Annotated in this window: 56 protein-coding genes and 1 tRNA gene (2 of these 57 cut by a window edge); 19 read left to right on the top strand and 38 right to left on the bottom strand. The window is 72.4% G+C overall.

All coding sequences use genetic code 11. The annotated features are described in order from the left end of the window. Nucleotides 1–538, bottom strand: the 5' portion of a protein-coding gene (locus B9O00_RS02620; RefSeq protein ID WP_085120854.1) for a DMT family transporter. 404 nt of this gene lie to the left of the window's left edge; 538 of the gene's 942 nt are visible here — the first part of the coding sequence; the start codon lies at nt 536–538; its stop codon lies off the left edge, out of view. 130 nt (nt 539–668) lie between these two features. Here B9O00_RS02620 and B9O00_RS02615 point away from each other — a divergent pair, with 130 nt between their 5' ends. From B9O00_RS02615 to B9O00_RS02605, 3 genes are all read left to right on the top strand, one after another. Beyond that, nucleotides 669–1,259 carry a TetR/AcrR family transcriptional regulator gene (locus B9O00_RS02615; RefSeq protein ID WP_085120853.1) on the top strand — a complete coding sequence of 197 codons (591 nt, stop codon included), beginning with the start codon at nt 669–671 and terminating at the stop codon, nt 1,257–1,259. Nucleotides 1,260–1,421: 162 nt separating this feature from the next. Then, a complete protein-coding gene (locus B9O00_RS02610; RefSeq protein ID WP_085120852.1) occupies nt 1,422–1,928 on the top strand; it encodes a DUF1993 domain-containing protein in 507 nt (168 codons plus the stop codon). Nucleotides 1,929–1,966: 38 nt separating this feature from the next. After that, the gene (locus B9O00_RS02605) at nt 1,967–2,452 is read left to right on the top strand and encodes a flavodoxin family protein (RefSeq protein ID WP_085120851.1); all 486 of its coding nucleotides are present in this window, start codon (nt 1,967–1,969) and stop codon (nt 2,450–2,452) included. Nucleotides 2,453–2,465: 13 nt separating this feature from the next. On the opposite strand, the gene B9O00_RS02600 is transcribed toward B9O00_RS02605, so the two are convergent. Together B9O00_RS02600 and B9O00_RS02595 are read right to left on the bottom strand one after the other, a co-directional pair. Beyond that, on the bottom strand, nt 2,466–3,143 hold the full coding sequence (locus B9O00_RS02600) for a DUF1028 domain-containing protein (protein ID WP_085120850.1): 678 nt from the start codon (nt 3,141–3,143) through the stop codon (nt 2,466–2,468). Further along, the gene (locus tag B9O00_RS02595) at nt 3,140–4,123 is read right to left on the bottom strand and encodes an N-carbamoyl-D-amino-acid hydrolase (protein ID WP_085120849.1); all 984 of its coding nucleotides are present in this window, start codon (nt 4,121–4,123) and stop codon (nt 3,140–3,142) included. Before B9O00_RS02595 ends, B9O00_RS02600 begins: the two co-directional genes overlap by 4 nt. Nucleotides 4,124–4,234: 111 nt before the next feature. Here B9O00_RS02595 and B9O00_RS02590 point away from each other — a divergent pair, with 111 nt between their 5' ends. Continuing rightward, the gene (locus B9O00_RS02590; RefSeq protein WP_085120848.1) at nt 4,235–5,125 is read left to right on the top strand and encodes a LysR family transcriptional regulator; all 891 of its coding nucleotides are present in this window, start codon (nt 4,235–4,237) and stop codon (nt 5,123–5,125) included. Nucleotides 5,126–5,157: 32 nt separating this feature from the next. Here B9O00_RS02590 and B9O00_RS02585 read toward each other — a convergent pair whose 3' ends face one another. The 7 genes from B9O00_RS02585 to B9O00_RS02555 form a co-directional block, all read right to left on the bottom strand. Continuing rightward, nucleotides 5,158–5,916 carry a DUF1028 domain-containing protein gene (locus B9O00_RS02585; RefSeq protein ID WP_085120847.1) on the bottom strand — a complete coding sequence of 253 codons (759 nt, stop codon included), beginning with the start codon at nt 5,914–5,916 and terminating at the stop codon, nt 5,158–5,160. A gap of 40 nt (nt 5,917–5,956) precedes the next feature. Further along, complete coding sequence (locus B9O00_RS02580) at nt 5,957–7,330, bottom strand: amidohydrolase family protein (protein ID WP_085120846.1); 1,374 nt, start codon at nt 7,328–7,330, stop codon at nt 5,957–5,959. Nucleotides 7,331–7,335: 5 nt separating this feature from the next. Then, nucleotides 7,336–8,115 carry an ABC transporter permease gene (locus tag B9O00_RS02575; RefSeq protein WP_085120845.1) on the bottom strand — a complete coding sequence of 260 codons (780 nt, stop codon included), beginning with the start codon at nt 8,113–8,115 and terminating at the stop codon, nt 7,336–7,338. Then, entirely contained in the window at nt 8,115–8,963 is an 849-nt protein-coding gene (locus B9O00_RS02570; protein WP_085120844.1) for an ABC transporter permease, read from the bottom strand. The genes B9O00_RS02575 and B9O00_RS02570 overlap by 1 nt, the downstream gene beginning before the upstream one ends. A gap of 37 nt (nt 8,964–9,000) precedes the next feature. Then, nucleotides 9,001–10,152: an ABC transporter substrate-binding protein gene (locus B9O00_RS02565; protein ID WP_085120843.1), complete on the bottom strand. Its 1,152-nt coding sequence runs from the start codon at nt 10,150–10,152 to the stop codon at nt 9,001–9,003. Nucleotides 10,153–10,201: 49 nt separating this feature from the next. Beyond that, entirely contained in the window at nt 10,202–11,281 is a 1,080-nt protein-coding gene (locus B9O00_RS02560; protein WP_085120842.1) for an ABC transporter ATP-binding protein, read from the bottom strand. Between the two features lie 129 nt (nt 11,282–11,410). Beyond that, complete coding sequence (locus B9O00_RS02555; RefSeq protein ID WP_085120841.1) at nt 11,411–12,094, bottom strand: aspartate/glutamate racemase family protein; 684 nt, start codon at nt 12,092–12,094, stop codon at nt 11,411–11,413. A 203-nt stretch (nt 12,095–12,297) separates the two neighbouring features. Between B9O00_RS02555 and hydA the strand changes: the two genes are divergently transcribed. Continuing rightward, nucleotides 12,298–13,764, top strand: a complete 1,467-nt coding sequence (hydA, locus tag B9O00_RS02550; protein WP_085120840.1) for a dihydropyrimidinase — start codon at nt 12,298–12,300, stop codon at nt 13,762–13,764. A 75-nt stretch (nt 13,765–13,839) separates the two neighbouring features. Here the strand turns inward: hydA and B9O00_RS02545 are convergent. Beyond that, nucleotides 13,840–13,915: transfer RNA gene (locus tag B9O00_RS02545), tRNA-Ala, on the bottom strand. A 127-nt stretch (nt 13,916–14,042) separates the two neighbouring features. Next, complete coding sequence (locus tag B9O00_RS02540) at nt 14,043–14,393, bottom strand: TIGR02300 family protein (protein ID WP_085120839.1); 351 nt, start codon at nt 14,391–14,393, stop codon at nt 14,043–14,045. Nucleotides 14,394–14,655: 262 nt separating this feature from the next. Between B9O00_RS02540 and aroA the strand changes: the two genes are divergently transcribed. The 9 genes from aroA to B9O00_RS02495 all read left to right on the top strand — a co-directional run bounded on the left by aroA (nt 14,656) and on the right by B9O00_RS02495 (nt 24,045). Continuing rightward, on the top strand, nt 14,656–15,972 hold the full coding sequence (aroA, locus tag B9O00_RS02535) for a 3-phosphoshikimate 1-carboxyvinyltransferase (protein ID WP_085120838.1): 1,317 nt from the start codon (nt 14,656–14,658) through the stop codon (nt 15,970–15,972). A gap of 25 nt (nt 15,973–15,997) precedes the next feature. Beyond that, entirely contained in the window at nt 15,998–16,708 is a 711-nt protein-coding gene (gene cmk / locus B9O00_RS02530) for a (d)CMP kinase (protein WP_322111160.1), read from the top strand. A 105-nt stretch (nt 16,709–16,813) separates the two neighbouring features. Further along, nucleotides 16,814–18,547: a 30S ribosomal protein S1 gene (gene rpsA, locus B9O00_RS02525; RefSeq protein WP_085120837.1), complete on the top strand. Its 1,734-nt coding sequence runs from the start codon at nt 16,814–16,816 to the stop codon at nt 18,545–18,547. A gap of 251 nt (nt 18,548–18,798) precedes the next feature. Then, the gene (locus B9O00_RS02520) at nt 18,799–19,080 is read left to right on the top strand and encodes an integration host factor subunit beta (protein WP_085120836.1); all 282 of its coding nucleotides are present in this window, start codon (nt 18,799–18,801) and stop codon (nt 19,078–19,080) included. 109 nt (nt 19,081–19,189) lie between these two features. After that, nucleotides 19,190–19,561: a lipopolysaccharide assembly protein LapA domain-containing protein gene (locus tag B9O00_RS02515; protein WP_159460068.1), complete on the top strand. Its 372-nt coding sequence runs from the start codon at nt 19,190–19,192 to the stop codon at nt 19,559–19,561. A gap of 46 nt (nt 19,562–19,607) precedes the next feature. Then, a complete protein-coding gene (gene lhpI, locus B9O00_RS02510; protein WP_085120834.1) occupies nt 19,608–20,543 on the top strand; it encodes a bifunctional Delta(1)-pyrroline-2-carboxylate/Delta(1)-piperideine-2-carboxylate reductase in 936 nt (311 codons plus the stop codon). 81 nt (nt 20,544–20,624) lie between these two features. Next, complete coding sequence (locus B9O00_RS02505) at nt 20,625–22,493, top strand: tetratricopeptide repeat-containing sulfotransferase family protein (RefSeq protein WP_159460067.1); 1,869 nt, start codon at nt 20,625–20,627, stop codon at nt 22,491–22,493. Nucleotides 22,494–22,574: 81 nt separating this feature from the next. Next, entirely contained in the window at nt 22,575–23,453 is an 879-nt protein-coding gene (locus B9O00_RS02500) for a cobalamin biosynthesis protein (RefSeq protein ID WP_159460066.1), read from the top strand. 88 nt (nt 23,454–23,541) lie between these two features. After that, nucleotides 23,542–24,045: an MgtC/SapB family protein gene (locus B9O00_RS02495; RefSeq protein WP_085120831.1), complete on the top strand. Its 504-nt coding sequence runs from the start codon at nt 23,542–23,544 to the stop codon at nt 24,043–24,045. A gap of 110 nt (nt 24,046–24,155) precedes the next feature. Here the strand turns inward: B9O00_RS02495 and B9O00_RS02490 are convergent, their stop codons facing one another. The 3 genes from B9O00_RS02490 to B9O00_RS02480 all read right to left on the bottom strand — a co-directional run bounded on the left by B9O00_RS02490 (nt 24,156) and on the right by B9O00_RS02480 (nt 26,482). Next, entirely contained in the window at nt 24,156–24,857 is a 702-nt protein-coding gene (locus B9O00_RS02490; RefSeq protein ID WP_085120830.1) for a lipid-binding SYLF domain-containing protein, read from the bottom strand. A gap of 133 nt (nt 24,858–24,990) precedes the next feature. Continuing rightward, the gene (locus B9O00_RS02485) at nt 24,991–25,644 is read right to left on the bottom strand and encodes a histidine phosphatase family protein (protein WP_085120829.1); all 654 of its coding nucleotides are present in this window, start codon (nt 25,642–25,644) and stop codon (nt 24,991–24,993) included. 76 nt (nt 25,645–25,720) lie between these two features. Further along, complete coding sequence (locus tag B9O00_RS02480; protein WP_085120828.1) at nt 25,721–26,482, bottom strand: adenosylcobinamide-GDP ribazoletransferase; 762 nt, start codon at nt 26,480–26,482, stop codon at nt 25,721–25,723. Nucleotides 26,483–26,604: 122 nt separating this feature from the next. Here B9O00_RS02480 and cobT point away from each other — a divergent pair, with 122 nt between their 5' ends. Further along, nucleotides 26,605–27,627, top strand: a complete 1,023-nt coding sequence (cobT, locus tag B9O00_RS02475) for a nicotinate-nucleotide--dimethylbenzimidazole phosphoribosyltransferase (protein WP_085120827.1) — start codon at nt 26,605–26,607, stop codon at nt 27,625–27,627. 135 nt (nt 27,628–27,762) lie between these two features. Here cobT and B9O00_RS02470 read toward each other — a convergent pair whose 3' ends face one another. From B9O00_RS02470 to B9O00_RS02460, 3 genes are all read right to left on the bottom strand, one after another. Further along, complete coding sequence (locus tag B9O00_RS02470) at nt 27,763–28,596, bottom strand: ABC transporter permease (protein ID WP_322111159.1); 834 nt, start codon at nt 28,594–28,596, stop codon at nt 27,763–27,765. Next, the gene (locus B9O00_RS02465; protein ID WP_322111158.1) at nt 28,593–29,405 is read right to left on the bottom strand and encodes an ABC transporter ATP-binding protein; all 813 of its coding nucleotides are present in this window, start codon (nt 29,403–29,405) and stop codon (nt 28,593–28,595) included. The genes B9O00_RS02470 and B9O00_RS02465 overlap by 4 nt, the downstream gene beginning before the upstream one ends. A gap of 66 nt (nt 29,406–29,471) precedes the next feature. Next, nucleotides 29,472–30,542 carry a DUF6635 family protein gene (locus B9O00_RS02460; protein WP_085120825.1) on the bottom strand — a complete coding sequence of 357 codons (1,071 nt, stop codon included), beginning with the start codon at nt 30,540–30,542 and terminating at the stop codon, nt 29,472–29,474. Between the two features lie 127 nt (nt 30,543–30,669). On the opposite strand from B9O00_RS02460, the gene B9O00_RS02455 reads away from it, so the two are divergent. The 3 genes from B9O00_RS02455 (at nt 30,670) to B9O00_RS02445 (ending at nt 33,655) form a co-directional block, all read left to right on the top strand. After that, on the top strand, nt 30,670–31,863 hold the full coding sequence (locus B9O00_RS02455) for a multidrug effflux MFS transporter (RefSeq protein WP_085120824.1): 1,194 nt from the start codon (nt 30,670–30,672) through the stop codon (nt 31,861–31,863). A 78-nt stretch (nt 31,864–31,941) separates the two neighbouring features. Further along, nucleotides 31,942–33,171, top strand: coding sequence for a class I SAM-dependent rRNA methyltransferase (locus B9O00_RS02450; protein ID WP_085120823.1), 1,230 nt, complete (start codon nt 31,942–31,944; stop codon nt 33,169–33,171). Between the two features lie 85 nt (nt 33,172–33,256). After that, nucleotides 33,257–33,655, top strand: coding sequence for an endonuclease domain-containing protein (locus B9O00_RS02445; RefSeq protein ID WP_085120822.1), 399 nt, complete (start codon nt 33,257–33,259; stop codon nt 33,653–33,655). A gap of 9 nt (nt 33,656–33,664) precedes the next feature. Here the strand turns inward: B9O00_RS02445 and B9O00_RS02440 are convergent, their stop codons facing one another. From B9O00_RS02440 to B9O00_RS02410, 7 genes are all read right to left on the bottom strand, one after another. After that, nucleotides 33,665–34,096: a GlcG/HbpS family heme-binding protein gene (locus B9O00_RS02440; protein WP_085120821.1), complete on the bottom strand. Its 432-nt coding sequence runs from the start codon at nt 34,094–34,096 to the stop codon at nt 33,665–33,667. Between the two features lie 16 nt (nt 34,097–34,112). Further along, nucleotides 34,113–35,354 (bottom strand): CaiB/BaiF CoA transferase family protein, encoded by a 1,242-nt coding sequence (locus B9O00_RS02435; RefSeq protein WP_218822769.1) that lies wholly within the window; start codon nt 35,352–35,354, stop codon nt 34,113–34,115. Continuing rightward, complete coding sequence (locus tag B9O00_RS02430; RefSeq protein WP_085120820.1) at nt 35,339–36,148, bottom strand: enoyl-CoA hydratase; 810 nt, start codon at nt 36,146–36,148, stop codon at nt 35,339–35,341. The genes B9O00_RS02435 and B9O00_RS02430 overlap by 16 nt, the downstream gene beginning before the upstream one ends. 25 nt (nt 36,149–36,173) lie before the next feature. Then, the gene (locus tag B9O00_RS02425; RefSeq protein ID WP_085120819.1) at nt 36,174–37,454 is read right to left on the bottom strand and encodes a TRAP transporter large permease; all 1,281 of its coding nucleotides are present in this window, start codon (nt 37,452–37,454) and stop codon (nt 36,174–36,176) included. Between the two features lie 3 nt (nt 37,455–37,457). Beyond that, on the bottom strand, nt 37,458–37,991 hold the full coding sequence (locus B9O00_RS02420) for a TRAP transporter small permease (RefSeq protein WP_200808373.1): 534 nt from the start codon (nt 37,989–37,991) through the stop codon (nt 37,458–37,460). A gap of 90 nt (nt 37,992–38,081) precedes the next feature. Then, nucleotides 38,082–39,071: a TRAP transporter substrate-binding protein gene (locus B9O00_RS02415; RefSeq protein WP_085120818.1), complete on the bottom strand. Its 990-nt coding sequence runs from the start codon at nt 39,069–39,071 to the stop codon at nt 38,082–38,084. Between the two features lie 36 nt (nt 39,072–39,107). Beyond that, a complete protein-coding gene (locus B9O00_RS02410) occupies nt 39,108–40,307 on the bottom strand; it encodes a pyridoxal-phosphate-dependent aminotransferase family protein (protein WP_085120817.1) in 1,200 nt (399 codons plus the stop codon). A 155-nt stretch (nt 40,308–40,462) separates the two neighbouring features. On the opposite strand from B9O00_RS02410, the gene B9O00_RS02405 reads away from it, so the two are divergent. Next, the gene (locus B9O00_RS02405; protein ID WP_085120816.1) at nt 40,463–41,140 is read left to right on the top strand and encodes a GntR family transcriptional regulator; all 678 of its coding nucleotides are present in this window, start codon (nt 40,463–40,465) and stop codon (nt 41,138–41,140) included. Between the two features lie 142 nt (nt 41,141–41,282). Here B9O00_RS02405 and B9O00_RS02400 read toward each other — a convergent pair whose 3' ends face one another. The 13 genes from B9O00_RS02400 to B9O00_RS02340 all read right to left on the bottom strand — a co-directional run. Beyond that, nucleotides 41,283–43,286 (bottom strand): methyl-accepting chemotaxis protein, encoded by a 2,004-nt coding sequence (locus B9O00_RS02400; RefSeq protein WP_085120815.1) that lies wholly within the window; start codon nt 43,284–43,286, stop codon nt 41,283–41,285. Between the two features lie 160 nt (nt 43,287–43,446). Then, on the bottom strand, nt 43,447–43,653 hold the full coding sequence (locus B9O00_RS02395) for a hypothetical protein (protein ID WP_085120814.1): 207 nt from the start codon (nt 43,651–43,653) through the stop codon (nt 43,447–43,449). Between the two features lie 227 nt (nt 43,654–43,880). Further along, nucleotides 43,881–45,299 carry a sensor histidine kinase gene (locus B9O00_RS02390; protein WP_085120813.1) on the bottom strand — a complete coding sequence of 473 codons (1,419 nt, stop codon included), beginning with the start codon at nt 45,297–45,299 and terminating at the stop codon, nt 43,881–43,883. Nucleotides 45,300–45,335: 36 nt separating this feature from the next. Next, nucleotides 45,336–46,418 (bottom strand): branched-chain amino acid ABC transporter permease, encoded by a 1,083-nt coding sequence (locus B9O00_RS02385; protein WP_085120812.1) that lies wholly within the window; start codon nt 46,416–46,418, stop codon nt 45,336–45,338. 14 nt (nt 46,419–46,432) lie between these two features. After that, nucleotides 46,433–47,461 carry a branched-chain amino acid ABC transporter permease gene (locus B9O00_RS02380; protein WP_085120811.1) on the bottom strand — a complete coding sequence of 343 codons (1,029 nt, stop codon included), beginning with the start codon at nt 47,459–47,461 and terminating at the stop codon, nt 46,433–46,435. After that, nucleotides 47,458–48,183 carry an ABC transporter ATP-binding protein gene (locus tag B9O00_RS02375; RefSeq protein ID WP_085120810.1) on the bottom strand — a complete coding sequence of 242 codons (726 nt, stop codon included), beginning with the start codon at nt 48,181–48,183 and terminating at the stop codon, nt 47,458–47,460. Before B9O00_RS02375 ends, B9O00_RS02380 begins: the two co-directional genes overlap by 4 nt. Further along, a complete protein-coding gene (locus B9O00_RS02370) occupies nt 48,176–48,961 on the bottom strand; it encodes an ABC transporter ATP-binding protein (protein WP_085120809.1) in 786 nt (261 codons plus the stop codon). The genes B9O00_RS02375 and B9O00_RS02370 overlap by 8 nt, the downstream gene beginning before the upstream one ends. A 62-nt stretch (nt 48,962–49,023) precedes the next feature. Continuing rightward, nucleotides 49,024–50,223: a substrate-binding domain-containing protein gene (locus tag B9O00_RS02365; RefSeq protein WP_085120808.1), complete on the bottom strand. Its 1,200-nt coding sequence runs from the start codon at nt 50,221–50,223 to the stop codon at nt 49,024–49,026. A 1-nt stretch (nt 50,224) separates the two neighbouring features. Beyond that, nucleotides 50,225–50,629 carry a hotdog family protein gene (locus B9O00_RS02360; protein ID WP_085120807.1) on the bottom strand — a complete coding sequence of 135 codons (405 nt, stop codon included), beginning with the start codon at nt 50,627–50,629 and terminating at the stop codon, nt 50,225–50,227. Further along, entirely contained in the window at nt 50,626–51,033 is a 408-nt protein-coding gene (locus tag B9O00_RS02355) for a MaoC/PaaZ C-terminal domain-containing protein (RefSeq protein ID WP_200808372.1), read from the bottom strand. Before B9O00_RS02355 ends, B9O00_RS02360 begins: the two co-directional genes overlap by 4 nt. Further along, nucleotides 51,030–52,583, bottom strand: a complete 1,554-nt coding sequence (locus B9O00_RS02350; protein WP_085120806.1) for an acyl-CoA synthetase — start codon at nt 52,581–52,583, stop codon at nt 51,030–51,032. The genes B9O00_RS02355 and B9O00_RS02350 overlap by 4 nt, the downstream gene beginning before the upstream one ends. A gap of 12 nt (nt 52,584–52,595) precedes the next feature. Continuing rightward, nucleotides 52,596–53,384 carry an enoyl-CoA hydratase/isomerase family protein gene (locus B9O00_RS02345; protein WP_085120805.1) on the bottom strand — a complete coding sequence of 263 codons (789 nt, stop codon included), beginning with the start codon at nt 53,382–53,384 and terminating at the stop codon, nt 52,596–52,598. Further along, a protein-coding gene (locus B9O00_RS02340; protein ID WP_089229530.1) for a TetR/AcrR family transcriptional regulator crosses the window boundary here: on the bottom strand, nt 53,381–53,702 show its 3' portion. It continues 311 nt past the right edge of the window; 322 of the gene's 633 nt are visible here — the last part of the coding sequence; its start codon lies beyond the right edge, outside the window — the gene reads right to left on this strand; its stop codon occupies nt 53,381–53,383. Before B9O00_RS02340 ends, B9O00_RS02345 begins: the two co-directional genes overlap by 4 nt.

Genomic DNA, 53,702 nt, shown 5'->3' with positions numbered 1-53,702 from the left:
GGGCGGCGGCGAGCAGGCTGGCCAGGCCGAGCGGGCTCGGCGCGCTGCCGCGGGCCTGGCCGACGGCCAGGGCGGCGACGCCGGCGACGATGGCGAGATAGCCGAAGAGGCGCCCCCGGCCCGGCGGCTCGCGCAGCGCCAGCCAGGCGACCAGGCCGGCGAAGACCGGCATCAGCGCCGGCGTGACCGAGGAGGCCTGGGCTGCCGAGGTCAGCTGCAGGCCGAGCGCCACGAACAGCACGAAGGGCGCGCCCCAGAGCAGGGCGAAGAGCAGGCCCTCCAGCCAGGCGCCGGCCGGCAGGCGGTGCCGGCGGGTCAGCAGCAGGGGCCCGAGCAGCAGGGCGCCGCCGCCGAAGCGCAGCGCGATGACGTCCCAGACCGCCAGGTCGTGGGTGACGCCGAAGCGGGTGACGATGAACCAGCCCGAGAAGATCGCGACCGCCAGCGCGGCCCAGCCCAGGCCCGCGAGCAGGCGCGTGCGGGCCTGCGGCTGCGCCAGGGGCCCTGCGTCCGAAACATCCGCCTCGCTGCCGGTCATCGTCTTCGTCGTGCTCCCGCCGTCGCGGCGCTGGAATATTAGAACGATCGATCTAAAATGCAGCGACGACGGCAGGACGGCAACGGCCGCGCTGCCGACCTCCGGTCACAGATCCTGAGAAGGCGGGACGATGGCACGGCCCCGGCAGTTCGACGAAGCGGCGGCGCTCGACGCGGCCGTGCAGTGTTTCTGGGCGCAGGGCTACGAGGCGACCTCGGTGCGCGACCTCGCGGCACGCATGGGCATCACCGGGGCCAGCCTCTACAACGCCTTCGGCGACAAGCGCGCGCTCTACCGCCGGGCGATCGACCGCTACGTTGCGCAGAGCTTCGGCGAGCGCGCCCGGCGCCTCGAAGCCGGCCTGCCGCCGCGCGCGGCGATCGCCGCCTTCTTCGCCGAGATGATCGAGCGCTCGCTCGACGACCGCGAGCGCAAGGGCTGCCTGCTGGTCAACTCGGCGCTCGAGTCGGCGCCCGCGGACCCGGAGCTCCGGCGGGCCGTCGCCGCGATGATCGCCGAGATCGAGGCCTTCTTCCGGCGCTGCGTCGAGGCCGGTCAGCGCGACGGCACGATCTCGACCGCCCAGCCTGCCGAGGATCTCGCGCGCCTGCTGCTGAGCGTGCAGCTCGGCCTGCGCGTGCTCGCCCGCTCCCGGCCCGAGCGTGCGCTGCTCGAAGGCCTGGTCCGCCCGGCCCTTGCGCTGCTCGACCGCCCCGGCTGAGCGTCGGGCCGCGCCTGCCGCCTCGTCGCCAGAGAACGCAACTCGTCCACAGGCGTCGCCCTGGCGATCGGCGGTGGCCTCACCAGATCTCAGGGCGGCGCTGCCCGGCGCAGCCTTTTTCCCGCCCGCCGGCCTTTCGGCGGGCGCTTCCAGGAGCCAGACATGCCGACCATCCACGAGCTCACCATCCCGGTCCTGACGCACGGCCTCGGCGTGCTGTCGGGCTACCTCGACAAGGCGGAGGCGCACGCAGCCGCTCGCGGCCTCGACCCTGCCGAGCTGGTCGGCGCCCGGCTCGCGCCCGACATGCTCCCGCTGTCGGGCCAGATCCAGCGGGCCAGCGATACCGCCAAGGCCAGCGTCGCGCGCCTGACCGGCCTCGCGGCACCGAGCTTCCCCGACAGCGAGACGACGCTCGCCGAGCTGAAGGAGCGGGTCGCCAGGACGCTGGCCTTCCTCGGCGGCGTCGGCCGGGAGCCCTTCGACGGCGCCGAGGCGCGCAGCATCGAGCTGCGCTTCGGGAAGTTTCAGGCGAGCTACTCCGGCGCCGACTACGTGACGCGCTTCATGCTGCCGAACTTCTTCTTCCATGTGACGACGGCACACGGGATCCTGCGTCACCAGGGCGTCGAGGTCGGCAAGCTGGACTACCTCGGCCGCTTCGACTGACCGGCCGGCCGGCGCGGAGGGAGGAGGACGCGCGCAAGATGACCGCCTCGCCGCCAGCGCTGTCGAAGCGCCTGCTGGTCGTCGCTCACGCGCCGTCGGAGAATACCCGGCGGCTGCTGGAGGCGGTGTTGCGCGGCGCCCGGCAGGACGGCATCGAGGGGGTCGAGACGCGGCACCAGCCGCCGCTCGAGGCCGGGCCCGAGGACGTGCTGGCGGCCGACGCGATCCTGCTCGGGACGACCGAGAACCTCGGCACCATGAGCGGCGCCCTGAAGGACTTCTTCGACCGCAGCTACTACCCTTGCCTGGAGCGGACCCAGGGGCTGCCCTATGCGCTCTGGATCCGCGCCGGCCACGACGGCACCGGCACGCGGCGCGCCGTCGAGTCCATCGCGACCGGCCTCAGATGGCGCCCGGCCCGCGCGCCCTTGATCTGCCGAGGCGCCTTCGACGAGGCCTTCGTCGGACAGTGCGAGGAGCTGGGCGGCTGGATGGCGGCGGCGCTCGACGCCGGGATCCTGTGAGGGCGGCGGGCGGCTACCGCTGGCCCGCCGCCTCGACCTCGCGCGAGGGCGGGGCCGAGTCGGGATCGAGGGTGCGCACGACGTAGGCGTCGGCCTTCGGCTTCCAGTCCTGCCAGAGCAGGGCGAGCTCGGCGACCGGCGTCGCGCTCTTGTCGATCCGCAGGTCGGCATAGGCGAAGTCCGGCCCGCCGTAGACCAGCAGGGCGGCCGACTGCAGCGGGTCCAGCTCGCCGCCCGCGGCGAGGCCGGCGGCCAGCCCGGCGATCAGCCGCTCGGCGAGCGGGCCCGCGGTGGTCTCGAAGGCCTCGACCATGGCCGGCAGCACCGCGTCGCTGGCCAGGTAGTTGCCGAGCGCGAGGCAGTCCCGGCCGACCAGGCCGCCGCAGGACGGCAGGCAGGAGGCGCCGGTGACGTGCGCCGCGGCCCCCGAACGCTCCAGCACGCCGAGCTGGCGCCAGTGCGGCGCCGTCGCCGCCGCCTGCATCGCCGCCAGAGCGGCCGCGGCGTCGCCGCCTGCGGCGTGGGCCGCGATGCCGACGGCGTGCAGCCGCGGGTCGGTGCGCGCCTGGGACAGCACGACGCAGTCGCGGCCGACCCGGCCGACGCGGGCGCCGACGCAGACGCTGGAGGTCGCGACGGCGCAGCCGATCTGGCCGGTCTTGCGGCAGATCCCGGCGAGCGAGAAGGTCATTCCGCAGCCTTTCCGGTCTCGCCCGCGTCGCCGGCCGCCGGCTCGTCCTCGGGGATGACGATGCCGGTCTGGCTGGCGATCAGGCCGTAGTGCTCGATGCGGCGGTGCCGCGCGAAGTCGAAGACGCTGCGCCGGATGTAGGCGCCGAGCTCGAGGTCGCAGGCGTAGGAGATGACCTCGTCGTCCTCGCCCGAGGCACGGGCCACGGTCTCGCCGGTCGGGGCGACGATCGCCGAGCCGCCGATCATCGCGAAGCCGTCCTCGGCACCGCACTTGGCGGCGGCCATGACCCAGGCGGCGTTCTGGTAGGCCGCCGACTCCAGCGAGAGCCGGTTGTGGAACTCGCGCAGGTGCGCCGGCTCGGGGTGATGGATGTTGAGGGTCGGCGTGTTGTAGCCGAGCAGGAAGACCTCGGCGCCCTGCAGCGCCATGACCCGGAAGGTCTCAGGCCAGCGCCGGTCGTTGCAGATGCACAGGCCGATGCGGCCGACCGAGCTCCCGAAGCTGCGGAAGCCGAGGTCGCCGACCTCGAAGTAGCGCTTCTCCAGATGCTCGAAGTTGGCCTTGCGGATCGGGTCCCGGGTGCCGGGCAGGTGGATCTTGCGGTACTTGCCGATCACCCGGCCGTCGCGCTCGACCAGGATCGCGGTGTTGTAGCGGTGCGTCTCGCCGCCCTCGACGACCTTCTCGGCGAAGCCGAGGTAAAAGCCGATGCCGAGCTCGCGCGCGACCTCGAAGAGCGGCCGCATCGCCGGCGAGGGCAGGCCCTCCTCGAAGAAGCGGTCGTAGTCGGCCGGGTCGTCGTAGACGTAGCGCGGGAAGAAGGTGGTGAGCGCGAGCTCCGGGAAGGTGATCCAGACGGCGCCGCGGCCGTGGGCCTCGCGCAGCAGCGCGATCAGGCGGGCGACCGCCGCCTCCTTGCTGTCGGCCAGCGAGATCGGCCCGAGCTGGCCGACGGCGAAGATCCGGGTTCGGCTCATTCATTTCCTCCGTAGGGCGGGCCTTTCCGCCCGCCTCCGCTGCTCAGACCTAGACGGAGCCGGCCTGAAGCTGAAATAAACAAGCGGGCCGCCGGAATAACGCGAGGTTATATGATCAACGCCCGCCAGCTCGAGGTGCTGAGCACCGTCATCGAGGTCGGCACGACCGCCCGGGCGGCCGAGATCCTCAACGTCTCGCAGCCCGCGATCAGCAACATGATCCGCCACACCGAGAGCGTCACCGGGCTGACCCTCTTCGAGCGCGACCGCGGCCGCCTGATCCCGACGCGCGAGGCCCGGCACATCGCCCAGGAGGCCCAGCACCTCTTCATGCAGCAGAAGCGCATCCGCACCATCGTCGCGGAGCTGCGCGAGGGCACGATCGGCACGCTCGCCATCGTCGCCTCGCCGAGCATCGGCCTCGGCGTGCTGCCCAAGGCGCTGGCCAGCTTCGCCGCCCAGCGCCCCAAGGTGCGGGTCTCGCTGGAGCTCGGCTCGATCGACGAGATCACCGAGCTGCTGGCCAGCGGCCGCGCCGACATCGGCTTCTCGATCACCGTGTCGCGCCACCCCTCGCTGTCGGTGACGCCGCTCGCCGAGGGGCGCCTGGTCTGCGTCTGTCCGCGCGGCCACGACCTGACCCAGGTGAAGAAGGTCAAGGTCACCGACCTCAACCTGATGCCGCACATCTCCTACGCCGCGGCGACGCCGCTCGGCCGCCTGGTCGACCAGGTCTTCGCCGAGCGCGGGCTCGAGCGCCGCTACGGCTACGAGGTGCGCCACACCGCGACGGCCCTGGAGATGGTCGCCGCCGGCATCGGCGTCGCGCTGGTCGACAACTTCGCCCTGATCGGCCGCGAGGATCCGCGCATCGTGGCGCGCGAGACCGACCCCCTGCTGCCGATCCGCATCTCCTCGATCACGCCGCGGCTGTTCCCGGCCTCCAACGTGACGACCGCCTTCATGGAGCACTTCCGCAGTTTCGTCGCCGCGCCGGCGTGACCGGCCCACCGTCCGGCCCCCTGGGCCCGGGGTCAGTCGCGCAGGGTCCAGCTGTCGCGCCGCCGCGCCGTCGGGAAGCGCTCCTCCAGCCCCAGCTCGGCGATCCGCTCGATCGAAGCCTCGAAGAGCGCGCGGGAGACCGAGACGCTGTCCGGCTCCAGCGCGACCAGGCGCAGGATCTCCTCCTGGTCGCCGTAGGCCGCGAGCAGGGCCTCCAGCGCGGCGACCGCCTCGCCGGCGCTGTCGACGCGCAGGTCGCAGCGGTCGATGCCGTGCGGCCCGGTGACCCTGAGCGCCGCCGAGTGGAGCGGCTCCAGGATCTCGCCGCCGGCGTCCCGGCCGGCCGCCAGGGCCTGCACCAGGCGCCGCTCCAGCGCCGCCTGCGGTGCCGCCTCGAAGGCCGCGACCATGGCGTCGGTGATGCGGTCGTTGGCCAGGATGTTGCCGATCGCGACACAGTCCTTGCCGATCGAGTGGCTGTAGATCGAGTACATGCGCCGGCCGTGGTAGATCGCCGCGCGCCCCTCGGCATCGAGGGCGGCGAGCTGACGCCACTCGATGTCGGGCGCGCCGGCCACCACCTGGGCGATGGCGTCGTCGGCCGAGAGGCCCTTGTCGAGCAGCGCGATGCCCCGGTCGCCGAGCCGCGAGTCGGTGCGGTGCTGGCTGAGGAAGGCGCCGCGCCGGTGGCTGACCCTGAGGCAGCGGTTGCCGACGGCCAGCGCCGAGGTGCCGACCACGCCGCCGAAGGCGCCGGTCTCCGGGCAGCGGGCGATCATCGAGAAGGTCATGGCGTCGCTCTCTTGCTGTCGCGCTGAGACGGCATCGCGCTCAGACGGTGTCGCGCTGGGGCAGGGGCACGCCGCCTTCCTGCCGCTCGAAGCGCGCCCACATCGCCTCGGTCGCCGCCTGGGCCTCGGCGACCACCTGCCGCTCGTCCAGGGTCGTCGCGCGGCCGTCGCGCAGCAGGAAGCGGCCGTCGACCAGGACGTCGGTGACGACGCCGGGATGGCCGTAGTGCACGAGGTTCGAGACCAGCGAGAGCCGCGGCGCCAGGGCCGGCGCCTCGAGGTCGAAGAGGGCGAGGTCCGCCTTCATGCCGACGGCGATCCGGCCGAGGTCGTCGCGGCCCAGCGCCTTCGCCGCGTTGGCCGTCGCGTAGTCGAGGACCTGGCGCGGGCCGGGCGTCACCGAGCGGCCGTAGGCGCCGCGATGGACCACCAGGGCCAGCTTCATGGCGTGGAACAGGTCCTCGGTCATGTTGTCGGTGCCGAGGGTGATGTTGACGCCGGACTCCAGGATCGCCTTGATCGGCAGGCGGTGCGGCCCCTTGGCCGACATGCTGGCCGGGCAGTGGGCGAAGTGCACGCCGTGGTGGGCCAGGATCTCGACGTCGGCCTCCGTGCAGAAGGTCCAGTGCACGGCGAGCAGGTCGTCGGCCAGCCAGTCGTTGTCGCGCAGGTACTCGGTCGAGGTCTTGCCGTGCAGGGTGCGCACCTGCTCGACCTCCGAGACGATCTGGCTCAGGTGGATGGTCCGGCGCAGGCCCTTGTCGCGGGCCAGGCGGTTGAGCTCGGCCAGCATCCAGGGCGAGCAGTTGTCCGGCGCGTGGGCCGCGACCATGACCCGCACGCGGTCGTCGGCGGCGCCGTGGAAGCGCTCGATCAGGGCCCGGCTGCGCGCCAGGAAGGTCTCGCCCCACTCCCGGTCGAAGCGGTAGCCGCTGCGCCCGACCTCGCGGGTCAGGGCGTCGGCGGCGCTTTCGCAGAGATAGAGCCGGAGGCCGCTGTCGATCATCGCCGGGGCGTAGTCGGCGACGTGGCGCAGCGGGTCGACCAGGGTGGTGGTGCCGCTGCGGATCGCCTCCAGGCAGCCGAGCCGGGCGATCGCCGCCCGTTCCTGCGGCTCCAGCAGGTAGCTGGCCGGCACCATGTACTGGTAGACGAGATTGCCCTCGATGTCCTCGACGGTGCCGCGCAGCACCAGCAGGATCGTGTGGGTATGGGCGTTGACGAGGCCGGGCGAGACGGCGCGCCGGCTGGCGTCGATGCGCTCGAAGCCGGCGAAGGCGCTGCCCTCGGGCGGGCCGTCCAGGAGGGCGACGATGCGGTCGCCCTCGACGGCGATCCAGCCGCGGCGCAGCTCGGCGAGGCCGTCGTCGCCGGGCGCCAGGTAGCGGGCGTCCTCGAACAGGTAGCGGGCCATGGGTCTCAGTTCCTGCGGCGCAGCGAGACGACGACCATGATGCTGGCGGTCAGCAGCGTCAGCACGGTCGCGACCGCCGCGATGGTCGGGTCGATATTGTCCTGGATGCCCTGCCAGATCATCTTCGGCAGGGTCTGGACATTGCGCACGGTCAGGAACAGCACGGCGACGATCTCGTCGAAGGAGACGATGAAGGCGAAGAGCGCGCCGGCCAGCATGCCCGGCCGCGCCGCCGGAACGACCACCGAGATCACCGTGGTCCAGACCGAGGCGCCGAGGCTGCGCGCCGCCTGCGGGATGCGGCGGTCGAGGTTGGCCAGGGCCGCGAAGACCGAGATGGTGACGTAGGGCAGCGCCAGCAGCGTGTGCGCCAGGATCACGCCGCCCAGGGTATCGATCAGGCCGAGCTGGACCCAGAAGCGGTAGAAGCCGAGGGCCTGCACGACCGGCGGCACCAGCAGCGGGGTGATCAGCACCCAGCGCGCCACCGTCGCCCAGAAGTCGGAGAGGAACCAGCAGCCGACCGCGAAGGCGGTGCCGAGCAGCGTCGCCAGCGCCGAGACGGCGACGCCGATGACGACGCTCTGCCAGGTCGCCTCCAGCCAGCGCGGGTTGGTGAAGTAGTTGACGTAGTGGGCCAGCGACAGGCCCTGCCCGGGCAGCGAGATGTAGGAGTGGTCGGTCAGCGAGACCGGCACCACGACCAGCATCGGCAGCAGCAGGAAGGCCAGCACCATCCAGGCGCCGGTGCGCATCGCGATGCGGAAGAAGCTCGCCTTCTGCATCAGCCGCGCTCCAGCAGGGTCTTGCGCAGGTTGACGAAGCGCGCCGCGGCCAGGATCACCGCCGCGGTCGCGACCAGCAGGGCGACCGACAGCGCGGTGCCCAGGCCCCACTTCAGGAACTCCTGGATCTGGTAGGTGATGTACTCGGAGATCATCAGCACCCGGCCGCCGCCGAGCAGCGCCGGGGTGATGTAGAAGCCGAGCGAGATGACGAAGACCAGCAGCGCCGCCGAGAAGATGCCCGGCAGGGTCTGCGGCAGGTAGACCTGGCGGAAGGCGGTCAGCTCCGAGGCCCCGAGGCCGCGCGCCGCGGCGACGTAGGAGGGGTCGATGCCCTTCATGTTGGCCATCAGCGGCAGCACCGCGTAGGGCAGCATGACGTGGACCATGGCGATCAGCACGCCGAACTCGTTGTGCATCAGCGCCAGCGGCCGGTCGATCAGGCCGAGCCCGATCAGCGCGTCGTTGACCACGCCGCCGCGGCCGAGCAGGACGATCCAGGCGAAGCTGCGCACCAGCACGGAAAGCCAGAAGGGCAGCAGCACCAGCATCAGCATCAGGCCGACGTAGCGCGCCCGGGTGTTGTAGATGGCGTAGGCCACGACGTAGCCCAGCAGCAGGCAGCCGACCGTGGTCAGGGCGGCGACCCGGAAGGTGATGACGAAGCTGGTCCGGATCGCCCGGCTGGACAGCAGCTCGACGTAGTTGCCGAACCCGGTCGTCGGCTCGGTGAAGCTGATCGCGAAGATCTGGATCAGCGGCCAGACGTAGAAGATCAGCATGGCCGCCAGCGCTGGCAGGATCAGCAGCCAGTACCGGTGACGGTCCGCGAAAGCCCTGGCGGCCATGTCCGATCGCTCTTTCCGTTTGCCCCAGGTCGCCGGGTCAGTTGATCAGGGCGTCGATGTAGAGCTCCTCGGCCTTGACCTGGTTCTTGGCGTACCAGTCGTCGTTGTAGACGGTCTGGGTGGCCATGTGCTCGGGCGAGCTCGGATCCCAGGCCTTGAGCTCGTCCGGCACCATCGCCGCCGCGGCCGGGTTGGCCGGGCCGGAGCCGATCAGCTTCAGCCACTCGACCTGGAGCTTCGGGTCCTGGGTATGGGCGATGAACTTCATCGCGAGCTCGGCGCCGGCCGGGTTGTTCTTCGGCACGACCCAGGCGCCCGGCGACAGCACGCCCTCGTTGAAGGTGACGGAGAAGCCGCCGGCCGGCATCTGGTCGCGCAGCAGCTGGGCCCGGGTGCTCCAGATGCAGCCGATCGCCACCTCGTTCTGCAGGAACAGGTCCTGGCTCGCCGAGCCGGAGGACCAGACGATGATGTGCTCGCGCAGCTCGTGGAACTTGGCGATCGCCGCCTTGATGCCCTTCTCGTCCTTCAGGAAGTCGTAGACCTCCTGCGGCTTCGCGCCCATCGCCATGGCCGCCGTCTCCAGCATGCCGCGGACCGACTTGCGGAAGGTGCGCTTGCCGGGGAAGTCCTTGACGTTCCAGACGTCCGCCCAGGTCTTCGGCGTCTCCTTCAGCATCTGCGTGTTGCAGCAGAGCACGTAGCTGTACATGTAGTTGGCGACGCCGTACTCCCAGGTGAAGCCGTCGATCACCTTGGACTTGTCGACGATCGAGTAGTCGATCGGCGTGGCGACGCCCTGGTTGCCCATGATGATCGCCGAGCCGGGGCCGCTGTCGCAGACGTCCCAGACGACGGCGCCGCTCTCGACCATCGCGCGGATCTTGCCGGCCGAGGGGCCGGAGCCGTCGACCGTCACCTTGACGCCGGTCTCGGCGGTGAAGGTGTCGCCCATGACCTTCTGCAGCACCTTCGAGGGCTCGCCGCCCCAGTTCACCAGCACCAGCTCCTTGGCGTCGGCGAAGGCCTTGTCGCTGCCGATCAGCGGCACCAGGCCGAGCGCGCCGAGCAGCTTGAGCAGGCTGCGGCGGTCGATCTCGCCGCGCCGGAAGCGCTGTGCGGCGATCTCGGCGAGGTCCGTACGGAACGCTTGGTCCTCCATCGGTGAGGCCTCCTTCTTCCTGTTCATGTCGCTGTCTCCTTGTCGGATTGCTGTCGTTGCTCTTCTTGGGAGGCGCTCAGGCGTCCTCCAGGAACACGCAGGCGTCGGCGTCCCAGTCGAAGGAGACCGGCAGGCCGTCCTCGGGCACGACGCCGGACTTCCAGGTCGGGCAGGACACCAGGATCTGGCCGAAGCCGGGATGGTCGAGGATCACGTGGCAGCGCTCGCCCAGGTAGGAGGTCTGCCGGATCGCGCCCTCGAAGGCGGCGCCCTTCGGCGGCGCCAGGCGGATGCGCTCCGGGCGCAGCGCGACCCGGCCGCGGCCGCCCGCCGGCGGCGCCTCGGTCGCGACCTCGAAGCTCTCGCCGCCGGCGCGGCAGCGGGCGCGGCCGCCGGCGAAGCCCTCGACCTCGACGTCGAGGAAGTTGCTCTTGCCCAGGAAGTCGGCGACGAAGGTCGTGCGCGGCGCGTTGTAGAGCGCCCCGGGCTCGCCGATCTGCTGGACCAGCCCGTCCTTCAGGATGACGATGCGGTCGGACATCGACAGCGCCTCGTCCTGGTCGTGGGTGACGTAGATGAAGGTCACGCCGAGCTTGCGGTGCAGGTCCTTCAGCTCCCACTGCAGGTCGGCGCGCAGCTTCTTGTCGAGCGCGGACAGCGGCTCGTCGAGCAGCAGCACCGAGGGCCGGAAGGACAGGGCGCGGGCCAGCGCCACGCGCTGCTGCTGGCCGCCGGACAGCTGCGAGGGCATGCGGTCGGCGAAGCCCTCCATCTGGACCAGCGCCAGGCACTCCTCGACCCGCGCCTGGATATCGGCCGGCTTCCACTTCCGGACCTTGAGCGGGAAGGCGATGTTGTTGCGCACGTTCATGGTCGGGAACAGGGCATAGCCCTGGAAGACCATGCCGAAGTCGCGCCGGTCCGGCGGCAGGTCGGTGATGTCCTTGCCGCGCAACACCAGCCGGCCCTCGTCCAGGCCGGTGAAGCCGGCGATCGCCGTCAGCAGCGTCGTCTTGCCCGAGCCGGAGGGGCCCAGCAGGGTCAGGAACTCGCCCTCGCCGATGTCCAGCTCGATGCCGCCGAGCGCCTGGACGGTGCCGTAGCGCTTGACGGCCTTGCGGATCGACAGGACGGATGGGCTGCTGGGAGCGGTCATCAAAAGTCCAGCTGCTGCGAGGGTCGGCCGGCGCAGCAGATCATGGGGTGCCGCCACAGTGAAATTAAATAGACCCCCCGGTCTATAACCCCGGATTATGAAGTTCGGAGGCGAAGGACCGGCAGCCGGTCAGGCCGCTGCCGCGAGGATCCCGCCGAGCGCCATCGCGACCGCGGCCTGGGTCGGGTCGACGACCGGCAGCCCGAGCCGCTTCTCCAGGCGCGCACGCTGCGCGGCCATGCCGGCGCAGCCGAGCACGACGGCGCCGGCGCCGAGCGCCTTCAGCCTCTCGCCCCGGTCGGCGAGCTGGGCGAAGGCCGCCTCGCCGTGGCCGCTCTCGGCGACCGACAGGCCGTCCAGGGCCAGCTCGCCGGCGAGCCGGCTCTCGACCCCCATGCGGCGCAGGTAGCGCAGGTGGCGCGGGATCGAGGTCGCGGCGACGGCGATCACGCCGATCCGGTCGGCGCGGGCGAGAGCGCTCAGCACGCCGGCCTCCTGGATGCCGTAGACCGGCGCGGCGGTCACCGAGCGCACCAGGTCGATGCCGGGGTCGGAGTAGCAGGCGATGACGAAGGCCGAGGCGTCGGGGCGCCGCTCGGCCAGGTCGGCGAGGCGCAGTCCGGCCTCCTCGACGTGGCGCTGGGTGATGATGCCCGGCGGTCCCTCGGCGATCGTCAGGCACTCGATGGCCGGGCCGCCGGGAACGCGGAAGCGCTCCAGGGCCCGGGACAGGCCGTCGGTCACCGACTGCGAGGAGTTCGGGTTGACGACGAGGATGGGCCCCGGGGAGGGCGCGGGTCGGTCGGCGCTCATGCCCCCAGCTTGGCACCGAAGCCGCGGTCGCGGTCAAGCGCCGCGGCGCGCCCGCCTCCGCTTCGGCCGGCGCAGGCCTCGCCGGGGTGCCGTATAGGACGGCCTTATAGCCGCGGCGCGATCGATAATTGGCCGCTCGCGGCGGGCCGGTGCCAGAGTGTCGGCGGGGGAGGCCGAGCGGGTCGGCCGGCACGGAGAGCGCGATGAGAGAGTTCGATCTGGTCGTCCGCGGCGGGACCGTGGTCACCGCGGCCCAGACCATGGACTGCGACGTCGGCATCGTCGACGGCAAGGTCGCGGCCCTGATGGCCGGGCTGCCGCCGGGCCGCGCGGAGGTCGACGCGACCGGCCGCCTGGTCCTGCCGGGCGGCGTCGAGGCGCACTGCCACATCGAGCAGAAGTCCTCCTTCGGCCTGATGACCTCGGACGACTTCTACAGCGCGACGGTCTCGGCGGCCTTCGGCGGCAACACCACGGTGCTGCCCTTCGCCGCGCAGCACCGCGGCCAGTCGCTGCTCGAGGTCGTCGAGGACTACGAGCGGCGGGCCGGCGAGAAGGCGGTGATCGACTATTCCTACCACCTGATCGTCTCCGACCCGACCGAGGCGGTGCTGAACGACGAGCTGCCGGCGCTGATCCGCCGGGGCCTGACCTCCTTCAAGGTCTACACGACCTACGACCTGCTGAAGCTCGACGACTACCAGATCCTCGAGGTGCTGGCCGTGGCGCGGCGCGAGGGCGCCCTGGTCATGGTGCACGCCGAGAACCACGAGATGATCCGCTGGCTGACCGAGCGGCTGCTGGCCCGCGGCCATGTCGCGCCGCGCTACCACGGCATCGGCCACAGCCGGCTCGCCGAGGGCGAGGCGACCAGCCGGGTGATCAGCCTCTCGGAGCTGCTCGACGTGCCGCTGCTCGTCGTCCACGTCTCCTGCCGCCATGCCACCGAGGCGATCCGCGACGCCCAGACCCGGGGCCTGAGGATCTACGGCGAGACCTGCCCGCAGTACCTCTTCCTGACTCTGGAGGACCTGGACCGGGCGGGCATGGACGGGGCGATGTACTGCTGCAGCCCGCCGCCGCGCGACGCCGAGTCCCAGGCGGCGATCTGGAACGGCCTGCAGAACGGCACCTTCCAGGTCTTCTCCTCCGACCACGCGCCCTACGCCTTCGACGAGACCGCCAAGCTGGCGGCCGGCCCGGACGCGCCCTTCCACAAGATCGCCAACGGCCTGCCGGGCATCGAGCTGCGCATGCCGCTGCTGTTCAGCGAAGGCGTGCGCAAGGGCCGCATCGACCTGCAGCGCTTCGTCGAGCTGACCTCGACCAACGCCGCGCGGCTCTACGGCCTGTTCCCGCGCAAGGGCACGATCGCGATCGGCGGCGACGCCGACCTCGCGATCTGGGAGCCGGAGAAGCGGGTCGAGGTGCAGTGGGAGCTGCTGCACGACAGGGTCGGCTACACCCCCTATGCCGGAAGGCAGCTGACCGGCTGGCCGACCACCGTGGTCAACCGCGGCCGTGTCGTGGTCGACGGCGGCCGGCTGCTGGCCGAGCGCGGCTCCGGCCGCTTCGTGCCGCGGGGCAGCTCCAGCTTCGCCCGGCCGCGCGGCGTCGCCCTGCGCGAGCTGGACGAGACCCGCAACTTCGGCGCCGCCCTGCTCGACTAGGGAGCGACCCGGACCGGGCGGAGCCGCGGCCGGCAAAGCAAAAGGGCCAGCCGAGGCGGCTGGCCCTTTCGGATCTGGTGGAGCCGGACGGAATCGAACCGACGACCTCTACAATGCCATTGTAGCGCTCTCCCGACTGAGCTACGGCCCCTTCGCCCCTCGCGGGGAAACTCGTGCCTCGGCGCCTCGGGGTGCGCCGGGGATGCGGAAATTAGGGAGCGTTCCCCGGCAATGCAAGCCGGAAAATCGAGGCTCGCTTCCGTCGCGCGCCGCCCCCGTCAGTCCTCCTTGTCGTCGTCCGCGACGTCGACCTCGATGTCGTCGTCGTCGCCCAGGTCGGCGGTGTCCTCGACCATGTCGTCGTCGCTCTCGTCGGCCTCGGCCTCGTCGTCGAGCTCGAGCTCGTCGTCGTCCATGATCGCGGCGTCACGCGCCTCGTCGACCTTCGACTTGGTCGGCCGGGGCTTCTCCTTGGGCGCCAGGGGCTTGCCGCGCCGGCTCTTGAGCACGGCCTCGGGATCGAAGGTCGCACCGCAGGCGGGGCAGACGATCGGGTCCTTGCCGAGGTCGTAGAACTTGGCGCCGCAACTCTGACAGATGCGCTTGCTGCCCCACTCAGGCTTCGCCACGTCGGATCTCCCGTCTTTCTTCGTCGCGGACGTTCAGGGATAAAGGAAGGCGGCGCGTTTGCCACGCTCCGCCGGGCTTGTCAAACCCTTCTCGCGCGCGCTAATCCCCCGGCGCCGCCGGGCGCCACGGGAACGCGCCGGGGGCTTTTCCGTTCCGGGCCCGTGCCCCGCAGCCGCAGAGGTCGCCGCCAGAGCCGTGAGCACGTCAGGATCCAGCCAGCAGCCCGCCTCCCGGACCGGACACGACCGGGGCGGCCGCGCCATGACCGCACGGCCCGGCGGACCGCTCGCCGGCCGCATCGCGGTGCCCGGCGACAAGTCGATGTCGCACCGCGCCCTGATGCTCGGCGCCCTGGCCGAGGGCGAGACCCGCATCGAGGGCCTGCTCGAGGGCGAGGACGTGCTGTCGACGGCCGGCGCCATGGCCGCGCTCGGCGCCGAGGTCGAGCGGCTCGGCGACGGCCGCTGGCGGGTCGTCGGGCGCGGCGTCGGCCGGCTGGCCGAGCCGGCGCAGCCGCTCGACTTCGGCAATGCCGGGACCGGCGCGCGCCTCTGCCTCGGCCTGATCGCCCAGCAGCCGATCTTCGCCGTGCTGGTCGGCGACGCCTCGCTGAGCCGGCGCCCGATGGGCCGGGTCACCGAGCCCCTGGCCCGGATCGGCGCCCACTTCCTGTCGCGCGCCGGCGGCCGCCTGCCGCTGGCGATCCGCGGCGCCGAGCAGCCGCAGCCGATCAGCTACCGCCTGCCGGTCGCCTCGGCCCAGGTCAAGTCGGCCCTGCTGCTGGCCGGCCTGGCCGCCGAGGGCACGACCGAGGTGATCGAGCCGGAGGCGACCCGCGACCACACCGAGAACATGCTGCGCGCCTTCGGCGCCACCGTGACGGTGAGCGACGAGGCCGACGGCCGCCACGTCCGGCTGGCCGGCCCGGCGCGGCTGACGGCGGCGCCGGTCACCGTGCCGGGCGACATCTCCTCGGCCGCCTTCCCGCTGGTCGCGGCGCTGGTCGTGCCCGGCTCCTCGGTCGTCATCGAGAACGTCGGGGTCAATCCGCTGCGCACCGGCCTGCTCGACTGCCTTGCCGAGATGGGCGCCGGCCTGCGCCTGGTGAACCGCCGCGACCAGGCCGGCGAGCCGGTCGCCGACCTGGTCGCCGAGGCCGGGCCGCTCAAGGGCATCGTCGTGCCGCCGGAGCGCGCGCCCTCGATGATCGACGAGTATCCGATCCTGGCCGTCGCCGCGGCCTTCGCCGAGGGCCGCACCGAGCTGCGCGGCCTCGGCGAGCTGCGCGTCAAGGAGAGCGACCGCCTGGCCGCCACGGCGCGGGGCCTCGCGGCCTGCGGCGTCGCGGTCGAGGAGGGCGAGGACTGGCTGGTCGTGCACGGCCTCGGCGGATCCGGTCGCCGGCCCGCCGGCGGCGCGCGCATCGAGGCCAACCTCGATCACCGCATCGCCATGGCCTTCCTGGTGCTCGGGCTGGCCGCCGCGGCGCCGGTCGAGGTCGACGACGCCAGCCCGATCGACACCTCCTTCCCCGGCTTCGCAGCCCTGCTGCGCGGCCTCGGGGCCGATCTCGCCTGAATCTCGACCAGCTTCCGGAGTAGCGATGACCGCCGAGCCTTCGAGCCTGCCCGAAACCCGTTCCGCCGACCGGCCGGCGATGGTCGTCGCCATCGACGGCCCGGCGGCCGCCGGCAAGGGCACGCTGGCCCGCGGCCTCGCTCGGCAGCTCGGTTTCGCCTACCTCGATTCCGGCTCGCTGTACCGTGCGGTCGGCGCCAAGGTGCTGGCCGAGGGCGGCGATCCGGCCGACGACGAGACCGCGGCGCGCGTGGCCGAGGCCCTGCAGCCGGCCGACCTGGAGCGGCCCGACCTGCGCAGCGAGGCGGTCGGCCGGGCGGCGTCCCTGGTCGCCGCCAAGCCCCGGGTGCGCGCCGCGCTGCTGGCCTTCCAGCGCCACTTCGCGGCGAGCCCGCCGGACGGCAAGGCGGGGGCCGTGCTCGACGGCCGCGACATCGGCACGGTGGTCTGTCCGGACGCGCCGGCCAAGCTGTTCGTCGACGCCAGCGTCGAGATCCGCGCGCGCCGGCGCATGGAAGAGTTGCGGCAGACGGGCGCCGACGCTATATACGCGGCCGTCCTGGCAGACCTTAAGGAGCGCGACGAGCGGGATCGCAATCGCGCTGTCGCTCCTTTGAAGCCGGCGGACGACGCCGAGCTCCTCGACACGACGGATCTCGGCATCGAGGAGGCGCTCGAAACGGCGCTCCGCATCGTCCGTCGGAAGACCGGCCTCGCCGTGACCAAGCAAGCCTGACGCGGTACCGGACAGCCCCAATGGCACCGGGCGGCGTCGGGAAGACCGCCGGAGAAAACCGGCCGGCCTGGATAACCCGAAAACGCGAAAGGACTACACACAGTCATGAGTGACACCGCCGCGGCCTCGCCGCAGACCCAGAACAAGGAATCTTTCGCCGCGCTGCTCGAGGAATCCCTCGGCACCGAGGACAGCCTCGAAGGCACCGTCCTGCGCGGCCGCGTCATCCGCATCGAGGGTGACAGCGTGCTGGTCGACGTCGGCCTGAAGTCCGAGGGCCGCGTCGCCCTCAAGGAGTTCGTCAAGGGCGGCGAGGACGACGGCCTCGAGCCCGGCAGCACCGTCGAGGTCTTCCTGGAGCGCATGGAGGACAAGAACGGCGAGGCGATGCTGAGCCGCGAGAAGGCGCGCCGCGAGGAGAGCTGGAACCAGCTCGAGAAGGCCTACGCCGACAACAAGCGCGTCACCGGCCACATCTTCGGCCGCGTCAAGGGCGGCTTCACCGTCGACCTCTCGGGCGCCGTGGCCTTCCTGCCCGGCAGCCAGGTCGACATCCGCCCGGTGCGCGACGTGACGCCGCTGATGCACACGCCGCAGCCCTTCCAGATCCTCAAGATGGACCGCTCGCGCGGCAACATCGTGGTGTCGCGCCGCGCCGTGCTGGAAGAGGACCGCGCCGAGCAGCGCAGCGAGCTGGTCGCCAACCTCAAGGAAGGCCAGATCCTCAACGGCATCGTCAAGAACATCACCGACTACGGCGCCTTCGTCGATCTCGGCGGCGTCGACGGCCTGCTGCACGTCACCGACATCTCCTGGCGGCGCATCAACCACCCGACCGAGGCGCTCTCGATCGGCCAGCAGGTCAAGGTGCAGGTCATCCGCTTCAACCCGGAGACCCAGCGCATCAGCCTCGGCATGAAGCAGCTCGAGGCCGATCCCTGGGAGGGCGTGTCGGCCAAGTACCCGGTCGGCGCCAAGTTCATCGGCCGCGTCACCAACATCACCGACTACGGCGCCTTCGTCGAGCTGGAGCCGGGCATCGAGGGCCTGGTCCACGTCTCCGAGATGAGCTGGACCAAGAAGAACGTCCATCCGGGCAAGATCGTGTCGACCTCCCAGGAGGTCGAGGTGATGATCCTCGACGTCGACGAGCAGAAGCGCCGCATCTCGCTCGGCCTCAAGCAGGTCCAGGCCAACCCCTGGGAGGACCTGGTCGAGCGCTTCCCGATCGGCACCGAGCTGGAAGGCGAGATCAAGAACATCACCGAGTTCGGCCTGTTCGTCGGCCTGCCCGGCGACATCGACGGCATGGTCCACCTCTCGGACCTCGACTGGGAGAAGTCCGGCGAGGAGGCCGTGAAGGACTACCAGAAGGGCCAGATGGTCAAGGTCAAGCTGCTCGACATCGACGTCGAGAAGGAGCGCATCTCGCTCGGCATCAAGCAGCTCGAGTCCGATCCCTTCGAGAACACCGCCGACCGCTTCAAGAAGGGCGCGGTGGTCACCGGCACGGTCTCCGAGGTCAACGACGGCGGCGTCGAGCTGCAGCTCTCCGAGGGCGTCACCGGCTTCATCCGCAAGGCCGACCTGTCGCGCGACCGCTCCGAGCAGCGCCCGGAGCGCTATGCGGTGGGCGAGCGCGTCGACGCCAAGATCACCAGCGTCGACCGCAAGAGCCGCAAGATCTCGCTCTCGATCAAGCAGCTGCAGATCGACGAGGAGAAGCAGGCGATGGCCGAGTACGGCAACACCGACTCCGGCGCCAGCCTGGGCGACATCCTGGGTGCCGCGCTGAAGCAGCAGCAGCAGAAGCAGGAGGCCGAGGGCGGCGACAAGTAAGCCGTCCCGAGCCCGCTGCGACGGATTGCGGCCGGGTCCCGACGGGGCCCGGCCGTTTTTCGTTGCGGGAGCGCCGCCGGCCGTGCGCCGAACCTTCCTCAGGGTCGTGCGTTATCTCCTTGTTATGAAAGGCGCTTCCTTGACCGCTCAAGGCGCCTCTGGCAGGCTAGCGCAGGCGTGTGGACAGGCCTTGCCCTCCTGGCTGGCTGTGGGACCATCAGGCGCCGGCCTGGACCGGGAATCGGGGAACCATGACCAAGTCCGAGCTGATCCAGCGGATTGCCGAGCTCAATCCGCACCTCTACCACCGCGACGTCGACCGCATCGTCTCGACGATCTTCGACGAGATCGCGGAAGCGCTGGCGCGCGGCGACCGGGTCGAGCTGCGCGGCTTCGGCGCCTTCTCGGTCAAGCAGCGGGATTCCCGGATCGGCCGGAACCCCCGTACCGGCGAGGCGGTCCCCGTCGCGGCCAAGGCGGTGCCCTTCTTCAAGACCGGCAAGCAGCTGCGCGAGCGCCTGAACGTCGACTAGGGTCGGCGGCCGGGTCGGCCGCCGGGACCATGCATGCTGGAGGCGGCCGGCCGGTCGGCTGCCGAACCGCGGGCCGTGCCGGCCCGGCCCAACGGAGGAGATTGACCCAGTGAAGCGGCTGCTCTGGCTTCTGACCGCTCTGCCCCTGCTCGTCGTGCTGGTCGTCTTCTCGGTCAACAACCGCGGCGCCATCGCGGTCAACCTCTGGCCGCTGCGCTACGAGGCGGCGCTGCCGCTGTTCCTGGTCGTGCTCGGCAGCCTGGTGATCGGCTTCCTGCTCGGCCTGCTGCTGGAATGGCTGTTCGAGGGGCGTACCCGCGCCGCCCTGCGCGCCGAGCGCCGGCGCCTCGCCGCCAGCGAGCGCGAGCTGAAGAAGCTGCGCCAGGCCGAGGCCAAGCGTGCCGCCGAGCGCAAGGCGCCCGCGCGCCCGGCCCTTGAGGCGCCGATGAGCACGGCGCTGCCGGCCCCCTCCGAGCGCTGAACCGCGCCGCCCCCTCGTCCGACCGAGCGTTCCAGGGGTCCCGTCGATGCGCATCGTCGCCGCCAACGAGGTCCAGGCCGCCCTCGACTTCCCGCTGCTGGTCGACCGGCTGCGCGACGCCTTCCGCCGCGACGTCGCGGCGCCGGTGCGCCATCACCACAACCTGCCCAGGGGCGGCGAGCCGGACGCGACGCTGCTGCTGATGCCGGCCTGGCAGTCGGGCCGGCACGTCGGCATCAAGATCGTCACGGTGACGCCGGGCAACGCCGAGCGGGGGCTGCCGGCGGTAACCGGCGTCTACCTGCTGAACGACTGGAAGACGGGCGCGCCGATCGCGCTGATCGACGGGCCGATGCTGACCCTGCGACGCACCGCCGCAGCCTCGGCGCTGGCCGCCAGCTACCTGGCGCGCCAGGACGCCGAGCGGCTGCTGATGGTCGGCACCGGGGCGCTGGCGGCGCATCTGGTCCAGGCCCACGCCGCCGTGCGGCCGATCTGCAACGTGCTGATCTGGGGCCGCAATCCCGCCAGGGCCGAGAAGCTGGCGCGGGCGCTGAACCGGCGCGACTTCAAGGTCGACTTCACCGAGGACCTGGAGGGCGCGGCGCGCGGCGCCCACGTGATCAGCTGCGCGACGCTCAGCCACGATCCGCTGGTCCAGGGCGAGTGGCTGCAGCCGGGCACGCACCTCGACCTGGTCGGCGGCTTCACGCCCGAGATGCGCGAGACCGACGACGAGGCGATCCACCGCGCCCGGGTCTTCGTCGACACCCGGGCCGGGGCGACCACGGAGGCCGGCGACATCGTCCAGCCGCTGGCCAGCGGGGTGCTGAAGGAGGCGGACATCGCCGGCGATCTCTTCGAGCTGTGCCGCGGCGAGCGGCCGGCCCGCCGCTCCTACGCCGAGATCACGCTGTTCAAGTCGGTCGGCACCGCGCTCGAGGACCTGGCCGCGGCGCAGCTGGTCGTCGAGCGTACATGACGGGCCGGCGCACATGACGGGCCGACGCACATGATCCCGGGGGCCGGGCCGGCCAGGCCGGGCCCTGCCGAGCTCCAGAGGATGCTGGAGCGGGCCGTGGCGCTGCACCGCGCCGGCCGGCCGGCCGAGGCGCTGCCGCTCTATCGCCGCCTGCTGCAGGCCGCGCCCCGGCATCCCGACTGCCAGCATCTCTACGGCCTGGCGCTGCATCAGGCCGGCCGCGGCCGCGAGGCCCTGCCGCCGCTCGAACGGGCCGTCGCGCTGGCCGGCGACAACGCCGCCTTCTGGCGCAGCCTCGTCGCCGTGCTGCGCGAGCTCGGGCAGCAGGAGCGGGCGCTCGAGACGCTGCGCCGGGCCCTGCGCAGGCTGCCGGAGGACCCCGGGCTCGCGGCCCTGCAGGGCGACCTGCTGGCCGCCGGCGGCGACCTCGCCGGAGCGGTCGGGGCCTGGCGGCGGGCGCTGGAGGTCGGGCCGCCGGCGGCGCCGCTGCTGGCCAATCTCGGCAGTGCCCTCAACGCCCTCGGCCGGCACGACGAGGCGCTCGCCGCCTACGACCGGGCGCTCGCTCTCGATCCCGACCTGCCGGCCGCCCTGACCGGCCGGGGCGAGGCGCTGCTCCGCCTCGGGCGCGAGGCCGAGGCCCTGGCGCCGCTCGGCCGCGCGCTCGAGCGCGAGCCGGGCTCGCTGCCGGCGCTGAAGGCTCTCGGCCAGGCCCGCGAGGCGACCGGCGACGTCGAGGCGGCGGTCGCGACCTTCCGGCAGGGCCTGGCGCTGGCCCCGCACGACGCCGAGCTGCAGGCCGCCCTCGGCCAGAGCCTGCAGCGGCTCGGCCGCTTCGAGGCGGCGCGGGAGGCGCTGGAGCGTGCCCTGGCGCTGAAGCCCGACCATACCGACGCGCTGACCGCGCTGCTGCAGGGCCGGGCCCTGGCGCCCGACGCGCCCGAGGCCGGACGCCTGCGCTCGATCCTGGCCGACGAGGCGCGGCCCCTGGCCGAGCGGGCCGGTGCCGGCTTCGCCCTGGCCCGCGCCCTGCAGCGCGGCGCGGCCCACGAGGCGGCCTTCGCCGCCGCCGCCGAGGCGAATGCCCTGGCGGCGCGGGCCCGGCCGCACGACGCCGCCGGCTATGCCGCCTACGTCGAGGCGCTGCTCGCGGCCTTCCCGAAGGCCCTCTTCGAGCGCCTGGCCGGGTCTGGCGACCCCGACCCGCGGCCGGTCTTCGTCGTCGGCCTGCCGCGCTCCGGCACCAGCCTGGTCGAGCAGATCCTGGCCAGCCATCCCGCGGTCTACGGCGCCGGCGAGCTGACCGCGCTGCCGGCCCTGGCGCGCGCCCTGCCGGCGCGGCTCGCCGCGGCCGAGCCCTGGCCGGCCTGCGCCGCCCGGCTCGACGCGGCGGCGCTGCGCGGCCTCGCCGCCGACTACCGGGCGGCTTGGCCGGCGGCGACCAGCGGGGCGGCGCGGGTCACCGACAAGCTGCCGGCCAACTACCACTACCTCGGCCTGATCGCGCTCGCGCTGCCGGCGGCGCGCATCGTCGCCTGCCGGCGCGATCCGCGCGACGTCGCGCTGTCCAACTACTTCCAGTTCTTCGAGCGCGGCCAGACCTTCAGCCACGACCTCGGCGACCTCGCGCGCCAAGTCCTGGCGCACCGCCGGCTGATGGCGCACTGGCAGGCGCTGCTGCCGCCCGGCGCGATCCTCGAGGTCGACCACGAGGCGCTGGTCGACGACCTGGAGGGCGGTGCGCGCCGCCTGGTCGCGCACTGCGGCCTGGACTGGGATCCCGCCTGCCTCGCGTTCCATGAGACCGAGCGGGCCGTGCAGACGGCCAGCCTCTGGCAGGTCCGCCAGCCGCTCGACCGCGGCTCGGTCGGCCGCTGGCGCGCCTACCGGCGCCAGCTCGAACCCTTCGTCGCGGCGCTGGCCGCCGGGGGCTGGGAGCTCGACGACTAGGGTCGGCCCGCGGGGCTTGCCCGGCGGCCGGCCGGCCGCCATGCTGCCGCGCCCTTGCCGATCCCACCGAGGAAGCCTGCCGTGCCCGGAGCCTACGGCGCCGTCGACCCGCTGTTCCTGCTGCTCGCCGCGCTGGCGGCGGAGGCCTATCTCGGCGGCCTCGACTGGGGCTTCGGCGGCTGGTCCTGGCCGCGCCGGCGCTTCGCCGAGCTGCTGCGCACCCTGCAGCAGCGGCTCGACCGGCCGGAGCGGGGGCCGGCGGCGCTGCGCATTCGCGGCCTGCTGGTCGCCGGCCTGGTGCTGGTCGGAGCCCTCGTCCTCGGCGAGCTGGTCGGCCTGTTCACCCGCAACTACCCCTTCGCCTGGGCGATCGAGCTGGCGCTGCTGTTCGGCGCGCTGCGCCTGCGCCGCAGCCACCGCCAGGGCGAGCAGGTGCTGGCCGCGCTCGGCCGGGGCAGCGTGCAGGCGGCGCGCGGCGCCCTGGCCCGGCTCGGCGCCGCCGACCTGGCCCCGCAGGCGGTCGAGGCGCTGCCCCGCCAGGGCCTGGCGGTGACCGCCCAGACGCTGCTGGAGCGGCGCTTCGCCGACGCCGCCGTGGCGCCGGCCTTCTGGTTCGTGCTGCTCGGCCTGCCGGGCCTCTTCGCCTGGGTCGCGATGCAGCGCGCCTGCCTGGTGCTCGGCGGCCCGGGCCTCGCCGGCGGCCGGCTCGCCGGTGCCGCCAGCGCCGCCTTCGGCCGGCCGACGGCGCTGCTCTTCGCGGCGCTGCGCTGGGCGCCCGCGCGGCTGGCCGAGCTGCTGCTCGCCGCGGCGCGGCGGCTGCGCCGGGCGCCGCCGCCCGACGGGCCGCTCGAGGTCCTGGCCGGGGCGCTCAGCCGCCACGCCCTCGCCGGCCTGCTGCTCGCCGGCGGGCTGGTCCTGCTGATCGTGCTGCGCCTGCTGCTGCGCGGCGAGGTGCCCTGAGGGCCCTTTCCGGCCGAGGCGGGCAACCGCAAGGGCGGCGGCACGTTGTCCCTGGAGTCCCGACGATCGCCCGCCACGACCCGCGACCATGCCGACCGACCCGACGCTTGCCTTCGATGCCCTGGAGATCGCCGAGCGGCTCGGCGCCTCGATGGCGCTCGGCGCCGTGATCGGCCTCGACCGGGAGTGGCGGGACCGGCCGGCGGGCCTGCGCACCCACATCCTGGTGGCGCTCGCCTCGGCGCTCTTCACGATCCTCAGCTTCGAGCTGTTCGAGACCGCGCAGCAGGCCTCGTCTCACGCGCGCGCCGACCCGATTCGCGTCGTCGAGGCGGTGCTGACCGGCGTCGCCTTCCTGGGCGCCGGCACGATCATCCGCGCCTCGCGCCGCCTGGAGGGCGTCACCACAGGCGCCTCGATATGGCTGGTCGGCGCGGTCGGCATCGCGTGCGGCGGCGGCTTCTATGAGCTGGCGCTGATCGGCACCGCGATGGCGGTGCTGGTACTGACCGGCCTCGGCATGGTCGAGCGCCGGGTCGGTCCGAAGCGCCGGCGCCGCGAGCAGAAGGAGCGGGACGCCGAAGGAGGGTAGCGCTCTTCCGCGTGGCAGGCGGGGCGCGTCTCGACGCCGGCGCGGCCTCCGTGAAACGCGAACGGCTCCGCCCGGTCGCCCGGAGCGGAGCCGTCCCGAAGCCCGCGGCCCTACTTCAGGGCCTGGCGCAGCACGTCGGCCTTGTCGGTCTCGTACTTGCGCTTCAGCACGATGTCCTCGGCCGTGGCGCCCTTGCCGTAGAAGGCCTCGTTGTAGGCCTTGGCCTCGAGCAGGGCGGCGCCTTCGGCGGTCGCGCCGCCGTAGAGGCCCTGGTTCTTCGAGAAGGCGTAGATGTCTTCCTTCAGGTTCGTGGTGGTGCCGGCCTCGACGCCCTTGCCGACCGGTCCGACCGCGATCGAGGCGTCGGCGCCGAGCTTGAAGTTGTTGCGCAGGATCGCGTCGAGGGCGCCGTCGTTCATGATCGTCAGCACGACCTCGGAGACCTGGCCGCCGATCTGCAGGCCGAGGCTGGCCGCGGCCAGGGAGTAGAAGGCCGGGGCGCTCCAGTTGCCGGCGTTGTCCTTGACCAGCAGCACGCCGTCGCCGCCCTCGCCGCCGAGGATGAAGCCGCCCTTGACCAGCCGCGGGAAGATGATCACGGCGCGGGCCCGCGCGACGTAGTGCGGCAGTTCCGGCATGTCCGGATCGGTCTTCAGCGTCAGGTAGATCGAGGTCGACTGTGCGAGCACGTCGCGCGCCTCGGCGAGGTCGTTGGCGGCGAAGGCCGGCAGGCTGGCGCTCGCGGCCACGCCGGCGGCCAGGCCGGCGAAGCCGAGCCGGAGGAGGGATCGGCGGGCGAAGGTGAGGCTCATGTCGGTTCTTCTCCGGTGGCTGCGGGGGAGGCGCCGACTCGCGGCGCCGGCATCCCATGTGGGGAAGCATTGCGGCGAAGAAACGCCCGGACCAGGGTAAAGTTCAAAGAATGGGAGGGCGCGGCGCTCCCGCTCAGCCCGCCAGCAGGCCGTGCGGCGGGAAGTTGACCAGGCCGATGCGCCAGGCGACGGCGGCGTCGGGGTCGTGGCTGCCGGCGGCGCCGGCGATGCGGTCGATGCGGGTCAGCGAGCAGTTGGCGATCGAGAAGGACAGCACCGCCTCGCTGGGCCCGCCGAGGGCGATCGCGAGGGCGGCGCGGATCGTGCCGCCGTGGGCGACGCAGACGATGTCGCGGCCGGCGTGGCGTTCCGACAGCTCCCCGATCGCCTCGGCCGTGCGCGCGACCAGCTCGTCGAAGGATTCGCCGCCGGGCGGCCGCTCGTGCGCCGGGGCGTGCCAGAAGCGGTGCCACTCGGGCGCGCGCAGCTCGCGCAGCGCCTCGTGGCTCAGGCCCTGCCACTCGCCGAAGTGCTGCTCGGCGAAGCGCGGCTCGACCAGGGGCGCCGGCGGCGGCGGCGGCAGGTGGGCATGGATCGCGGCCGCGGTCTGGTGGGTGCGCCTGAGCTGGCTGGTCACCCAGAGGGCGTCGGCGGGCAGGCGCTCGGCGAGGCCGGTGAAGAGCGCGAGCTCGCCGCAGTCGCAGTCCAGGTCCTCCTGGCCGTAGATCCGCCCCTGCGAATCCACCGGGGCGTGGCGAATCCACCACCAGCGCGTCGTGTCGGTCATCGGGTCTCCGTTCGTGGTTCGGCCGTGCAGGGTCCGCCTCGCGGCGCGCCGTCCCGGCCGGCCAGGAGCGAGTCGCTCAGGCCAGCCCCACCGCGACCAGCAGCACCAGGATCTCCAGCACCTGCTGCAGGGCGCCCAGCACGTCGCCGGTATAGCCGCCGATCTGCCGTTCGGCCAGCCGCCCGAACAGGAAGACCGCCGCCAGGCCGAGCAGCAGGGCCAGCAGGGCGGCGCCGAAGGAGAGGGTCGCCCAGGCGACGACGAAGCCGATGGCGAGCGCCGTCCAGGCGTCGCCGCCCTCGCTGCGCCCGGCGCCGACCGCCAGGCCGTCGCGGCGCGCCAGCGGCTGCAGCAGGGTCAGCAGCGGCAGCAGCCCGCGCGACAGGCCGTGGGCGGCGATCAGGCCGGCGCCGGCCAGGCCCGCCTCGTCCGGGCCAGCCTGGGCCAGCAGGACCAGGGCCGAGGCGCGCAGGCCGACCGAGAGGGCGAGCGCCAGCACGCCGTAGCTGCCGATCCGGCTGTCGCGCAGGATCGCCAGCTTCTCCTCGCGGTCGCGGCCGCCGCCGAAGCCGTCGGCGACGTCGGCCAGGCCGTCCTCGTGGAGCGCGCCGGTCAGCAGCAGGCTCACGGCCAGGGTCAGGAAGGCGGCCGGCCAGTCGCCGAGCCCGAGCCAGCCGAAGAGCGCGAAGGCCAGCGCGGCCAGCAGGCCGATCAGCAGGCCGACCGCCGGGTAGGCGCGGGCGGCGTGCCGGAACGGCCGGCGCGGGTCGGCGGCCGGCAGCGGCAGGCGGGTCAGCAGGCCCGCGGCGTTGAGAAAGTCGCTGAGGAAGGCGGACATGACCGGTCTTTCCAGGGCAGGCGCCCGATTCGGGGCTGGTCTCGACTCGCGAGCTATAGGACAGTCCAGCCCCTTGACGGAAGCCGTCGTGACGGATTGGGCGACCCATTGGAGCGAGTGACATGAGCGATGCTGCCGAGCCGAGCCTCGAGGAAATCCGCGCCCTGGTCGGCGAGTTTCCGGCCGCCGATGCCGAGGCCGGGGAGGCCGCGGCCGAGCGCCAGGCGCAGCTGACCAAGCCGGCCGGCTCGCTCGGCCGCCTCGAGGAGCTGGCGCTCTGGCTGGCGCGCTGGCAGGGCCGGCCGGACCCCTCGATGGAGCGGCCGCGGGTCGCGGTCTTCGCCGGCAACCACGGCATCGCCGCGCGCGGCGTCTCGGCCTATCCGGCCGAGGTCACGGCCCAGATGGTCGCCAACTTCATCGACGGCGGCGCCGCGGTGAACCAGCTCTCGGCCTGGGTCGGCGCCGACCTCAGGATCTACGAGATGGCGCTCGACCAGCCGACCGCCGACTTCACGCAGGGCCCGGCGATGGCCGACGACGACTGCGCGCGCGCCATGGCCTACGGCATGATGAGCGTCGAGGAGGGCTTCGACGCCATGGCGCTGGGCGAGATGGGCATCGCCAACACGACCAGCGCCGCCGCGCTCTGCCTCGCGCTGTTCGGCGGCGAGGCGCGCGACTGGGTCGGCCGCGGCACCGGCGTCGACGAGGCCGGACTGGCCCGCAAGGTCGAGGTCGTCGAGGCCGGCCTGGCCGCCAACCCCGAGGCGCGCGACGAGCCCTTCGAGGCGCTGCGCCGGCTCGGCGGCTACGAGCTGGCGGCGATCACCGGCGCGGTCATGGCCTGCCGCCTGGCGCGCATCCCGGTCGTGCTCGACGGCTTCACCTGCACGGCGGCGGCGGCGGTGCTGCACCGCCTGGACCGCCACGCCCTCGACCACTGCCTGGTCGCGCACCGCTCGGTCGAGCCCGGCCACGCCCGCCTGCTGGCGGCGCTCGGCAAGACGCCGCTGCTCGACCTCGACATGCGCCTCGGCGAGGCCAGCGGCGCGGTCCTGGCGCTCGGCCTGCTGCAGGCCGCCTGCGCCTGCCACAACGGCATGAAGACCTTCGCCGAGGCCGGGGTCAGCGGCAAGGATTAGCCGTCGGCGCCGGCTTCGCTTCGCCCTTCGACAAGCTCAGGACGAAGCGAAAAGGAAGCCACCTGCTCCAAACGGCTTCATCCTGAGCCTGTCGAAGGGTGGAGCCGTTCGGGCGCAGACGATCGGCTCCGTCTCCTACTCCCCCTGCTGCAGCAGCAGCCCGTGCCGCCGGGCGACGCGGAAGGTGTAGAGGAAGACGGCGGCGCCGATCGCCAGATAGACGCCGTCGAGGGCCAGGGCCTGGACCAGCAGGTCCGGGCGGAAGGTGCCGTGGATCAGGATCGCGCGCATGCCCTCGAAGGTCGGGGTCATGGGGAAGCACCAGGCGATCGCCTGCAGCCAGGGCGGCAGCACCGAGACCGGGTAGTAGACCGAGGAGATCGGCGCCAGCAGGAAGATCGCCAGCCAGGCGACGTTCTCCGCGCCCTGGCCGACCCGCAGGATCAGCGACGACACCAGCATGCCGAGCGCCCAGCTCATGACCAGCAGGCAGGCGACGAAGGCGACCAGGGGCAGGCCCAGGTCGTAGATCGAGATGCCGTAGAACAGGATCGCCAGGCCGGTCGCCGGCAGCACGCCGATCAGGGTGCGCAGGAACGACATGACGGTCAGCGCGACCAGCAGCTCGTGGGGCCGGAGCGGGCTGACCGCGAGGTTGCCGAGGTTGCGCGACCAGATCTCCTCGATGAAGGAGAGGGTGAAGCCGAGCTGGCCGCGGAACAGCACGTCCCAGAGGATGACCGCGGTGACCAGCACGCCGGCGGCGTTGGCGATCACCGAGGAGCTCTGCAGCAGGTAGAGCGTGACGAAGCCCCAGATGACCATCTGGATGGTCGGCCAGTAGGCCAGCTCGACGACGCGCGGCCAAGAGCTGCGCATCAGGTAGAGGTGGCGCAGCACCATCGCGCCGACCCGGCCCCACATCGAGCCGTGGGGCATCTCGCCGCGCAGGGGCTCGCGGCGGCTCACAGCTCGCCCCCCTCGGTGTGGTGCGAATGCTCCGCGGGCGGCGCCGGCAGGTGCTCGGAGCGACGGTCGCGGGCGATGTCCAGGAAGACCTCCTCCAGGTTGGTGCGGCCGTACTTCCTGAGCAGCGCCGCCGGCGTCGCCTCGTCGACCAGGCGGCCGGCCTTCAGCATGACCACCCGGTCGCAGAGCCGCTCGACCTCGGCCATGTTGTGGCTGGCCAGCAGGATCGCGGCGTGGCGCTCGGCCTGGTAGCGCTCCAGGTAGCTGCGCAGCCAGTCGGCGGTGTCGGGGTCCAGCGAGGCGGTCGGCTCGTCGAGCAGCAGCACCTCGGGCCGGTTGATCAGCGCCTTGGCCAGCGAGACGCGGGTCTTCTGGCCGGCCGAGAGGCGGCCGGTCCGCTTGTTCCAGATGCCCTCGAGGTCGAGCGCGTGGGCGAGCTCATCGAGCCGGGCGCGGCGGTCCGGGATGCCGTAGAGGCGGGCGAAGAAGCCCAGGTTCTGGCCGACCGTCAGGCGCCGCGGCAGGTCGACGTAGGGGCTGGAGAAGTTGATCCGGTGCAGCACCCGGTGCGGGTGGCGCGCCATGTCGCAGCCGAGCATCCGGACCGAGCCGCCGCTCGGCAGCAAGAGGCCGAGCAGCATCGAGATCGTCGTGGTCTTGCCGGCGCCGTTGCCGCCGAGCAGCGCCACGGTCTCGCCCGGGGCGACCGAGAAGCTCAGGCGGTCGACCGCCGTGAAGTCGCCGAAGCGCTTCGTCAGCTCGTGGATCTCGATGGCGGGCGCGCCGCCGCTGGGGGGCTGCTGGGACACCCGTCCGCATATAGCGTGCCGGCCGCGGCGCGGCCAGAGGCGCGCCGGTCGGGCCTGCATTGCGCCCTACCGCGCGAAGCGCGCGGCGGCGCCGATCAGGTCGATCAGGTCGAACAGGCGGGCGAGGTAGTGGTCGCGCAGGGCGAAGCGGCCCTCCTCCTCGGCGAGGCGCTGCTCGAGGGCGTCGACGAAGCGCCTGAGGCGGCGCTGGTGCAGGCCGAGGCGCGCCTGCAGCGGGTCGGCGACGAGGCCGGAGAAGGCGGTCGCGGCGGCGCCCAGCACCAGCACGCCGCCGACCGCCGAGGCGGTCGCGACGGCCGGGGCCGCCGCCGGGAACAGGCCGTACCACAGGCCGCCGGCCCAGGCGCCGAGCGGGAAGCTGGCGATCGCCATCTGCTGCGCCACCAGGTTGGCCAGCACCGGGCCGAGGGTCAGGGCGCCGGGCGTCCACTGCTTGGCGACCAGCGCGCCGACGCCGGCGGAAAGCAGGGCGTTGGTCAGCTCGGCCGCGGCGGCCCGGCTGTCGACGTAGGTGCGCAGCGACTCGGTCAGCCAGGCGCGGAACTCGGGATCGTCGGCCTTGCGGCCGATCGCCTTCAGGAGGGCGTCGAGCGCGGCGGCGAGGTCCGGATCGGCCAGGATCGCGAGCGCCAGGGCGTCCCGGTCGCTGCGCCGGCCTTCCCCGGGGCCGCCGTCCGGCCCCTGCGCGGGATCGTGCTGGGCATAGGGCAGCTCCAGGAAATCCGCGAACAGGCGCCACTCCAGCTCGCGGGCGACGGCGGTGCGCAGGAAGCTGGGGTGCCGTTCCAGGCGCCCGGCGAGGCCCTCCAGGCCGCGCCGCCGGGCGACCCTGGCGCCGCCGCGCGCGGCCAGCACCGGCACGGCGAGCAGCAGGTTGGCCGGCGCCCGCAGCAGGTCCCAGCCGACCGCGTGGCGGTGCAGGCCGAGGGCGCCCCTGAGGCCGAAGGTGCGGCGCACGAAGGGGTCGATGCGCTGGCGCCGCTCGGCACAGTAGCGCGCGATGCCGCGGCGCACGGCGCGCCGCGCCAGCGAGGGATCGACCGGCAGGTTGGCGGGCGGCAGGGCCGAGAAATCGGCGTCGGCGCCCGGCTCGCGGGGCTCGGCGGTGTCGCTCATGCTGTTAGGTATGGGGACGGGCGGGGCGCTCCGCCAGCCCGCGGCGCCGCCCGTTCCGGGCCGGAACGGCTGCCCTGCGCCGGACGGGCTGCCGGCGCGGCGGGCGATCGACTATAAGCGCCGCACCATGGCCTTCGCTCCACGCTCCCGCCCCGTCACGACCCTGCTGATCCTGCTGGTCGCCTTCGGTCCGGCCTCGACCGATCTCTACCTGCCGGCGCTGCCCTCGATCGCGCGCGCCTTCGGGGCCGATTCCGGCGCGGCGCAGCTGACCCTCTCGGTCTTCCTGCTCGGCTTCGCCGTCGCGATGCTGGCGCACGGGCCGCTCAGCGACCGCTTCGGCCGCCGGCCGGTGCTGTTCGGCGCGCTCACGGTCTACCTCGCGGCCAGCGCCGCCTGTGCGCTGGCGCCCTCGATGGAGGCGCTGATCGCCGCGCGCTTCCTGCAGGCGCTCGGCGCCTGCGCCGGCGCAGTGATCGGGCGCGCCATCGTGCGCGACGTCTACCAGCCGCACGAGGCGGCGCGCATCATGTCGTTCCTCGCCATGGCCATGGCGGTGGCGCCGGCGATCGGGCCGATCCTCGGCGGCTGGCTGACCACGACCTTCGGCTGGCAGGCCGCCTTCGCGGCGCTGCTGGTGTTCGGCTCGGTCGCCTTCGCCGGCGTGCTCTTCGTGCTGCCGGAGACCCATCTCTCGCCCGATCCGGGGGCGATCCACCCGGTCCGGATCCTGTCGAACTACCGCAGCCTGGTCGCCGACACGCGCTTCCGCGGCTACGTGCTGGTCGTCACCGGCAGCTATGCCGGCATCTTCGCCTACATCTCCGGCTCCTCCTTCGCGCTGATCGACGGCCTCGGCCTCAGGCCCGACCAGTACGGCTTCTGCTTCTCGGCCGCGGTGCTCGGCTACATGTCGGGCAGCTTCGGCGGCGGCCGGGCGACGACGCGCCTCGGCATCGACCGGACGATCGCCCTCGGCAACGCCTTCCAGCTGGTCGGCGGCCTGGCCGGCCTGGGGCTGGCGCTGGCCGGCGTCTTCTCGATCGCCAGCGTGGTCGCGCCTGCGGCAGTCTTCTTCTTCGGCAGCGGCTTCGCCCTGCCCAACGCCACGGCCGGCGCGATCAATCCCTTCCCGCGCATGGCCGGCGCAGCCTCGGCGCTGATGGGCTTCCTGCAGATGGCCGGGGCGGCCCTGCTCGGCGCCGTCGTCGGCCAGCTGCAGAACGGCGGTCCCGGCATGATGATGGCGGCGATCGCCTTCGGCGGCCTCGTCGCCGTCCTGGCCCACCGCCTGATCGTGCGGAAGCTGGCGAGCAGCTGAGCCTGGCCGGCCCGGGCGCGGAGCGCCCGGTCACAACCCCGTAGACACCGCCGTGCCAGCGACTATGCTCCGCGCCCGATGACTTCCCCCAAGACCGGCGACCTGTCCCTGGCCGAGCGCCCGACCCTGCGGCTCAAGCCGAAGGCCGACAAGCGCGTGCGCGGCGGCCACCCCTGGATCTTCTCGAACGAGATCGTCATGGAGGGCGAGGCGCGCAGCCTGCCGCCCGGCACCGTGGCGCGCTTCGAGACCGCCTCCGGCGAGCCGCTCGGCGCCTTCCTCTACAACCGCCACCCGCTGATCGCGGCGCGGCGCCTGTCGCGCGACCCGAACCTGCTGCTCGACGGCGGCTGGTTCCGCCAGGTGCTGCGGCGCGCGCTGGCGATCCGCGAGGGCCTGGTCGGCGTGCCCTTCTACCGGCTGGTCCATGCCGAGGCCGACGGCCTGCCGGGCACGGTGATCGACCGCTTCGGCGACCACCTGGTGCTGCAGGTCAACGTCGCCGGCATCGAGGCGCACCTCGACCTGCTGCTCGAGGCGCTCGACGAGGTCGTGTCGCCGACGGTGATCCTGCTGCGCAACGACTCCGCGGCACGCCAGCTCGAGGGCATCGAGAGCTACAGCCGCACCGCCAAGGGCAGGCTGGAGGGCCCGGTCGAGATCGAGGAGCGCGGCGCGCGCTTCCTGGCCGACCTGGGCGAGGGCCAGAAGACCGGCTGGTTCTACGACCAGCGCGACAACCGGGTGTTCGCCTCGGCGCCGCTCAAGGCGATGGGTGAGGGCGCCCGGGTGCTCGACCTCTACGCCTTCGCCGGCGGCTTCGCGGTCCAGGCGGCCAGGGCCGGCGCCGCCGAGGTGCTGGCGATCGACCGCTCCGCCTCGGCGCTGCGCCTCGCCGAGCGCTCGGCCCAGCTCAACGGCGTCGAGGGCCGCATCGAGTTCAAGAAGTCCGACGCCTTCGCCTCGCTGGAGTTCCTGGAGCGCAACGGTCGCCGCTTCGACCTGGTGGTCGCCGACCCGCCGGCCTTCGCCAAGAGCAGGAAGGACCTGCCGCAGGCGCTGCGCGCCTACCGCAAGCTGGCGCGCCTGGCCGCCGGCGTGGTCGTCCCCGGCGGCTACCTGACGCTCTGCTCCTGCTCGCACCACGTCGACCCGCCGGCCTTCGCCGAGCAGTGCCGGCGCGGCCTGTTCGACGCCGGCCGCGAGGCGCGCCTGCTCAAGACCGCCGGCGCCGCCCCCGACCACCCGGTCCACCCGGCCCTGCCCGAGAGCGCCTACCTGAAGGCGCTGTTCTACGCGCTGGATTAGGGGGGCTGGATACCTCTACCCTCCGGGGAGAGGTCGGATCGGCGCAGCCGATCCGGGTGAGGGGAGGGCCGAGGCGGAGCGGCAGATGGTGACCTCGCCGAGACGCACAGATTTCTCCCGCGACTCGACCGTTGCGGAACGGCGCCTCTGGTACCAATTGCGCCGATTTCAGATCGACGGCGTCAAGTTCCGCCGACAGCACACCATCGGCCCCTTCGTCGTCGACTTCGTCTGTCCGTCAGGCCGGCTGATCATCGAGCTCGACGGTGGGCAGCATGTCGCGGAGGCCGAAGCCGACGAGCGCCGGACAAGGTTGCTGGAGGGGCAGGGCTACCGCGTGATCCGCTTTTGGAACCACGAGGTCATGGAGAACATCGACGGCGTGCTCGAAGCCATTGCCCGGGCGCTGCGGGACGTGGGCGACGACGGAGCCGGCCCCTCACCCGAACCGGCTCCGCCGGTTCGACCTCTCCCCGAAGGATAGAGGTAGGGGTTACCCCGCGTCGGCGGTCAGGCCGGCGGATTCGATGCCCGCGATCGCGCAGGCCTCGTCGTTGTCGGAGGTGTCGCCGGTGATGCCGACGGCGCCGACGAGGACGCCGTCCTTGCGGATCAGCACGCCGCCCGGCACCGGCACCAGCGAGCCGCCGGCCAGCGCGTTCATCGACTGGATGAAGTAGGGCTGCTCCTGGGCGCGCTTGAACAGGGCGCGGCTGCCCAGGCCCATGGCGACGGCGCCGTAGGCCTTGCCGACGGCGATCTCGGGCCGCAGCAGGCTGGAGCCGTCGGCGCGCTCCATCAGCTTGATCGCGCCGGCGGCGTCGAGCACGACGACGGTCAGCGGCTTCAGCTTCAGCTCGGCCGCCTTGCGGAAGCAGGCGGCGACGATGCCGCGGGCGGTCTCCAGGGTCAGGGTCTCGGACATTGCAAGGGCTCCTCGGTCAGCTGCCTTCCGGGACGATCGCCGCACCCTGGGCGACCAGCCGGTCGATCTCGTCGTCCATCAGGCCGATCTCGGCGAGCACCTCGCGGGTGTGCTGGCCGAGCAGCGGCGCCGGGCGGGTGACGGCGCCCGGCGTCTCGGAGAACTTCACCGGAAAGCCGATGGCGTGGGTCCGCCCGGCCTTCGGATGGTCCAGCGGCACGACCATGTCGCGCGCCCGGACGTGGGGATCGGCGTGCATCTCGCGGGTCGACAGGACCGGGCCGGCGGGCAGGCCGGCGGCCTCGAAGACCTCGAGCCAGGCGGCGGTGGTGCGCGGCTCGAGGTGCGGCGTCAGCTCGGCCTCGAGCTCGGCGAGATGCGCCATGCGGCCGGCGTTCTCGCGGAAGCGCGGGTCCTCGGCCAGCTCCTCGGCACCGATCGCCTTCAGCAGGCGCAGCCAGTTGGTCTGGTTGGCGGCGCCGATGTTGATCCAGCCGTCGGCGGTGCGGAAGGCCTGGTAGGGCGCGTTGAGCGGATGGGCCGAGCCCATCGGGCCCGGGCTGACGCCGGTCGCGAAGGCGATCGCCGACTGCCAGTAGGTGTGGATGATGCCGGCCTCGAGCAGCGAGGTGTCGACCATCTGGCCCTCGCCGGTCTGCAGGCGGTGCACGTAGGCCGCGACCACGCCCATCGCGGCCAGGATGCCGGCGGTGATGTCGGTGACCGGCGCGCCGACTTTGACCGGCGGCCGGCCCGGCCCCTCGCCGGTGATCGACATCAGGCCGGACATGCCCTGGGCGATCAGGTCGAAGCCGCCGCGCGCCGCGTAGGGGCCGCTGCGCCCGAAGCCGGACAGCGAGCAGTAGACCAGCGCCGGGTTCTCGGCCCGGAGGGTCTCGTAGCCGAGGCCCAGCTTCTCCATCGTGCCCTGGCGGTAGTTCTCGATGACCACGTCGGCGCCGCGGATCAGCTTGTGCAGCACCTCGAGCGCCGCCGGGTCCTTGAGGTTCAGCGCGATGCCCCGCTTGTTGCGGTTCATCATCATGTAGGCGGCGCTCTCGCCGTTGACGTCGGGCGGCAGCGAGCGGCGGGTGTCGTCGCCGCCCGGCTTCTCGACCTTGATGACCTCGGCGCCCATGTCGGCCAGCATCATGCCGCAGGCCGGCCCGGCCATGATGTGCGAGAGCTCGATGACGCGCAGGCCGGCGAGCGGGCCGCGCGGGCGGGCGGCGGCCGGCACGGTCAGCGGCCCCGCCACTGCGGCTTGCGCTTGCCCAGAAAGGCCTCGATGCCCTCCTTGAAGTCGGCGCTCATGTAGGCCTCGACGATCAGGTCCTCGTCCTTGGCGCCGGCACCCTCGACGCGCAGGCGGCGCAGCGCCTCCTTGGTCGTCCTGAGGGTGATCGGGGCGTGGGCGGCGAGCTGCTCGGCGAGCTCGGCGGCGCGCGCCGCCAGCGCCTCCTGGTCCGGCAGGATCTCGGAGATCAGGCCGGTGGCCAGGGCCTCCTCGGCGCCGAGCAGCCGGGCGGTGAAGATCCACTCCTTGGCCCGGCCGGCGCCGACCAGGGCGGCCAGCCGCGACAGCGAGGTGATCGACAGGGTGTTGCCGAGGGTGCGCGCGATCGGGAAGCCGAACTTCAGGTCGGCCGAGGCGATCCTGAGGTCGCAGGCCGAGGCGATGCCGGCGCCGCCGCCCGTGCAGGCGCCCGGCAGGGCGGCGATGGTCGGCACCCTGCAGGCCTCGACGGCGCCGAGCACCACATCGATCTTGTGCTCGTAGTCGAGCGCGTCCTGCGGCTTCTCGAAGGCGCGGAACTGGCGCATGTCGGTGCCGGCGGCGAAGGCCTTGCCGCCGGCGCCGGTGATGACCAGCGCGCGGACCGGGCCTTCGCCGGCCGGCGGCAGCCCGCCGCAGATCTCGGCGAGCCTCTGGTACATGCCGAAGGTCAGGGCGTTGCGCGCCTGCGGCCGGTTCAGGGTGATCCAGCCGGTGCTGCCGCGCACCTCGTAGAGCAGCTCGTCGTCGCCGCCGGGGGTCATGGGGCTCGCCATCGCGCAGTAGGGTCCTTTCAGCAGCTCATCGGTAGAACAGGTCGACCAGGATCATCGGCACCTGCGGCACGTAGGTACAGATCAGCAGCACCGCCAGCAGCACGGCGACGAAGTAGACGTTGACCTTCGAGACCTCCCAGATGTTCGCCTTGGCGATCGAGCAGGAGGTGATCAGCACGCTGGCGACCGGCGGGGTCTGCTGGCCGATCGCGAGGTTGAGGGTCACGACCAGGCCGAAGTGCACCGGGTCGATGCCGGCCTGCTGGATCAGCGGCACGATGATCGGCACCACCAGGATGATCGCCGCCGCCGAGTGCAGGAAGAACCCGATGACCAGGAAGAAGACGTTCAGGATCAGCAGGATCAGGTACTTGTTGCTGGTGATGTCGAGCAGCCCGGTGGCGATCTGCTGCGGGATCTGGGCGCGGGTCAGGAAGCCGCCCATCAGCACCGAGGCGGCGACCAGCAGCATGACGACCGCGGTCTGGATGCCGCCGTCGAGCATCGCCTCCTTGAGCTGGCGCCAGTCGACCTCGCGGTACCAGAGGCCGACGACGATGGCCGCGACCACGGCCAGGCCGGCGCCCTCGGTCGCGGTCACCAGGCCGCCGAAGATGCCGCCGAGGATGATCATCGGCAGGGCGAAGGCGGGCAGCGCCGAGACGAAGGTGCTGCGCAGCTGGGACCACTGGAAGGCGGACTCGACCGGCAGGTCGTAGCGGCGGGCGAACCAGTAGGCCACGCCCATCAGGCCGGCGGCGCCGAGCAGGCCGGGGATGATGCCGGCGACGAAGATCTGCTCGACGCTGGTCCCGGCCGAGACGGCGTAGAGGATCATCGGGATCGAGGGCGGGATGATGATCGCGAGCGAGGCCGCCGACGAGGTCACCGAGGCCGCGAGCGGGCCGCCGTAGCCGCGCTTCTTCATCTCGGGGATCAGGATCGAGCCGATCGCCGCGACGTCGGCGACCGCCGAGCCGGAGATCTCTGCGAAGAACAGCGAGACGCCGATCGTCACCATGGCCAGGCCGCCGCGCACGAAGCCGATCATCGCCGCGACGAAGGCGATCAGGCGGCGCGTGATGCCGGTCGCGTTCATGATCGCGCCGGCCAGCACGAACATCGGGATGGCGATCAGCGAGAACTTGTTGGCGCCGTCGTACATGTCGAGGGCGATGTTGACCAGGCTGCCCGGCCCCTCGGAGACGTAGAGGCCGAGCACGCCGGACAGGGCCAGGGCGATGGCGATCGGCACGTTGAGGCAGACCATCACCACCAGGGCGACGAAGATCGCGAGCAGCAGCATGGTCTAGCGGCCTCCCTGGCCGTCAGGGGAGGCGCCGTGGCTCATCACCGCGTGCTCGGTCGAGCGGCCGGCCATGACGTCGCGCCAGTAGCCCGGCAGGCTGAGCAGCTCGGCGACGATGAACAGCACCGCGCCGATCGGGATCACCGACTGGGTGAACTGGACGGGCACCCAGGTCAGGCTGACCAGGTTCATGCCCTCGAGCACGACCAGCACCTGCCAGCCGGCCCAGGCGAGCAGGCCGAAGAAGAACACCACCAGGCCCTCGGCGAGGACGACCGCGACCTTGCGTGCCGCCGGCGGCAGGCCGCGCAGCACGTCGTCGAAGCCGATGTGGCTGCGCCTCAGCGCGGCCAGCGCCGCGCCGTAATAGGTGATCCAGACCAGCAGGATCGAGGCGACCTCGTCGTACCAGGACAGCGAGTTGCCGGCCTTGCGGTAGATGACCGCGACGACGACGACGACGGTCAGCACGACCATCAGCGCGATCACGATCCAGGACAGCAGGCCGCCGAGGACCCGCCCGATCTTGCCCAAGCTCCGCTCCCCCCGGTCCGCTCCGGGTTCAGACAACGTTCGGATGGCAAGCGAGGGGGCCGCGACCCGCAGGTCGCGGCCCCCCGCGGATCACGAGCCCTTGGCCAGGACCTGGATCTCGTCGATCAGCTTCTGGCCGCCGTCGACCGACTTCGCGAACTCCTCGTAGATCGGCTTCGAGGCGGCGATGAAGGCCGGCTTGTCGGCCTCGTTCACCTTGGTGCCCATCGCCTCGATCTTGCCGACCAGGTCCTTGTCGAGCTGGGCTGCGGTCTTGTAGACGAAGTCCTGGGTGCTGACGGCGCAGCCGTCGAGCGTCTTGCGGATGTCGTCCGGCCAGGACTCGTACTGCTTCTGCGAGGTCAGGATGTAGGCCGGCGTATAGACGTGCCCCGTCATCGAGAGGTACTTCTGGACCTCCGGGAACTTCGCCGACCAGATCTGTGCCAGGGGGTTCTCCTGGCCGTCGATGACGCCGGTCTTGAGCGCGGTGAAGACCTCGGAGAAGGCCATCGGCGTCGGGCTGGCGCCGTAGGACTCGAACATCTTGACGCGCCAGGCGCCCTTCGGCGTGCGCAGCTTGATGCCCTGCAGGTCCGCGGGCTCGACGATCGGCCGGACGTTGTTGGTGATGTTCCGGAAGCCGTTCTCCCAGAACGCCAGGATGTGATAGCCCTTGCCTTCGGCGGCCTTCTGGAAGACGTCGCCCATCTTCTGGGTGACGCGCTTCATGTGGTCGCGGTTCTGGATGAGGTAGGGCATCTCGAACACGCCGAAGGTGTCCGAGACCGAGCTCATCACCGACGAGGGCAGGGCGAACTGGACCTGGCCGAGCTTCAGCTTCTGCAGCAGCTCCTGGTCCTTGCCGAGCTGCGAGGAGCCGAAGACCTGGACCTCGCCCTTGTCGCCGAGCTTCTCGTTGGCGCAGCGGGCGAACTCCTTGGCCGAGGTCTCGAACAGCGAGCCCGGCTCGCCGACGTGGCCGAACTTCAGGACCATTCCGGCGCTGGCCGTGGAGCAGAGGGCGCTGGCGCCCAGGGCCGCGAGCGCGAGGCCCGCGAGGTATGCTGTCGCCTTCATCGTGCTGATCCTCCCGTTTGTCTTGTTCTGGTTCGACTATTCCGCGGCGTGCGAGGCTGCCTGGCTCTCCTGCTGCTGCGCGAGGAAGTCCATCGCCGCCTGGACCCCCCCGGCCTTGTGGGGCACCCCCGCGACCTCCAGGCCCATCTCGACGCCGCCCAGGGTGCCGATCAGGGTGAGGTCGTTGAAGTGGCCGAGATGACCGATCCGGAACACCCGGCCGGCGAGCTTCGACAGGCCGTTGCCGAGCGACATGTTGAAGGCGTCGAGGACCGTCCCGCGGAAGCGGTCGGCGTCGTGGCCGGCCGGCATCAGCACCGCGGTCAGCGAGCCCGAATAGTGCGCCGGCTCCTGGCACAGCACCTCCAGGCCCCAGCTGCGCACGGCCCGGCGCGTCGCCTCGCCGTGGCGGGCGTGACGCTCGAAGACCCGCTCCAGGCCTTCCTCGTGCAGCATGTCGATCGCCGCGTCGAGGCCGTAGAGCAGGTTGGTCGCCGGGGTGAAGGGGAAGAAGCCCTTGGCGTTGATCGCCAGCATCTCGCCCCAGTCCCAGTAGGAGCGCGGCAGGCCCGCCGTCTTCGAGGCCGCGACCGCCTTCTCGGAGACCGCGTTGAACGACAGGCCCGGCGGCAGCATCAGGCCCTTCTGCGAGCCGCCGACCGTGACGTCGACGCCCCACTCGTCGTGACGGTAGTCGATCGAGGCCAGCGAGGAGATCGTGTCGACCATCAGGAGCGCCGGATGGCCGGCGGCGTCGATCGCCTTGCGCACCGCGCCGATCGGCGAGACGCAGCCGGTCGAGGTCTCGTTGTGGACCACGCAGACCGCCTTGATGGCATGGCCGCGGTCCTCGCGCAGCCGGGCCTCGATCGCCGCCGGGTCGGCGCCGTGGCGCCAGTCGCCGGCGATGAATTCCGGCTGCAGCCCGAGCCGCTCGGCGAGCGCCTTCCAGAGGCTGGCGAAGTGGCCGGTCTCGAACATCAGCACGCGGTCGCCGGCCGACAGGCTGTTGACCAGCGCCGCCTCCCAGGCCCCGGTGCCCGAGGCGGGATAGATGACGACCGGCTGCTCGGTCTTGAAGATCGTCCGGATGCCGGCCAGCACGCGCAGCGCGAGGGCCTGGAACTCCGGGCCGCGGTGGTCGATGGTCGGCCGGTCCATGGCCCGCAGGACGCGGTCGGGCACGTTGGTCGGGCCGGGAATCTGGAGGAAATGGCGTCCCTGCGGCGTGGTCATCGACCCTTCTCCCTTCCGCCGCCGCGCCCGTCTCCGCGGCGCGCGGCCGCGGCCCGTCGACAAGCGGGCCGCTTTTCATCGAGGCTCGATTGAATTATGAATTCATTATTGCGTCAAGGTGCGATGACGGGGAGCCGCCCCGGGGGGAGCGAAGGGTGTTCGCAGTCGATCCACAGAGGCCGCTGACCCGGCCCGCCCTCGCGGTCGAGCTGACCGACCTGATCCGCGGCCTGATCCTCGAAGGCGAGCTCAGGCCCGGCGAGAAGGTGCCCGAGAAGGCACTGACCCTGCGCTTCGGGGTCTCGCGCACGCCGGTCCGCGAGGCGCTCAAGGTGCTGGCCGCCGAGGGCTACGTGCGCCTGGTGCCGAACCGCGGCGCCGTCGTCGCCGAGCCGACCCTGGCCGAGCTGGAGGAGGTCTTCCCGGTGATTGCGGCGCTGGAGGGCGCGGCCGGCGAGCTGGCCGCCGAGCGCGCCGGCGACGCGGAGATCGCCGAAGTGCGGCGGCTCAACGACGCCATGCACGCCGCCTACCGCTCCGGCGACCGGCCGCGCTACTTCGAGCTCAACCAGCAGATCCACGCGGCGATCCTGGCCGCGGCGCGCAACCCGACCCTGCGCCAGCAGCACAAGCTGGTCGCCGACCGGGTGCGCTGGGCGCGCTATCAGGCCAACCTGGCGGCGGCCCGCTGGCAGGCCGCGCTCGACGAGCACGACGCGATCATCGCGGCCCTGGAGGCGCGGGAGGGCGAGCGCCTCGGCCGGCTCATGAAGAGCCACCTGGAGCACAAGCTCGAAGCGCTGCGCGGGGCGCTCGGCGGGGAGGAGAGGTAGGGCAGCGCCTCCGCCCCACCTCTCCCCGGCCCTCTCCGCCCCCCGGGGCGGAGAGGGCGGAAGCGGCGCCGGTTCGAGTCCCCTCTCCGCCCCCGGGGGCGGAGAGGGCAGGGAGAGGTGGGGGATCCGAAGGAGGAAGAAGCTACGCCGCGCGCACCCGGTTGACGAAGGCGCTGACCTCGCGGCCCAGGCGCTCGGCGCGCTCGGCCAGGGTCTCGGCGGCGCTCAGCGCCTCGCGGGCGGCCTCGCCGGTCTTGCGGGCGCCGCTGTCGACCTGGCCGATCGCCTGGGTCACCTCCTGGGTACCCTGGGCGGCCTTCTGGGTGCCGGCCGAGATCTCCGACAGCGCCGCGGTCTGCTGCTCGACCGCCGAGCTGATCGAGCCGGCGATCTCGCTGACGCCGATCACGACCTCCTTGACCCGGGCGATCGAGCTCGCAGTCTCGCCGGAGGCGCTGCGGATCTCGCCGATCTGGCGGGCGATCTCCTCGGTCGCCTTGGCGGTCTGGGTCGCCAGGCTCTTGACCTCGGAGGCGACGACCGCGAAGCCCTTGCCGGCGTCGCCGGCGCGCGCCGCCTCGATGGTGGCATTGAGCGCCAGCAGATTGGTCTGCTCGGCGATCTCCGAGATCAGGGTGACGACCGCGCCGACCTCCTCGGCGACCTTGGCGAGGCGGCCGACCACGGCGTCGCTGTCCTCGGCCAGGCTGCGCGCCTCGGCGGTGCGGCTCGCGGTCTCGCTGACCTGGCGGGCGACCTCGGCCAGGGAGGCGGCGATCTCCTCGCTCGAGGCGGCGACCGTCTGGACGTTGCTGGAGGCTTCGGCCGAGGCGCCGGAGACGCGCGCCGAAAGGCTGCCGGTCTCCTCGGCGGTGGCGCTCAGCGCGCTGGCCGCGGCGCGAATCTCCTCGGCGGTCTGGCCGACCTCGTCGGCGATCGACTTGACCGAGCCCTCCAGCTCGCCGGCCAGCGCGTGCATGGCCCGGCGCTTCTCCTCGGCGCCGCGCCGCTCGTCGGCCTCGCGCTGTTCGCGCAGCCGCTCCATCTCCAGGGCGTTGTCCTTGAAGACCTGCATGGCGCGGGCCATCGCGCCGACCTCGTCGCCGCGCTCGGCGCCGGTCACCTCGACCGTCAGGTCGCGCTCGGCCAGCCGCGCCATCGCCGAGGAGAGTCGCTTGAGATTGCGCGCGATGCCGCCGCCGATCAGCGCGGCCGCCAGCACGCCGATGGCCAGCGCGACGCCGGCGGCGGCGAGCATGACCGTCAGGTTGCGGCGGCTCTTGTCGCCGACCGCCTGGTCGAGCCGCTGCGCGCTCACGGTCATGCGCGCGACGAAGTCCCTGGCACGCCCGCCGGCCTCGGTGCCGGAGGCGTGCAGCGTCTCCAGCGCCTTGGCGCGCTCGGCGTTGGCCGTCTCGCGCTTGCCGAGCCCGGCCTTGACGCCCTCGAGCAGCTCGTTGGTCTCCTTGGCGCCGTCGAGCTCCTTGTTGAAGGTCATGTTCTTGACCACGTCGGCCAGGGCGGCGATCTGCTGCAGCGCGGTCTCGCGCCCGCTGGCGCTGTCCTCGCCGAGGAACACGCCGGTCGCCTCCTTGATGGCGGCCAGCGCCTGCTGCGCCTGGCCGACGTAGAAGAAGGCGCTGCCGTCGCCGCTGGCTGAGGAGGCGTCGCCCAGAGTCTTGAGGGCCGGCTCCAGCCTGGCGAGCCTGCCGGTCAGGCCGTCGCCGGCCTGCTTGCGGTCGGCGAGCGCCGCCGACAGCTTGTCCAGGGCCGTGCGATAGGCGCCGAGCGCCTGGGTCAGCTGGTCCAGCAGGGCCCGGGAATCGGCGTCGTCGATGCGCGCGCCGGCTTCGGCGAGGCCGCTCTTGATGCCGTCGAGCTGCTCGCGGATCGCCGCGCCCTGGGCCTCGTCGCCGCTCGCCGCGTAGTCGCCCACCCCGAGGCGCAGGTCGGACAGCGCGACCCGCGCGCCGAGCGCCGCCTTGGCGGCGTTGCCGAGCTCGCGCACCTGGTCGAAGCTGCCCTTCATCTGGTCGAGGAAGAAGGTCGAGGTGCCGGCGAGGCCGACCAGCAGCAGCAGCACCAGCCCGAAGGCGGCGCCGAGCTTGGCCGTGATCGGCAGGTGGGACAGGCGGGGGGAAGCCATCGACCAGATCTCCCTCGGCGCGCGACCGTCATCGTGCCGCGTCGGTGGAACAGCCACCCGACTGTGTCGCCTGGAAGGTTAAAAGCCCCCTAATCGCGGCCGGAGCGGTCGCGTTTTGCGCGAGCTGCGGCGGTGGAGGACCCGCCGCCGGCAGGGCGTCTCAGTGCGGCCGGCCGTGGCGCGCGCGGTCGGCGTGGTCGAAGCCGCGCTTGATCAGGAAGAAGATGTAGAGCACGGCGAAGATGAACAGGAAGAGGCCGGCGGCATAGATGCCGTCGCCGCTCTCGGCACGGGACGCCATGAAGAGCCCGAGCAGTCCGATCAGCCCGATCAGGGCACCGATGATGTATCTGGCCACAACGTCCATCGCTCGCTCTTCCCCCCTGTCCCTGGAAGCCGTCGCGCTCTGCCGTCCAATAGATCAGGAGGACGGCGCATTGCCAACGATTTCCTGCCGTTCGGCACCAGCGGTCGCCCGCGGATCACGACGCGGCAGCCCTGCGGCCGCGTGCGGTCGAGAAGCTGGACCTGTCGGCGGCGTCGCACATTGAACTAGATCAGGGCCGTTCCCGATCCATTCGCTGCGCCGGCGCGTCACTGCGCGGCCTGGCGGGAGGCTTGGCTGAGCGGCAGGGTCAGGCGGAAGCAGGTGCCGGCCGCGTCGCTGCGCCGCAGCTCCAGATCGCCGCCGTGGGCGCGGGCCAGCTCGCGGGCGATCGCCAGGCCGAGGCCGGTGCCGCCGCTCCGGCCGCTCGCCGTGAAGGGCTGGAACAGCCGCTCGCGGGCGCGCGGCGACAGGCCCGGCCCGTTGTCGGTCAGCTCGATCTCCAGGCGCTCGTCGAGGCGCGCGGCGTCGAGCACGATGGCCGTGGCGCCGGCCTGCAGGGCGTTGAGGCCGAGGTTGTGGAACACCCGGTAGAGCTGGGCGCGGTCGGCCTCGACCCCGACGCCGGCCGGCACCTCGTTGCGCCACTCGGCCTCCCCGGCCAGCGAGGCCGGCAGCTCACTGCCGACCTCGTCGATCAGCGCGTGCAGATCGACCCTCGACAGCTCCAGGACGGCCGGGCCTTCGCGGGTGAAGTTCAGGGTCTGGCGGCAGAGGTTGATCGCCCGGTCGAGGGTCGTCATCAGGGTCCCGGCCGAGCGCTTGACGTCCGGATCCTGGCTGGCCGCCAGGCGGTCCGACATCAGCGAGGCGGTCGAGAGGATGTTGCGCAGATCGTGGCTGATCTTGGTGACCGCGACGCCGACCGCGGCGAGGCGCGCCTTCTGGTGCAGCGAGGCCCAGAGCGCCTCCTGCATCTCGCGCAGCTGGGCCTCGGCCAGGCCGACCTCGTCGCTGCGCCCCGACAGCGGCATGAAGCGCTCGGCGTTCTCGGGATCCTCGCGGAAGGCCATCATGTTCTCGGTCATGCGGCGCAGCGGGCGGACCAGCAGCAGGTGCAGGCTGAGGTAGATCAGCGCCGCGGTGAACAGCGAGATGGCCAGGGACAGCGCCAGCACCCGGTAGCCGAAGTTGATCATCTCGCGGCGCAGCGGCGCCTCGTTGAGCACGATCTCGACCTTCGAGACGCCGTCCTCGGGCGAGGTGCCCAGGACCCGGAGGATCCGGTCGCCGGGACCGAGCAGGGTCACGAAGGCGGCGCCGAGCTTGTCGAAGAAGCCCATCCTGCCGAGGTCGACGACCTCGTCGATCGCCGGCGGCATGTCGATCGAGAGCAGCAGGCGCCGGCCGACCTTCGGGTCCTCCAGGGCGACCAGGTAGGCGCCGACGTGCTTCAGCAGCTCGGCCTCCAGGTCGGCGCCGACCATCTGGTCGGGCGCGCCCTCGAGCGCCAGGATCGCCAGATGCGCGCTGGCCAGGCGCTGGGTCAGGTAGGTCTCGCGGAAGCGCGCCACCGAGGGCGCGAAGATCAGCACCTCGGCCATCATCACGAAGGCCACGGTCAGCAGCAGCAGCTTCGCCGAGAGGCTGCGCAGGGGCGGCGGCATGGCGACCTTGGCGCGTGACATGGCCCGCAGTCTAGAACGAAAGGGGGCCGGCGGGAATCAGCCGCGCGGTGCCCCGCCTTCGCCGCCGCGGCCGCGCAACCGCCCGACGATGCCGCTCGGGAAGAAGTAGACGCTGAGCACGAAGAGGATGCCGAGCCAGAGCAGCCAGCGGTCCGGGCTGACCAGCTGCGGCAGCAGCGGCAGGCCGGCGGTCGCGCCGGCGGCGGCAGCCATCAGCAGCTGCAGGTAGTTCTTGGCCAGCACGAAGACCGTGGCGCCGACCACGGCGCCGTAGATCGTGCCCATGCCGCCGATCACCACCATCAGCAGGATGTCGATCATGATCGAGAGGCTGAGCGTGGTGTCGGGCCCGGTGTACTTCTGCCAGAGCGCCATCAGGGCGCCGGCCAGGGCCGCGGCCGCGGCGGCCGCGACCGTCGCAGCGGTGCGGTAGACCGCGGTGCGGTAGCCCAGCGCCTCGGCCCGGAAGGGGTTCTCGCGGATCGCCTGCAGCACCCGGCCGAAGGGCGAGTTGACGATCCGCAGCATCGCCAGGACCAGGGCGCCCGCGGCGAGGAACAGCAGGTAGTAGCTGACGATCCGGCCGTCGAGGCGGACGCCGAGGACCTTGCCGTCGACGAGCCGGAAGGCCGGCGACAGCAGGTGCGGCACCCGGTAGGTCAGGCCGTCCTCGCCGCCGGTCAGGCCGGACAGCTGGGAGGCCAGGATCAGGCAGGCGCTGGCGACGGCCAGGGTCACCATGGCGAAGAAGATCGCCTGGACGCGCAGCGCGAAGAGCCCGATCAGCAGCGCGATGGCCATGGCGAGCGCGAGGCCGAGCGCGGTGCCGAGCGCGACCGCGCCCCAGGACGCCGGCCAGGCGTCGAGCGCCAGCGCGACGCCGTAGGCGCCGATGCCGTAGAACAGGGTGTGCGCGAAGGAGACGATGCCGGTGTAGCCGAGCAGCAGGTCGTAGCTGGCGACCAGCACGATGAAGACGCAGATCGTCGCCGCGGTGTTGAGCGGGCGGATGCCCGGGAAGACGAAGGGCGCCAGCGCCAGGCCGGCGACGATGACGACCAGCAGGGCGGTCAGCAGCCGGCTGCGGGGATAGTCCTCGGAGAGCAGGGCCTTCAGCATCTGCCGCCCCCCCCTCAGCCCTTGCCGGCCGGCAGCAGGCCGCGCGGCCGCCACATCAGGATCGCGACCATCAGCAGGATGTTCGAGCCGAGCGCGACCTTGGGCGCCAGGAAGCCGGTGTAGTTGGCCATCAGGCCGACCAGCAGGGCGCCCAGGAAGCAGCCCTCGACCGAGCCGAGGCCGCCGATGATGACCACGATGAACACCAGGATCAGGATGTTGAGGCCCATCTGCGCGGTGATGATCTCGTCGTAGAGGCCCCACATCACGCCGCCCAGGCCGGCCAGGGCCGAGCCGGCGACGAAGACCAGCACGAAGAGCCGCTGGATGCGGTAGCCCAGGGCCTCGACCATCTCGCCGTTCTCGACGCCGGCGCGGATCAGCAGGCCGAGCTTGGTGCGGACCAGCGCCCAGCGCAGGCCGAGGAAGATCGCCGCGCCGACGGCGACAGCGAGCAGGCGGTAGCGCTCGACCACGACCTCGCCGATCACCCAGGAGCCCTTGAGCGCCTCGGGACGCGGCAGCGGGATCTGGTTCGGGCCCCAGATCAGGTGGATCAGCTGCTCGGCGACGATCAGGCCGCCCATGGTCACCAGGATCTGCTTCAGGTGCGCGCCGTAGACCGGCTTGACGATGACCCGCTCGAAGAACCAGCCGAGCAGGCCGGTCGCCGCCATGGCCGCGGCGATGGCGAGGCAGACCGCGGCGAGGTTGAGCGCCAGCGAGGAGGAGGCGGTCCAGCCGCCGAGCGCCAGCAGCACGCTGGCGCCGACGAAGGCGCCGATCGAGATGAAGGCGCCGTGGCCGAAGTTCAGCACGTCCATCAGGCCGAACACCAGGGTCAGGCCCGAGGCCATGATGAAGATCAGCATGCCCATGGCCAGGCCGGCCAGGGTCAGGGTCGTCCAGGTCGAGAGGTCGGCGATCGCCGCCAGGCCGGCGAGCGCCAGCAGCGGCACGGTCCAGTAGGGCAGCCGGGCGAGCAGGCGCTCCTTGAGCGGCGGGCTCGGGACGGCAGGCGTCTCGGCGGTCCGGTCGGTCATTGGTGGGCTCCGAGGCTGAGGCCGAGCAGGCGTCCCTGCAGCGCCTGGTCGGCGGCGAGCTCGGCCATGCGGCCGCTGTGCACGACCCGGCCGTCGTCCATCACCGCGACGCCGTCGCCGAGCGCCTGGGCCATGCGGAAGTTCTGCTCGACCATCAGGATCGTCGTGGCGGTGCGCTTGAGCTCCTGCATCGCCTCGATCAGCGCGTCGACGATCGCCGGGGCCAGGCCCTTGGAGGGCTCGTCGATCAGGACCAAGCGGCGCGGCTCGACCATCGCCCGGGCGATCGAGAGCATCTGCTTCTGGCCGCCGGAGAGGTTGCCGGCCGGCAGCGACCAGAAGCGGGCGAGCGCCGGGAACAGCGAGAAGATCCAGTCGAGACGGCCCTGGTCGAGCTCGCCGCCGCGCGCCGCCAGCACCATGTTCTCGCGCACCGTCAGGCCGGCGAAGACGCCCATGTTCTCGGGCACATAGCCGATGCCGAGCCGGGCGATCTCGGGGGTCGCGAGCGGCGCCAGGTCGCTGCCGGCGAAGCTCACGCTGCCGGCCGAGGCGCGCCACAGGCCCATGATGGTGCGCAGGGTCGTCGTCTTGCCGGCGCCGTTGCGGCCCAGCAGCATGGTCAGCTCGCCCTCGGGCACGACCAGGTCGACGCCCTGCAGGATGTGGTACTGGCCGATGTGGGTGTGCAGGCCGGCGAGGCGCAGCAGCGGCTCAGCCATGGCCGGCCCCCGCGCCGCTTCCGGCGGTGCCCAGGTAGGCCTGCTGGACGATGTCGGAGGCGATGACCGCCTCGGGCGCGCCCTCGGCGACCAGGGCGCCGTTATGCAGCACGATGATGCGGTCGGCGAGCGAGCGCACGACGTCCATCTTGTGCTCGACCAGCAGGATCGTCTTGGAGCGGTCGGCCTTGATCTCCTGGATCAGGTCGAGCACGAGCGGCACCTCGTCGACGCTCATGCCGGCGGTCGGCTCGTCGAACATCAGGACCTCGCTCTCCAGCGCCAGCAGCACGGCGACCTCGAGCTTGCGCTGGTCGCCGTGCGACAGGGAGGCGGCGGTCGCGTCCAGGCGGTCGAGCAGGCCGGTGCGCGACAGGTGGTGCTCGGCGAGCTCGATCAGCTCGCGCCGGCGCGTCGCCAGCGACCAGAGGTCGAAGCCGGAAGCATGGCGCGCCTGCACGGCGATGCGCACGTTCTCCAGCACCGTCAGGTCGGGAAAGAGGTTGGTCAGCTGGAAGGCGCGGCCGATGCCGGCGCGCGCCCGGCGCGGCGCGCCCAGGCCGGTGACGTCGCGGCCGAACAGCAGCACGCGGCCGGCGCTGCTGCGCAGCTGGCCGGAGATCAGGTTGAAGTAGGTCGTCTTGCCGGCGCCGTTGGGCCCGACGATCGCGGTCAGGGTGCCGCGCTCGAAGGCGCAGCTGACCCGGTCGACGGCGACGTGGCCGCCGAAGCGGATGGTCAGCGCCTCGGTGCTGAGGACGGGGGGCTCGGTGATCATGCTCGAAGACCCGCAGCGCGGCGGCCGGCCCGGCGTGACGCCGGGCCGGCGCGCGTTCCGGCTCAGCGCTTGTTGCGGATCGGGATGTCCATGTCGTCGATCTTCAGCTCGCGGACCAGCACCGGGATGCCCCAGGCGACGGCCGGGTCGACCTTGATCTTGAAGGCATACATCGACTGCAGGGCCTGATGGTCCTCCTTGCGGAAGCGCATGATGCCCTTGGGGGTCATGAACTCCATGCCCTCCATCGCCTTGATCAGGTCCTCGGTGTCGCCGGAGGGCGCCTTCTTCAGGGCGTCGACCACGGCGATGCCGGCCGCCATGCCGCCGGCGGTGAAGAAGTCCGGCGGCGCGTTGAAGCGCTTCTCGTGCTCCTTGACCAGCCAGTCGTTCACCGGGTTCTTCGGGATCTCGTAGTAGTAGTAGGTGGCGCCCTCCATGCCCGGCAGCTCCTTGTAGGCCGCCATGGCCGCCAGGATGTTGCCGCCGGAGGCGAGCGCGACGCCCCGGCTCTCGGGATTGAGCGCCTTCAGCTTGCCGAGCGGGTTGCCCTTGCCGGCCCACAGCACCCAGATGAGCTTGCGCTGGCAGCCCTCGGCCTTGTCGAGCGCGTCGAACAGGCGCTGGGCCGGCGCGGTGAAGTCGGCGGTGTCGGCCGGGGCGTACTCCTCGAAGACCAGCTTGGCCTTGGTCTTGGCCAGCGCCTCCTTGAAGGCGGCGATGCCGTCGCGGCCGAAGGCGTAGTCCTGGGCCAGGGTCGCGACGCAGTTGCCGGCGTCGCCGAGGGCGACGGCGTTGGAGATCGCGTCCTGGGAGGAGTTGCGGCCGGTCCGGAAGACGTAGCGGTTCCAGGCCGAGCCGGTGATCGAGTCGGCGACCGCCGGCTCGACCAGCAGGATCTTCTGGTACTCCTGGGCGACCGGCAGCATGGCCAGCGCGACACCCGAGGAGACCGGGCCGACCGCCAGCGTCACGTCGTCGTCGCCGTAGGCCTCGGCCAGCAGCGTCTTGCCCAGGTCGGGCTTGAGCTGGGTGTCCTTCTCGATGACCTCGATCTTGCGGCCGTTGACCTCCATGGTCCCGCCGGTCTCGTACTCGATGCCCATCATCAGGCCGACGTGGGACTGCTTGGCGTAGGCCTCGTAGGGCCCCGTCTTGCCGTAGACGTGGGCGATCTTGTAGGGCTCGGCGGCCTGGGCGGCCGCCAGTGCCAGCGCGAGAGCGGCCGCCGTCGCGGCCGCGGTGCCGATTAGCCGTCTCATGTCACGTCTCTCCCTTGCTGCTTTTCCCTGTTTCGTGTCCGACGTCCCTGACCAGGACCAGGGCGCGGCCTTCGCACAGCAGCGTGCCGTCGGCGGCGCTGCAGGTCGTCGAAAGGTCGACCAGATGCTTGTCCGGCCGGATGCGGGTGATCTCGACCGTCGCGGTCAGCGGCTCGTCGAGCCGCGCCGGGCGCAGGAAGCGCAGCTCCTGCTTCAGGTAGTTGGTGCCGAAGCCCGGCAGCTCGCGGCCGAGCAGGTAGGAGAAGAGCGCACCGATCAGCGGCTCGGGCACGGCCTCGCCCGGCGCACCCTCGAGGCCGGCCAGCTCGGCCAGGCCGGCGAGATCGGCCGCCGTGTAGGCGCGGGTGACGGCGGCCCTGTCGCCGACCTGCAGGTTCCGGCTCACGGCGTCGCTCCCCCGGCCAGGCGGATGCGCGTGCGGCCCTCCAGGGTCGGGGCGCCGGCGCGCCCGCTCAGCACGCGGACCGCCAGCACCAGGCGATCCGGCTCGGGCCGCTCCAGCAGGTCGACCTCCAGGAACACCGGTTCGTCGGCGTAGGTCGGCGCCGGGAACATCAGATCCTGGCTCTCCTGGATCGCGTCGGGAAAGACCCCGCGGATCAGGCCCCAGAGGGCAGCATAGAGCAGCATGCCGTGGGCGACGGTGCGGCCGAAGCGGGTCTCGGCCGAGAAGGCCGGATCGACGTGGATCGGGTTGTCGTCGCCGCTGAGCTCGGCGAAGCGGTCGAAGTCGGCCTGGGTGAAGACCCGCGAGACGCGGAGCGGCAGCCCGGTCATGCCTCCAGTCATACCGGGGCCTCCTGTCGTGCGGGCTCGGTGCCGCGGGCGCGCAGCAGGTGCTTCTGGACCTTGCCGGCCGGCGTGCGCGGCAGCGCCTCGACCAGCACCACGCTCTTCGGCACCTTGTAGCCGGCCAGCCGCTCGCGGCACCAGGCGCGCAGGCCGGCCTCGTCGGGGCTTCCGCCGGGCCGTGGCACGACATAGGCGCGGCCGACCTCGCCCCAGCGCTCGTCGGCAATGCCGACGACCGCGACCTCGGCGACCTCGGGATGGCCGAGCAGCGCGGCCTCGACCTCGGCCGGGTACACGTTCTCGCCGCCCGAGATGTACATGTCCTTGATCCGGTCGACGATGAACACGAAGCCCTCCGCGTCGGCGCGCGCGATGTCGCCGCTGCGCAGCCAGCCCGCGCGGTCGATCGTCTCGGCCGTGGCGTCCGGCCGGTTCCAGTAGCCGGGCGTGACGTTGGCGCCGCGCAGCAGCAGCTCGCCGGCCTCGCCCGGCGGCAGGTCGCGGCCGTCAGGCCCGACGATGCGGCACTGGGTCATCAGCAGCGGCCGGCCGACCGAGCCCGGCTTGCAGAGCGCCTCCTCGGGCCGCGTCAGGAAGGTCGTCGGCCCGGTCTCGGTCATGCCGTAGCCCGGGCAGAGGGTGACGCCGCGTGCGGCATAGAGCGCGCTGATCGTCGCCGGCAGCGGCGCGCCGCCGCTCGACCAGGAGCGCACCTTCGAGAGATCGGCCGCGGCGAAGCGCGGCAGGGCGGCGAGCGCGTGGTAGATCGCCGGCACGGCGAGCAGGGCGGTGACGCCGCCCGACTCGATGAGATCGAGGAAGCGCTCGGCGTCGAAGCCGGGCAGCACCTTGACCGTGCCGCCGGCGATCAGGGTCGGCAGGCTGTGCAGGTTGATGCCGGCCGTGTGGAACAGCGGCAGGTAGTTCGGCGTGACGTCCCCGGCGGTCAGGTCGATGGCACTCGCCAGGTTGACGAAGTTGGCGTGGGCCATGCCGAAGGTCTGCATCACCGCCTTCGGCCGGCCGGTCGTGCCGGAGGTGTAGAGCAGGTACCAGAGGCCCTCGGCCGGCCAGACCGGATCCCAGTCGCGGCGCTCTTCCGCTTTGTCGCGCAGGGCCTGGTAGCTGCCGGGGCGCGGGCCCGTGCCTTCCTCCTCGACGGCCAGCAGGGACAGGCCGGGCCGCGCTTGCCCGAGGGCCTCGGCGAGCGCGGCGCAGGGCGCGTCGTGCAGCAGCAGGCGGGGCCTGCAGTCGTCGAGCAGCGGCGCCAGCTCGGCGACGGTCTGGCGCCAGTTCAGCGGCACCAGCACGACGCGCGCCTTGGCACAGGCGAAGAGGATCTCGAAGAAGGCCGCGCGGTTGTGGCTCAGGATCGCGATGCGCTCGCCCTCGGCGAGGCCGAGGCCGCGCAGCGCCGCCGCGAAGCGGCAGGCGCGCCGGTCGAGTTCGCGGTAGCTGATCCGGGCGCCGGAGACGAGTTCCTCCAGCGCGGTCTTGTCCGGCGAGAGCTCGGCGCGCTTGGCGGCGATGTCGAGCAGGCTGAACATCGTTCCCTCCCGCTAGCCGGCCGCGCGCGCGCCGAGGAAGCGCGCCATGCCCCGGCGCGTCTCGGGCCGCGCGACCTCGGCCAGGAAGGCCTGGCGCTCGGCCTCCAGGCCGGCGGCATAGGCGGCCCGCCGCGCGTCCGTCAGCAGGCTGCGCCGGGCGGCGCGCAGGCCGCTCGCGACGTGGCCCTCCAGGATCGCCAGCCAGCCGGCGATGCAGGCGTCGAGCGCCCCGGCCTCGACGACTTCGGTGACCAGGCCCAGGGCCCGGGCCTCGGCGGCGCCGACCCGGCGGTTGAGCAGCTGGATCTCGCGGGTCCGCTGCAGGCCGATGCGCTCCGGCAGCAGGGCGCTCCAGCCGCCGTCGGGGGCGAAGCCGACCGTGACGTAGTAGGGCGCGAAGAAGGCCTCGGGCGTCGCCGCCACCAGGTCGGCCGCCAGCACCAGGCCGAGCGAGCCGCCGGTCACCGGTCCCTGGACCCGCGCGATGACCGGCTGCGGCAGGCCGAGCAGCGCCAGGATCGTCCGGTTGAGCCGGCCGACCAGCCCGGCGGCGTAGTCGCGCAGGCGCTCGTCCGGCTGGTCGTGGAAGGCCCGCACGTCGCCGCCGGTCGAGAAGCTGCGGCCCTCGGCGGCCAGCACCACGGCACGGACCGAGGGTTCGTCGGCGAGCGCCTCGATGGCGGCCAGCAGGTCGTCGAGCAGCTCCGGGACCAGGCTGTTGTGGCGCTCCGGCCGGTCGAGGGTCAGGCGCGCGACGCCCCCGGCGAGGGTCGTCCGCACCAGCCGGCGCCGGCCGCTCATCGCGGCTCCTCCCCGGCCGGCGCGGCGACCGGCGAAGGGGCCAGGCCGCGGGCGATCATGTCGGTGATCGAGTCGACGAGCGGGCCGATGTCGCGCTCCGGCTCCCAGATGCCGTAGCGCAGGCCGGCGAAGAGCGAGATGCCCATCAGCGCCCAGGCGCGGCCCTCGGTCTCGCCGGCGCGCACCTCGCCGGTCTGTACCGCTCGGTCAAGACCGGCCTGGTAGGCCGCGCCGAAGTCCATGAAGTAGAGCCGGAAGGCCTCGGGATCGACGAACTGGCTCTCCATGACGATGCGGTAGAGGTTGCCGTGCTCGCGC

This window comes from Tistlia consotensis USBA 355, from assembly GCF_900177295.1.
GTDB classification, from domain to species: domain Bacteria; phylum Pseudomonadota; class Alphaproteobacteria; order Kiloniellales; family DSM-21159; genus Tistlia; species Tistlia consotensis.
Note: the sequence above shows the minus strand (reverse complement) of the source record. Positions and strands in the feature narration are given on the sequence as shown.

Coding starts and splice junctions, on each gene's coding strand:
- B9O00_RS02415 (WP_085120818.1), bottom strand. CDS start 39,071: ATGAAGGCGACAGCATACCTCGCGGGCCTCGCGCTCGCGGCCCTGGGC.
- B9O00_RS02590 (WP_085120848.1), top strand. CDS start 4,235: ATGATCAACGCCCGCCAGCTCGAGGTGCTGAGCACCGTCATCGAGGTC.
- B9O00_RS02520 (WP_085120836.1), top strand. CDS start 18,799: ATGACCAAGTCCGAGCTGATCCAGCGGATTGCCGAGCTCAATCCGCAC.
- B9O00_RS02495 (WP_085120831.1), top strand. CDS start 23,542: ATGCCGACCGACCCGACGCTTGCCTTCGATGCCCTGGAGATCGCCGAG.
- B9O00_RS02600 (WP_085120850.1), bottom strand. CDS start 3,143: ATGACCTTCTCGCTCGCCGGGATCTGCCGCAAGACCGGCCAGATCGGC.
- B9O00_RS02460 (WP_085120825.1), bottom strand. CDS start 30,542: ATGAGCGACACCGCCGAGCCCCGCGAGCCGGGCGCCGACGCCGATTTC.
- B9O00_RS02565 (WP_085120843.1), bottom strand. CDS start 10,152: ATGAACAGGAAGAAGGAGGCCTCACCGATGGAGGACCAAGCGTTCCGT.
- B9O00_RS02445 (WP_085120822.1), top strand. CDS start 33,257: ATGGTGACCTCGCCGAGACGCACAGATTTCTCCCGCGACTCGACCGTT.
- cobT (WP_085120827.1), top strand. CDS start 26,605: ATGAGCGATGCTGCCGAGCCGAGCCTCGAGGAAATCCGCGCCCTGGTC.
- B9O00_RS02570 (WP_085120844.1), bottom strand. CDS start 8,963: ATGGCCGCCAGGGCTTTCGCGGACCGTCACCGGTACTGGCTGCTGATC.
- B9O00_RS02560 (WP_085120842.1), bottom strand. CDS start 11,281: ATGACCGCTCCCAGCAGCCCATCCGTCCTGTCGATCCGCAAGGCCGTC.
- B9O00_RS02450 (WP_085120823.1), top strand. CDS start 31,942: ATGACTTCCCCCAAGACCGGCGACCTGTCCCTGGCCGAGCGCCCGACC.
- B9O00_RS02380 (WP_085120811.1), bottom strand. CDS start 47,461: ATGACCGACCGGACCGCCGAGACGCCTGCCGTCCCGAGCCCGCCGCTC.
- B9O00_RS02430 (WP_085120820.1), bottom strand. CDS start 36,148: ATGGCGAGCCCCATGACCCCCGGCGGCGACGACGAGCTGCTCTACGAG.
- B9O00_RS02400 (WP_085120815.1), bottom strand. CDS start 43,286: ATGGCTTCCCCCCGCCTGTCCCACCTGCCGATCACGGCCAAGCTCGGC.
- B9O00_RS02350 (WP_085120806.1), bottom strand. CDS start 52,583: ATGTTCAGCCTGCTCGACATCGCCGCCAAGCGCGCCGAGCTCTCGCCG.
- B9O00_RS02555 (WP_085120841.1), bottom strand. CDS start 12,094: ATGAGCGCCGACCGACCCGCGCCCTCCCCGGGGCCCATCCTCGTCGTC.
- B9O00_RS02485 (WP_085120829.1), bottom strand. CDS start 25,644: ATGACCGACACGACGCGCTGGTGGTGGATTCGCCACGCCCCGGTGGAT.
- B9O00_RS02595 (WP_085120849.1), bottom strand. CDS start 4,123: ATGAGCCGAACCCGGATCTTCGCCGTCGGCCAGCTCGGGCCGATCTCG.
- B9O00_RS02480 (WP_085120828.1), bottom strand. CDS start 26,482: ATGTCCGCCTTCCTCAGCGACTTTCTCAACGCCGCGGGCCTGCTGACC.
- rpsA (WP_085120837.1), top strand. CDS start 16,814: ATGAGTGACACCGCCGCGGCCTCGCCGCAGACCCAGAACAAGGAATCT.
- B9O00_RS02440 (WP_085120821.1), bottom strand. CDS start 34,096: ATGTCCGAGACCCTGACCCTGGAGACCGCCCGCGGCATCGTCGCCGCC.
- B9O00_RS02615 (WP_085120853.1), top strand. CDS start 669: ATGGCACGGCCCCGGCAGTTCGACGAAGCGGCGGCGCTCGACGCGGCC.
- B9O00_RS02585 (WP_085120847.1), bottom strand. CDS start 5,916: ATGACCTTCTCGATGATCGCCCGCTGCCCGGAGACCGGCGCCTTCGGC.
- B9O00_RS02610 (WP_085120852.1), top strand. CDS start 1,422: ATGCCGACCATCCACGAGCTCACCATCCCGGTCCTGACGCACGGCCTC.
- B9O00_RS02575 (WP_085120845.1), bottom strand. CDS start 8,115: ATGCAGAAGGCGAGCTTCTTCCGCATCGCGATGCGCACCGGCGCCTGG.
- B9O00_RS02345 (WP_085120805.1), bottom strand. CDS start 53,384: ATGAGCGGCCGGCGCCGGCTGGTGCGGACGACCCTCGCCGGGGGCGTC.
- aroA (WP_085120838.1), top strand. CDS start 14,656: ATGACCGCACGGCCCGGCGGACCGCTCGCCGGCCGCATCGCGGTGCCC.
- cmk (WP_322111160.1), top strand. CDS start 15,998: ATGACCGCCGAGCCTTCGAGCCTGCCCGAAACCCGTTCCGCCGACCGG.
- lhpI (WP_085120834.1), top strand. CDS start 19,608: ATGCGCATCGTCGCCGCCAACGAGGTCCAGGCCGCCCTCGACTTCCCG.
- B9O00_RS02375 (WP_085120810.1), bottom strand. CDS start 48,183: ATGGCTGAGCCGCTGCTGCGCCTCGCCGGCCTGCACACCCACATCGGC.
- B9O00_RS02395 (WP_085120814.1), bottom strand. CDS start 43,653: ATGGACGTTGTGGCCAGATACATCATCGGTGCCCTGATCGGGCTGATC.
- B9O00_RS02580 (WP_085120846.1), bottom strand. CDS start 7,330: ATGGCCCGCTACCTGTTCGAGGACGCCCGCTACCTGGCGCCCGGCGAC.
- B9O00_RS02390 (WP_085120813.1), bottom strand. CDS start 45,299: ATGTCACGCGCCAAGGTCGCCATGCCGCCGCCCCTGCGCAGCCTCTCG.
- B9O00_RS02365 (WP_085120808.1), bottom strand. CDS start 50,223: ATGAGACGGCTAATCGGCACCGCGGCCGCGACGGCGGCCGCTCTCGCG.
- B9O00_RS02455 (WP_085120824.1), top strand. CDS start 30,670: ATGGCCTTCGCTCCACGCTCCCGCCCCGTCACGACCCTGCTGATCCTG.
- B9O00_RS02355 (WP_200808372.1), bottom strand. CDS start 51,033: ATGACTGGAGGCATGACCGGGCTGCCGCTCCGCGTCTCGCGGGTCTTC.
- hydA (WP_085120840.1), top strand. CDS start 12,298: ATGAGAGAGTTCGATCTGGTCGTCCGCGGCGGGACCGTGGTCACCGCG.
- B9O00_RS02425 (WP_085120819.1), bottom strand. CDS start 37,454: ATGCTGCTGCTCGCGATCTTCGTCGCCCTGGTGGTGATGGTCTGCCTC.
- B9O00_RS02505 (WP_159460067.1), top strand. CDS start 20,625: ATGCTGGAGCGGGCCGTGGCGCTGCACCGCGCCGGCCGGCCGGCCGAG.
- B9O00_RS02605 (WP_085120851.1), top strand. CDS start 1,967: ATGACCGCCTCGCCGCCAGCGCTGTCGAAGCGCCTGCTGGTCGTCGCT.
- B9O00_RS02410 (WP_085120817.1), bottom strand. CDS start 40,307: ATGACCACGCCGCAGGGACGCCATTTCCTCCAGATTCCCGGCCCGACC.
- B9O00_RS02370 (WP_085120809.1), bottom strand. CDS start 48,961: ATGATCACCGAGCCCCCCGTCCTCAGCACCGAGGCGCTGACCATCCGC.
- B9O00_RS02385 (WP_085120812.1), bottom strand. CDS start 46,418: ATGCTGAAGGCCCTGCTCTCCGAGGACTATCCCCGCAGCCGGCTGCTG.
- B9O00_RS02490 (WP_085120830.1), bottom strand. CDS start 24,857: ATGAGCCTCACCTTCGCCCGCCGATCCCTCCTCCGGCTCGGCTTCGCC.